The sequence below is a fragment of the Rhodohalobacter sp. SW132 genome (genome assembly GCF_003390325.1).
GTDB lineage: Bacteria > Bacteroidota > Rhodothermia > Balneolales > Balneolaceae > SW132.
In genome coordinates, this window is sequence record NZ_QUOK01000001.1 from 230,685 (window position 1) to 288,355 (window position 57,671).

The 57,671-nt window shown below is 45.6% G+C and carries 42 protein-coding genes and 1 tRNA gene (2 of these 43 cut by a window edge); 20 read left to right on the forward strand and 23 right to left on the reverse strand.

The features are described 5' to 3' along the window. The 4 genes from DYD21_RS00995 to DYD21_RS01010 form a co-directional block, all read right to left on the reverse strand. Nucleotides 1–78, reverse strand: partial view of an NAD(P)/FAD-dependent oxidoreductase gene (locus DYD21_RS00995; RefSeq protein ID WP_116030975.1) — the 5' end (the start) only. It extends 1,476 nt beyond the left edge of the window; the window shows 78 of its 1,554 coding nt (coding positions 1–78); it begins with the start codon at nt 76–78; its stop codon lies off the left edge, out of view. 193 nt (nt 79–271) lie between these two features. Beyond that, nucleotides 272–1,222 (reverse strand): SPFH domain-containing protein, encoded by a 951-nt coding sequence (locus DYD21_RS01000; protein ID WP_116030978.1) that lies wholly within the window; start codon nt 1,220–1,222, stop codon nt 272–274. Further along, the gene (locus DYD21_RS01005; protein ID WP_116030980.1) at nt 1,219–2,169 is read right to left on the reverse strand and encodes an SPFH domain-containing protein; all 951 of its coding nucleotides are present in this window, start codon (nt 2,167–2,169) and stop codon (nt 1,219–1,221) included. Before DYD21_RS01005 ends, DYD21_RS01000 begins: the two co-directional genes overlap by 4 nt. A 2-nt stretch (nt 2,170–2,171) precedes the next feature. Further along, nucleotides 2,172–2,675: an NfeD family protein gene (locus DYD21_RS01010; RefSeq protein WP_116030982.1), complete on the reverse strand. Its 504-nt coding sequence runs from the start codon at nt 2,673–2,675 to the stop codon at nt 2,172–2,174. A 202-nt stretch (nt 2,676–2,877) separates the two neighbouring features. Here DYD21_RS01010 and DYD21_RS01015 point away from each other — a divergent pair, with 202 nt between their 5' ends. Further along, on the forward strand, nt 2,878–3,318 hold the full coding sequence (locus DYD21_RS01015) for a peptidylprolyl isomerase (protein ID WP_116030985.1): 441 nt from the start codon (nt 2,878–2,880) through the stop codon (nt 3,316–3,318). Here the strand turns inward: DYD21_RS01015 and DYD21_RS01020 are convergent. The 4 genes from DYD21_RS01020 to DYD21_RS01035 all read right to left on the reverse strand — a co-directional run bounded on the left by DYD21_RS01020 (nt 3,315) and on the right by DYD21_RS01035 (nt 6,683). Beyond that, on the reverse strand, nt 3,315–4,097 hold the full coding sequence (locus tag DYD21_RS01020; protein WP_116030987.1) for a lytic murein transglycosylase: 783 nt from the start codon (nt 4,095–4,097) through the stop codon (nt 3,315–3,317). The genes DYD21_RS01015 and DYD21_RS01020 overlap by 4 nt on opposite strands. 270 nt (nt 4,098–4,367) lie before the next feature. Beyond that, nucleotides 4,368–5,849 (reverse strand): lipopolysaccharide biosynthesis protein, encoded by a 1,482-nt coding sequence (locus tag DYD21_RS01025; protein ID WP_116030989.1) that lies wholly within the window; start codon nt 5,847–5,849, stop codon nt 4,368–4,370. A gap of 4 nt (nt 5,850–5,853) precedes the next feature. Beyond that, a complete protein-coding gene (locus DYD21_RS01030; RefSeq protein ID WP_116030991.1) occupies nt 5,854–6,288 on the reverse strand; it encodes a type II 3-dehydroquinate dehydratase in 435 nt (144 codons plus the stop codon). Beyond that, entirely contained in the window at nt 6,285–6,683 is a 399-nt protein-coding gene (locus DYD21_RS01035) for an HIT family protein (protein WP_116030993.1), read from the reverse strand. Before DYD21_RS01035 ends, DYD21_RS01030 begins: the two co-directional genes overlap by 4 nt. A gap of 180 nt (nt 6,684–6,863) precedes the next feature. On the opposite strand from DYD21_RS01035, the gene DYD21_RS01040 reads away from it, so the two are divergent. The 3 genes from DYD21_RS01040 to DYD21_RS01050 all read left to right on the forward strand — a co-directional run bounded on the left by DYD21_RS01040 (nt 6,864) and on the right by DYD21_RS01050 (nt 21,348). Beyond that, nucleotides 6,864–6,936 (forward strand) — tRNA-Lys (locus DYD21_RS01040). Nucleotides 6,937–7,276: 340 nt separating this feature from the next. After that, a complete protein-coding gene (locus DYD21_RS01045; RefSeq protein ID WP_158551364.1) occupies nt 7,277–17,734 on the forward strand; it encodes an Ig-like domain-containing protein in 10,458 nt (3,485 codons plus the stop codon). 224 nt (nt 17,735–17,958) lie between these two features. Next, a complete protein-coding gene (locus DYD21_RS01050) occupies nt 17,959–21,348 on the forward strand; it encodes an amidohydrolase family protein (protein WP_116030998.1) in 3,390 nt (1,129 codons plus the stop codon). A 92-nt stretch (nt 21,349–21,440) separates the two neighbouring features. On the opposite strand, the gene DYD21_RS20945 is transcribed toward DYD21_RS01050, so the two are convergent. Together DYD21_RS20945 and DYD21_RS01055 are read right to left on the reverse strand one after the other, a co-directional pair. After that, entirely contained in the window at nt 21,441–21,608 is a 168-nt protein-coding gene (locus DYD21_RS20945; protein ID WP_158551365.1) for a hypothetical protein, read from the reverse strand. A gap of 5 nt (nt 21,609–21,613) precedes the next feature. Next, the gene (locus DYD21_RS01055) at nt 21,614–22,939 is read right to left on the reverse strand and encodes an erythromycin esterase family protein (protein ID WP_116031001.1); all 1,326 of its coding nucleotides are present in this window, start codon (nt 22,937–22,939) and stop codon (nt 21,614–21,616) included. Between the two features lie 289 nt (nt 22,940–23,228). On the opposite strand from DYD21_RS01055, the gene DYD21_RS01060 reads away from it, so the two are divergent. From DYD21_RS01060 to DYD21_RS01070, 3 genes are all read left to right on the forward strand, one after another. Further along, the gene (locus DYD21_RS01060) at nt 23,229–25,640 is read left to right on the forward strand and encodes a zinc-dependent metalloprotease (RefSeq protein WP_116031003.1); all 2,412 of its coding nucleotides are present in this window, start codon (nt 23,229–23,231) and stop codon (nt 25,638–25,640) included. A gap of 224 nt (nt 25,641–25,864) precedes the next feature. Next, on the forward strand, nt 25,865–27,343 hold the full coding sequence (locus tag DYD21_RS01065) for a T9SS type A sorting domain-containing protein (RefSeq protein WP_158551366.1): 1,479 nt from the start codon (nt 25,865–25,867) through the stop codon (nt 27,341–27,343). Between the two features lie 226 nt (nt 27,344–27,569). Continuing rightward, nucleotides 27,570–28,583: a hypothetical protein gene (locus DYD21_RS01070; RefSeq protein ID WP_116031008.1), complete on the forward strand. Its 1,014-nt coding sequence runs from the start codon at nt 27,570–27,572 to the stop codon at nt 28,581–28,583. A gap of 44 nt (nt 28,584–28,627) precedes the next feature. Here the strand turns inward: DYD21_RS01070 and aat are convergent, their stop codons facing one another. After that, nucleotides 28,628–29,233 (reverse strand): leucyl/phenylalanyl-tRNA--protein transferase, encoded by a 606-nt coding sequence (gene aat, locus DYD21_RS01075; RefSeq protein WP_116031010.1) that lies wholly within the window; start codon nt 29,231–29,233, stop codon nt 28,628–28,630. A gap of 242 nt (nt 29,234–29,475) precedes the next feature. On the opposite strand from aat, the gene wecB reads away from it, so the two are divergent. After that, nucleotides 29,476–30,651, forward strand: coding sequence for a non-hydrolyzing UDP-N-acetylglucosamine 2-epimerase (wecB, locus tag DYD21_RS01080; RefSeq protein ID WP_116031012.1), 1,176 nt, complete (start codon nt 29,476–29,478; stop codon nt 30,649–30,651). Nucleotides 30,652–30,929: 278 nt separating this feature from the next. After that, on the forward strand, nt 30,930–33,035 hold the full coding sequence (locus DYD21_RS01085) for a sodium-translocating pyrophosphatase (protein WP_116031015.1): 2,106 nt from the start codon (nt 30,930–30,932) through the stop codon (nt 33,033–33,035). A gap of 389 nt (nt 33,036–33,424) precedes the next feature. On the opposite strand, the gene DYD21_RS01090 is transcribed toward DYD21_RS01085, so the two are convergent. Continuing rightward, a complete protein-coding gene (locus DYD21_RS01090; RefSeq protein WP_158551367.1) occupies nt 33,425–34,051 on the reverse strand; it encodes a hypothetical protein in 627 nt (208 codons plus the stop codon). Between the two features lie 505 nt (nt 34,052–34,556). Here DYD21_RS01090 and DYD21_RS01095 point away from each other — a divergent pair. The 5 genes from DYD21_RS01095 to DYD21_RS01115 all read left to right on the forward strand — a co-directional run bounded on the left by DYD21_RS01095 (nt 34,557) and on the right by DYD21_RS01115 (nt 41,573). After that, nucleotides 34,557–36,359 (forward strand): ABC transporter ATP-binding protein, encoded by a 1,803-nt coding sequence (locus DYD21_RS01095; protein WP_116031019.1) that lies wholly within the window; start codon nt 34,557–34,559, stop codon nt 36,357–36,359. 244 nt (nt 36,360–36,603) lie between these two features. Further along, entirely contained in the window at nt 36,604–38,952 is a 2,349-nt protein-coding gene (locus tag DYD21_RS01100; protein ID WP_116031021.1) for a polysaccharide biosynthesis tyrosine autokinase, read from the forward strand. Nucleotides 38,953–39,034: 82 nt separating this feature from the next. Further along, on the forward strand, nt 39,035–39,544 hold the full coding sequence (locus DYD21_RS01105; RefSeq protein ID WP_116031023.1) for a hypothetical protein: 510 nt from the start codon (nt 39,035–39,037) through the stop codon (nt 39,542–39,544). A gap of 191 nt (nt 39,545–39,735) precedes the next feature. Beyond that, the gene (locus DYD21_RS01110; protein WP_116031025.1) at nt 39,736–40,695 is read left to right on the forward strand and encodes a GDP-mannose 4,6-dehydratase; all 960 of its coding nucleotides are present in this window, start codon (nt 39,736–39,738) and stop codon (nt 40,693–40,695) included. A 623-nt stretch (nt 40,696–41,318) separates the two neighbouring features. Then, on the forward strand, nt 41,319–41,573 hold the full coding sequence (locus tag DYD21_RS01115) for a hypothetical protein (RefSeq protein WP_147303459.1): 255 nt from the start codon (nt 41,319–41,321) through the stop codon (nt 41,571–41,573). 90 nt (nt 41,574–41,663) lie between these two features. Here the strand turns inward: DYD21_RS01115 and DYD21_RS01120 are convergent, their stop codons facing one another. Beyond that, nucleotides 41,664–42,401: a sulfite exporter TauE/SafE family protein gene (locus DYD21_RS01120; RefSeq protein WP_158551368.1), complete on the reverse strand. Its 738-nt coding sequence runs from the start codon at nt 42,399–42,401 to the stop codon at nt 41,664–41,666. Between the two features lie 166 nt (nt 42,402–42,567). Here DYD21_RS01120 and DYD21_RS01125 point away from each other — a divergent pair, with 166 nt between their 5' ends. The 4 genes from DYD21_RS01125 to DYD21_RS01140 all read left to right on the forward strand — a co-directional run bounded on the left by DYD21_RS01125 (nt 42,568) and on the right by DYD21_RS01140 (nt 45,487). After that, complete coding sequence (locus tag DYD21_RS01125) at nt 42,568–42,819, forward strand: MoaD/ThiS family protein (RefSeq protein WP_158551369.1); 252 nt, start codon at nt 42,568–42,570, stop codon at nt 42,817–42,819. A gap of 5 nt (nt 42,820–42,824) precedes the next feature. Next, on the forward strand, nt 42,825–43,796 hold the full coding sequence (gene moaA, locus DYD21_RS01130; protein WP_199535435.1) for a GTP 3',8-cyclase MoaA: 972 nt from the start codon (nt 42,825–42,827) through the stop codon (nt 43,794–43,796). Between the two features lie 62 nt (nt 43,797–43,858). After that, nucleotides 43,859–44,323 (forward strand): molybdenum cofactor biosynthesis protein MoaE, encoded by a 465-nt coding sequence (locus DYD21_RS01135; protein WP_116031035.1) that lies wholly within the window; start codon nt 43,859–43,861, stop codon nt 44,321–44,323. 192 nt (nt 44,324–44,515) lie between these two features. After that, complete coding sequence (locus tag DYD21_RS01140; protein ID WP_116031038.1) at nt 44,516–45,487, forward strand: NAD(P)-dependent alcohol dehydrogenase; 972 nt, start codon at nt 44,516–44,518, stop codon at nt 45,485–45,487. A 23-nt stretch (nt 45,488–45,510) separates the two neighbouring features. On the opposite strand, the gene DYD21_RS01145 is transcribed toward DYD21_RS01140, so the two are convergent. From DYD21_RS01145 to DYD21_RS01160, 4 genes are all read right to left on the reverse strand, one after another. After that, nucleotides 45,511–46,827 (reverse strand): alginate export family protein, encoded by a 1,317-nt coding sequence (locus DYD21_RS01145; RefSeq protein WP_116031040.1) that lies wholly within the window; start codon nt 46,825–46,827, stop codon nt 45,511–45,513. Nucleotides 46,828–47,119: 292 nt separating this feature from the next. After that, nucleotides 47,120–47,371: a hypothetical protein gene (locus DYD21_RS01150; protein ID WP_116031043.1), complete on the reverse strand. Its 252-nt coding sequence runs from the start codon at nt 47,369–47,371 to the stop codon at nt 47,120–47,122. Continuing rightward, nucleotides 47,364–48,320 (reverse strand): NapC/NirT family cytochrome c, encoded by a 957-nt coding sequence (locus DYD21_RS01155; protein ID WP_116031045.1) that lies wholly within the window; start codon nt 48,318–48,320, stop codon nt 47,364–47,366. The genes DYD21_RS01150 and DYD21_RS01155 overlap by 8 nt, the downstream gene beginning before the upstream one ends. A 20-nt stretch (nt 48,321–48,340) precedes the next feature. Next, nucleotides 48,341–50,680 (reverse strand): molybdopterin oxidoreductase family protein, encoded by a 2,340-nt coding sequence (locus DYD21_RS01160; protein ID WP_199535436.1) that lies wholly within the window; start codon nt 50,678–50,680, stop codon nt 48,341–48,343. Between the two features lie 206 nt (nt 50,681–50,886). On the opposite strand from DYD21_RS01160, the gene DYD21_RS01165 reads away from it, so the two are divergent. Next, a complete protein-coding gene (locus DYD21_RS01165; protein ID WP_116031047.1) occupies nt 50,887–52,092 on the forward strand; it encodes a molybdopterin molybdotransferase MoeA in 1,206 nt (401 codons plus the stop codon). After that, complete coding sequence (locus DYD21_RS01170; RefSeq protein ID WP_116031049.1) at nt 52,089–52,667, forward strand: molybdenum cofactor guanylyltransferase; 579 nt, start codon at nt 52,089–52,091, stop codon at nt 52,665–52,667. The genes DYD21_RS01165 and DYD21_RS01170 overlap by 4 nt, the downstream gene beginning before the upstream one ends. Before the next feature lie 195 nt (nt 52,668–52,862). On the opposite strand, the gene DYD21_RS01175 is transcribed toward DYD21_RS01170, so the two are convergent. The 6 genes from DYD21_RS01175 to DYD21_RS01200 form a co-directional block, all read right to left on the reverse strand. Continuing rightward, nucleotides 52,863–53,276, reverse strand: coding sequence for a hypothetical protein (locus DYD21_RS01175; protein ID WP_116031052.1), 414 nt, complete (start codon nt 53,274–53,276; stop codon nt 52,863–52,865). Then, nucleotides 53,273–53,704, reverse strand: a complete 432-nt coding sequence (locus DYD21_RS01180; RefSeq protein WP_116031054.1) for a hypothetical protein — start codon at nt 53,702–53,704, stop codon at nt 53,273–53,275. Before DYD21_RS01180 ends, DYD21_RS01175 begins: the two co-directional genes overlap by 4 nt. Nucleotides 53,705–53,804: 100 nt before the next feature. Further along, nucleotides 53,805–54,335 carry a DUF4149 domain-containing protein gene (locus DYD21_RS01185; protein WP_158551370.1) on the reverse strand — a complete coding sequence of 177 codons (531 nt, stop codon included), beginning with the start codon at nt 54,333–54,335 and terminating at the stop codon, nt 53,805–53,807. Between the two features lie 129 nt (nt 54,336–54,464). Further along, entirely contained in the window at nt 54,465–56,234 is a 1,770-nt protein-coding gene (locus DYD21_RS01190; protein WP_116031059.1) for a CRTAC1 family protein, read from the reverse strand. Further along, nucleotides 56,227–57,396, reverse strand: a complete 1,170-nt coding sequence (locus DYD21_RS01195; protein WP_116031062.1) for a permease — start codon at nt 57,394–57,396, stop codon at nt 56,227–56,229. The genes DYD21_RS01190 and DYD21_RS01195 overlap by 8 nt, the downstream gene beginning before the upstream one ends. Nucleotides 57,397–57,617: 221 nt before the next feature. Beyond that, nucleotides 57,618–57,671, reverse strand: partial view of an alginate lyase family protein gene (locus DYD21_RS01200; RefSeq protein WP_116031064.1) — the 3' end only. It continues 1,104 nt past the right edge of the window; the window shows 54 of its 1,158 coding nt (coding positions 1,105–1,158); the start codon falls outside the window, past its right edge; it ends in the stop codon at nt 57,618–57,620.

Sequence of the window (57,671 nt, forward strand, 5' to 3'; positions counted from 1 at the left end):
CTGAGAAACATGATCCTTCAGCAGATCTTCCTGAGCGGCAACTTCCGGATAAACGCGTAGCTGGTGAGTTTGGGGCATATTCTATAAATCAGTTTGGATAAAAGGCTTAAACTAACGGTTTTCACAAAGAGTCACACCAGTTGTTTAGAACTGCTTTTTATAAATGAGCCTGAATGAAGAATGAGAATGCAGAACAGAAGGAGAGCTTACCAGTATCCGTCTATAATAAAAAACCCGTGCCTGGGTGAGGTTCCGGCACGGGTTTTTAATTTTATGAAGTTGTTTTGTCTGTAAGAATACGCTCCGGTTTGTCAAGAGCGAGGCCCTTCATCAGGGAGTCGTAATCGGTGAGATCTTTTGGCAGGATGATCTGGTTTTCTTCTTTACCGAGGCCCTCCATCACCGTGAGGTATCTTTGCTTCAGCTGCAGATCCATCGCTTCCTTTCCTTTGGGTTCCGAAAGTGCTTTAGCGACCTGTTCAATAGAAACTGCCGTTGCTTCAGCGATCGTCTCGATCTCCTTCGCCAAACCTTCTGCTTCGTTAATACGCCGCTGCATTTCCGCTTCTGAGATGTTTACGATCTCCTGTCTGCGTCCCTGCGCATCATTTACAGCTGAATCACGCACACCTTCTGATTTTGCAATCACGGCACGACGTTCCCGTTCGGCCGTCATCTGCCGCTCCATCGCTTTTTGAACCGTTCGCGGTGTGTTGATGTTTTTAATCTCGTAACGGTGGACGCGAATTCCCCAGAGTTTTTCCACATCGCCAAGCACTTCAACAACTTTTTTGCTCATTTTCGCCCGTTCCTCAAATGTTTCATCGAGATCAAGCAGTCCGATGACTGAACGGGTTGTGGTTTGGGCAAGCTGAACGGCAGCATATCGGTAGTCGGTAATGCCGTAACTGGCGTTAACCGGGTCAACCACGCTCAGGTAAAGAACACCGTCCACCTCAACTTTTACGTTATCTTTGGTGAAACACTCCTGCGGCTCAACTTCAATCGTTTCCTCGCGGAGATCCTGTTTGTACACCACTTTATCCACAAACGGAATGAGCGCGTGAAAGCCCGGCCCGAGTGTGCGATGATAATTCCCCAGACGCTCCACGATGTGGGCGAACTTATTCGGCACCAATCGGAGTGCCTGCAGAAATTTGAAGGTCAGATAAATTGCAAATAGTGCCAGTATTACCTGGCTGAAAATTTCTATTGGACTCATGATGACAAGTTTTGAGGATTACTGTTTGCAGATGGGTTGACCTGGGTATGCTTTTTCAGCGTGCCAACGCCTTCGAAAAAGGTTTTCAGGTTTGCCGTTTCGGTAGGAAGAACGGAGACATTTGTATTCTTGATGATCTTGCCAAACTGATCGATATACTGCTCTACAAGCTTGGTTTTAACGGCTACTGCACCACCCGGTTTTTCGATTGCCGTTGCCACCCGCCGGATACCGTTGGCCGTAGCCGTTGCTACCAGCTCGATCTCCTGCGCTCGTCCTTTTGCTTCATTGATACGGCGCTGGCGCTGGGCCTCGGAAATCAGAATCTGACTTTCCCTTTCCCCTTTAGATTCATTAATTCGAGCTTCACGGAAACCTTCGGAATTTACGATCTCCGCCCGCTTTTCACGCTCAGCTTCCATCTGCTTCTCCATTGTATCCACGATGGCGTTCGATGGGCTGATGTTTCTGATCTCGTAACGCATCACCTTAATTCCCCACGGATCGGCGGCATTATCGATCTCATTTACGATATTTTCGTTCATCATATCACGCTCTGAGAAGGTATCATCCAGCGTAATTTTACCGATTTCACTTCGCATTGTAGTTTGAGCGAGATTCACAGCCGCAGCCACATAGTCGGAGATTCCGTAGCTGGCGCGATAAGAGTCCATCACCTTGACATACACAAGGCCGTCAACAGAAACTTCAATATTGTCTTTTGTGATACAGGTCTGGCTCGGTACATCAATCACCTGTTCACGCATCTCCTGCCGGTAGGCGGCGCGGTCAACAAAGGGAATCATAAAATGAAATCCCGGTGAGAGAGTTTTTTTGTATTTGCCAAGACGTTCTTGTATCACTTCTTCGCGAAACTCCACGATGATAAACAGTCGGGTGACAATCACGAAAAGGATTACCAGCAGTATGAGTAGTGTTGTCCACATAGTCAGTTTTTATTTTTTTTCAGGTTACGCAGTTGTTCTTTTGTTGGCTCTTTCACGCCGATCGGCTCCACAATCCAGGTTGTATTTTCCCGATAGCGGATTCGTACTTTTTTTCCGGGTTTGATGGATCCCTCCAGGGATCTTGCTCTCCAGGTTGTTCCGTTAAGCCGAATTTTCCCGTTGTTATCTTCGTCGTTTACAGTTTCGGTGACCTCCACAATTTGGTCCATCGCCTCGTAATCTTCATCGGCATATTTAAAAAAGCTTTCGGCTTTAAAATATTTTTTGATGAACGGGCGGATGGCAATAGTAAGTACGACCGATAAAATCAGCCATGCGGCAATGGATGAGCCTGTTCCGGTTAAAATTCCCAAAAACCGTAAAATACCCACACTAAGCCCGCTGAATCCAAGAAAAAGAGCGAGTCCGCTGGGTGCAATAAATTCGAGAAGCATCAGGAGAATCCCTCCGCCAAGGAAGATCCACGTAAGTAGTTCTGTATCCATTATGTTCGAATAGATTGATGTTTTTGGTTAGATAGCGATTTGTACGGTGAAAACATAAAAAAGTTATAGCGGAAAATACTTTGAAGAAGAAGCCTGAAGATGCATCAAAACCCGGCCCTATCATACCAAAATTAAAGTCGTCAATTCATTAAATTTGATCTATTTTTACAGCACATGAAAAACCACATAAAAATACTGGTATATGAAAGCAGAAATTGAGATCAAACAAGGCACACTCGGAATTGAATTGTATGAAGATGATGCACCCGGAACCGTTGAGAATTTCGTGAGCCTCGTAAAGAAAGGATTTTATGATGGACTTACGTTTCACCGCGTGATACCCGGCTTTGTGGTCCAGGGCGGGTGCCCCGATGGTACAGGTGCCGGCGGCCCGGGGTATACGATAGATTGTGAGCTCGACGGGGATAAACAATACCACGATCGCGGCGTGCTCTCAATGGCACATGCCGGAAGAGATACGGGCGGATCGCAGTTTTTTATCTGCCACAGCCGAAAGAACACCGCCCACCTCGATGGCAATCACACCGTATTCGGGAAAGTGGTGGAGAATGTAGATCTGATCGATCAGATCAAACCAAAGGATAAAATGGTTGAAGTACGGATCCTGGAGAATGAAGATTAATTGGCCAGGGCCTCAGCTTCTTCGGCGAGAGCCATAACCGCGCTGGTGTAGAGCTCACTCGGGTTGTATCGGAAAACAGCCCGATTGACGCTCCCGGTTCGTTCAACGAAATATGCGAGATAGTTGCCTACTGACATGATGTTGTTGTTCATATCAAAAATATCATCACCTACAAACCATTTATTGAGCGAGTATGGGATGAACTGGGCAAAGGTCATTGCACCTGCATAACTCGATTTCAGTTCGAAAACATCGATTTCGTGCCGGTTCACAAACTCTATCAGTTCCTTAAGCTGGGCGCGTGCAAATTCGGCGCGGTAATCCACAGCATACATGGAAACGTAGGAGTTAAATGGGTTAAAACTCCCGATATTTCGCCCGTAGTCTGACTCAATTCCTATAATTGCGGCTATCACATATCTTGGGATGTTATACTCCTCTTCGGCCTTTTTAAGCTGATCGAGATTTGCTTCGATAAATCCAGTGATCTTGGCTTTTTTGTCGTTAAAGCCTAATACTCCTTTATACTCTTCCAGACTGAGAGTTCTTCGCTCAGCTGAATTTCTGAACCGGTCGCCAATCCCCTCATAAAGTTCAAACCGTGAATCGTTAAGCTGGCCTTCAATATTCATTCCGTTGGACTGAAAATATTCTGTGAGTGATGCCAGGCGCTCTTTGTATTTATCTTTAACATCGTTGTTATCTGATGCGACTGCTGATTGAGAGAATGCGAAAAACAGAATCAGGACTAAAGAGATGGATGATATTTTGTAATGCATGATCGGATCGGGTCAGTAAATGATTGTGTAATGATATATTGAGTATAAAAAAATAGTTGGCAAAAGGAACTACAAATTTTATAACGGAAATTTACGACCAGTTTATATATACCGGTACAAAAGTTTATAAAAAACTGTGGTAAATCCTGTTGTATTTCCTTTATCGGCTGTACCCCTATTTTTATTAATAAATAGATAGAGAAAATCTCTCATCCATTCAACTTAAAAAAGGGGGGCTGAAGATATCAGCCAATCTGAGTGTGGTCTCTGTTATTGCAGGGTGTTCCTTTCCCGAAAAACGAACCACCAGAGGTACAATCCGCTGAGGAGTAATCCGCCAAGCAGAAAAACAATTTTACCTGTTAATTCGCCGATGCCGGGTACAGAAGAGAAAGCCGGCTGAAGATATATCAGCGCCATGCATGCCCCCATCAGGCAGAATGTGGCCGGTATGTGATAGGCTACTTTCATTACATTTTTACTGTATATACCGAGCACAAAAGCCATTACGGCATAACTTATAAGCGTGGCAGCAGCGGAACCCATCATTCCAAAAACCGGGATAAGCAGAATATTTACCCCAAGGGTAATGGCCGCTCCCAGCAGCGTAATTTTATAGAGCACCGAGGTTTTTTCTTTAATAAAAATGCCCGATGAAAAGTTGATGTACCACCCCTGGAACCAGTAGGCCATCAGCAGAAGCGGCACGATTTCAATACCGGCCCAGTAGGAAGAGTTGATGAGGGTCCATCCCACTCCCGGAATTTCAATCGCCACAATCTGATACCTGAAGAGCGATACAGCAAGATAGGCGGGGGCTGCAAATGCGTTGAAAAAAATGAATGCCTGACTGAATGTTTTGGAAGCGTCATCATCGCGGGAATGGCGCATGAAAAATGGCTGCCACGCCATGCGGTACATCTGCACAATCAGCAGCATGAAAACCGCAAGTTTGTAACATGCGCTGTAAATACCAACCACATCTTCAGGTGTAACACCATCCCCATAGAGCCTTTGGGATACGGCCGGATCCATATTGTTCAACAGAAAACGGTCGATCATTTCGTTGATCGCGTGACCGAGCCCTGCAGGAATAAACGGGAGGCCAAATCTGAAAATAGTACCGAGCCATTCGCGCTTCCAGTTTCCCTGCCAGTGTTCAGCGGTGTAGACCCACACAATGATGGTTAGCAGCGCCGACGCCGCCAGGTTTGCGATAAATACCGCTTCGATACCGAAATTGAGGGCGAGAATCAGGTAGAAATTCAGGCCAACATTTATGATTACATTCAGAATTTTGAATACCGCAAATTGAATCGATTTTCTCACGAGCCGCAGTTCAGCGAGGGGGACAATCGCGAGCGTATCAAACCAGAGAATCCCGAGCATCATCACAAAAATGGCTGATGTATCGCTGTCGAGATTCATCTGGGAGAGTGCGGCTGGCATCAGCAGCCAAAGGATCAGCACAATCAGCGAAGAGGTGACGAGTAGCGTGATCTGAATGGTTTTAAAAATATTGGACGCTTCTTTCCGGTCTTCTGCATATCGCAGGTAAGCCGACTCCATCCCCATCTGAACAATCACGTTTAAAAATGTTAGGGCTGCGTACGCCAGGGCAACGATGCTGTAGCGGGCCGGGTTGAAAGCGTCGGTATGAAACGGTACGAGCAGATAATTCATAAACCGCGCGACAACGCTGCTAAAGCCGAAAATCAGGGTGTCGGAAAAAAGTTCGCGCAGTTTATTCACTAAATCAGCTCCCGGAGATGAGCTTTTTTGCCGCTTCCACCCCGAGGTGATAGCTAATGGCGCCAAAACCGGTAATGATTCCGCTCATCATTTTACCGGTGATGGATCGCTCCCTGAACTCTTCGCGGCCGTGGATATTGGAGAGATGCACCTCAATTTTCGGGATCCCCAGAAGAGCAAGCGCATCCCGGATGGCAACCGATGAGTGGGTGAAGCCGCCCCAGTTTGCGATAAGAGCGTCAAATGAACCATCTCTGGCGTTGTGAATGGCATCGATCAGCTCACCCTCATGATTGCTTTGAAGGAAGGTGAATTGAATATCAGGAAAAGCTTTTTCGAGGCCGGAATTGATCTGCCCGAGTGATTCGGAACCATACGTGTTTTTGTCGCGGTCGCCCAATAGGTTTAGATTCGGACCATTCAATACCAGGATGTTCATAAAGAGACCTCTGCTGCGATTTGCTTACCGATTTTAGTCATTTCATCTTCCGAAACATCGATTGGGTTTCCAAGCGCCAGGTTTTGTGATTCTTTATAGATTGGAACCAGGTGGATGTGGGCGTGCGGCACTTCAAGACCTTCCACAATTACACCAGTACGGATCGGGTGAAGCGCTCTGTCAATCGCTTCGGTAATTTTTTTTGCAAAAATAATTGTGTCGGAGAGAAGCGGTTCGGGTAAGTCAAATAGGTAATCGATCTCTTTTTTGGGTACAACCAGAGTGTGCCCTTTAGCAATCGGGTTAATATCTAAAAATGCGATATGAGTGCTGTTTTCCGCGATTTTGTAGCACGGAATTTTACCATTTATGATCTGTGTGAAAATAGTTGCCATAGGTTGAAAACTTTTTTTAACAAAATGGAATGCTAACAGTTCTATATATTGTTGCTGAAATGTAGTAAAGCTAAAACGCTTATGCAGACATTTGAAAGATTAATTTCTAAAAAAGTTCTACCAATTTGTTGATTTTAAGTTCATCATCTCCTTATCTTTGGAGTCTTGGATAGAGATGATGAATCGGTAGCTCAGCTGGTAGAGCAACGGCCTTTTAAGCCGTGGGTCGAGGGTTCGAGCCCCTCCCGATTCACACAGAATTTTTAAGAATCTCTCTTGATTAACCCTTATCGGCTGATACCCGGTAGGGGTTATTTTTTTGCCCATCTATTTCTTCGATACTCTGCCTGTCCTGTTCTGAAAGAACACATCAATTTCACCCTGATCAATTTGATGCTCAAACTATTGTTGAATCGCGATTTAAGTGATCTAAGCGGTTATAAATACGTGTGTATAGTAGAGAATATGAGAAACATCTAATGGCACGCCGTTGGTTCTTTTCTTAATTAGTCAAATCTAATCATTCCTTGGATCTGCCATCGGAATTTTTGTATAAAGAGAGCTAAATCGGGGTCTCCTTTAGATATATGTTTATGAGAAGATTACTATTTTTACTGGCATCTGTAATAGCCGTTTTCACATTCAGCTGTGACACAACTCAGCCCTCCTTTGATGACTCTGTACCGGGTGTATTTGAACTTAGCACCAATGTATCTCCTGATGATGGCGGTACAATTGAACCCTCTGAAGGTGAATATGTGTCTGGTACCACTCTTGAAATCAGTGCTATACCTGAAACAGGGTACGTTTTTGAACGCTGGGAGGGGGACCTCACAGGAAGTATAAATCCCACTTTTCTAACAATGAGCCGTAACCGGACGGTAACGGCTTTTTTTATTGAAGCCGATTATCCACTTACCATCGAAATTGTGGGTCAGGGACGTGTATTTGAAGAAATAATCAGCCAGACTACCAAAGCACCGCAATCTGCAGAAACCGGAGATTTGAGTGCACCGGCTTCTCGCGATAGTTTGGATGATGATCCTGACCTGAAAAATAACAGAGATTCTGAAGAGCAACTAAAACTACAGAGAGACACCGGCGGTTCCCCGGATCAGCAGGTGGATAATGACGTTTCCAATCTGGATATTTCTTCCGGCGCGCCCGGTTCACTACAACAGGGCATTCAGCGTACAACAGAACAGTTAACGGCCGAAAGTTCAGCTTCAGCCTCTATTGAAATTGAAACCGTAACAGTTCAGCTCACTGCAGATCCGGATGACGGGTGGAGATTTGCCCGCTGGGAAGGTGATCTGACCGGCAGCCAGAACCCCGATTCTTTATTGGTTGATGAGGAGAAAAATGTCATAGCCGTGTTTGAAGAGATTGGAGCTGAAGAGTACACACTGAATCTGGACGTTGAGGGGCAGGGATTTATTGAAGCTTCCCCTGATCGTACACTGTATGATGAAGGAGAAGAAGTAACCTTGACGGCTGTACCGGATGATGGCTGGAGATTTTTGGCGTGGCAGGGTGATCTGGAAGGGTCTGAAAATCCAGAAACGCTAATTATGGATGCTGATAAAAATGTTACTTCAGTGTTTTCAAGGATTGGTGCCCCCGTATCAGAAATTCTGCAGCAGCCTTCATCTGTCACAGCGGGGGAAAATATTTCTCCCGCACCAGCTGTCCGGATAACAAATGACCAGGGTGAGCCTCTTGAGGGAATTGGAGTAAGCGCGAGTCTTAACAACAACGGATTTAGTTCATCCTCAGGTACAGATGTGAATACGAATTCAGACGGAGTTGCCCGTTTTGATAATCTGAGCATCGAATCTGTTTCAACAGGATATCGGATTATTTTTGAAGCTGATGATCCTGACATTTCAAGCGTAAGCTCATCAGAATTTGAGGTGTCACCGGCAGAAGCTGACCCGGCTTCTACTGTCGCGAATGTAAGGGGTGGTGTAGCTGGAGGAAGTACAGAAATTACGATTTCGGTTTTCGATCGTTTCAATAACCCAATTGCCAATGCTGAAGATGAAATTTCGGTAACGGTTTCAGGTGCAAATTCAGCGTCTCCGTCTGTCAGTGCCGGTGACGAAATTGGCCAGTATATTGCAATATACTCCCCTGAAAATGCCGGGACGGATGAAGTCACGATTGAACTGAACGGTACTCCAATCGATGGCAGTCCATTCATCAGCGAGGTGTTCACCAGTGATATCAGCGCAAGTGAATCTTCCGTGTCTGCTGACCCGACTGAGCTTCAGGCCGGCAGCAGCTCTACTGTGACTATTCAACTGCGGGATGAATCAGGTAATCCAATCAGTGAACTCTTTGGCTCCGATTTCAGTATTAATGTAAGTGGAAATAGTACCGCCGGGTCCGTGAGTGAAGTATCATCGGGCACGTATCAATTTAGCGTTTCCAATACAACAGCCCAGCAAATATCCGTAACCGTATTCGCTGGCGGAGTGCGTCTTAGCGACACACCTGAAATTACGTTCATCCCGTCAGATCCGGATATGATTGCAGTACCATCCGGTTCTCAGCCGGGCACTTCTACTGCAGGTGAAGTTATCTCAAACAGTCCTTCTGCGCGGGTAACTGATGAATTTGGAAATAATATTGCCGGCCTGGATGTAACCGTATCAGAACAAAATGGGCAGGATTTTTCATCGGGTACAGAAACGAAATCTACGAACAGTTCAGGTATTGCTGTTTTTGATGATCTGGTTATCACGAATGCCGGTCGCTATAACCTTGTTTATACAGCCGGATCACTCACAACCACTTCAAACGCTTTTGACGTAAATCCTGCAGCTGCATCTGCATCTGAAACAACTGCAGACGTGCCGAATGGATCGGCCGGAGACCGCACCGACATTACAATTACGGTTCGTGATGAATTTGGAAACCGTGTGGAAGGTGTTGCTGAGAATCTTTCCGTGAGTGTCAGCGGTGACAACTCCGGCGCAACTCTTGAGTCAGTTGCCGAAGAAGGGAATGGAGTTTACACTACAGCATATACCCCAACAGCAACAGGCACAGATCAGATCACAATTGAGCTTAACGGAACAGGAATTTCAGGCAGCCCGTATGATAGTAATATCATTACAAGCGATGCTGATGCTGTAGAAATAGAACAGCAGCCTCAACAAACAGTTGCCGGGGAGTCTGTAGCCGGACCTCCATCGGTAATTGTAACTGACGATCTTGGAAATCCGGTTGAAGGAGTTGAAGTGGTTGCATCCGTTCAGGGCTCGGCTTCTTTTGATGGTGGTTCAACCACACAGAATACCGGAAGTAACGGAATTGCGGTGTTCAATGATCTTGTGATTGAGACAGCCGGAAATTACACCCTTTCGTTCAATGCCATCGGTGCAAGTGAGAATGCGGTATCGGAATCATTTGATGTAGTGGCAGCGGATCCCGATAACCTGAGCCGGCTGTCCGGTAATAATCAAAACGGCGTAGTAACAGAAACGCTGGATGAACCTTTTGTTGTAAGAGTTGCAGATGAATTTGGCAATCCGGTTTCCGGGCTGGAGGTTGAATTTAGCATTGGCGATACACCTTCCGGTGCGAGCGGTCAGAGTTTAAGCAGCTCATCGGTCACAACCAACTCTGCAGGAGAAGCCTCTTCCACCCTAACTCTTGGAAATCTGACCGGAACATATACCGTTATTGCTGCCGCCGGAGCTGCCGGAAACATCTCATTTTCCGCAAATGCTGCTGCAGGTTCAGCTGAGACTTTTGATTTTGATGATATCAGCTCCCCGCAGACTGCAGGCGAATCGTTTGATATTTCGCTGACTGCTTTTGATGGTCAGGGCAATATTGCAACGGGCTACCAGGGGACAGCATCTCTCAGTGCGTCAGCGGGATCAGTTAGTCCAGGGAATGCGGAGTTTACAAACGGTACAGCTTCGCTGAGTGTATCTCTTAGCACCGCTTCTGGTAATCAGTCCATTACTGCGTCTGATGGTTCAATTACGGGCAGTTCAAATACTTTTGAAGTGCAGAGCGGGGGTGTAAGCGCGAGCAACTCTTCGGTCAGTGCTGATCCGAATCAGCTGCAGGCTGGTAATAGTTCGGAATTGTCTATAAATCTGCGTGACGGCAGCAACAATCCGGTAACTGGATTGAGCAGCAGCATATCGATAGATGTCAGCGGTAATGGCAGCGCTGGAGGCGTTAGTGAAACAGGCAGCGGAAATTATACTGCAGATGTAAGCAATACAACGGCTGAGATCGTTTCCGTTACCGTCAGTGTAAACGGAGTAACTCTTGATGATGAATCCTCCATTGAATTTACAGCTGCGGATCCTGATGAACTGACTATTGTATCCGGAAATAATCAGAGCGCGGCGGTATCTCAGCAGCTTTCGGATGATTTTGTAATAATTGTCACTGATGAATTTGATAATCCGGTCCCGAATACAACAGTAAACTTCTCCATTGAAAACACTCCATCTGGAGCATCCGGGCAGAGTTTAAGCAGCAGTTCAGCTCAGACCAACAGCTCAGGCCAGACATCCACTCGCCTGACGCTTGGCGACATACCGGGTGAATATACTGTGAATGCATCGGTGAGTGGTGCGGGCTCGGTTACATTCAGTGCCGAAGCAGAAATTGGTGCCGCTTCAGATATGGAGATCGCAACACAGCCAGGTACTACAACAGCCGGTCAGTCGATCAGCCCTTCACCACAGGTCAGAATTACAGACGGAGCAGGTAACACGATTGAAGGAGTCAGCGTAACGGTGAGTGTGGAAGGTGGAGAAAGTTTTGATTCGGGTACAACTACTCAGTCTACAAATTCATCCGGGATTGCTACATTTTCCAATCTTGTGCTCGAAACATCAGGATCATACAGTCTGGTCTTCAATGCCGCCGCATCCGGTGTATCGAACGTAACCTCTGATTCTTTCGAAATAGAACCGGCTGCGGGTGATCCTTCCAACAGCAGCGCCGACGTACCTAACGGAGCGGCCGGAGATGCCACATCGATCACAATTACTGTTCTTGATGAATTTGGTAACCCGGTAACCGGTGCAGCCGGTAATCTGTCGGTATCTGTTTCAGGTGCTAACAGCGGGGCGTCTTTCATCTCCATCGAAGACAATGGGGATGGCACGTATTCAACCAGTTACACGCCACAGAATAATGGAACAGACACGATCACAATTGAATTGTCAGGTTCAGGAATTAGTGGCAGCCCGTTTACGAGTGAGGTGAGTACGAGTGAGGTGAGCGCATCCAGTTCAAGCGTTTCAGCCGATCCAACTGAACTTCAGGCCGGAAACAGTTCAACTGTAACGGTTCAGTTGAAAGATGGTGCTGATAATTCTATCGCAGGACTCTCGGATTCTGACTTCAATATCAGCGTGAGCGGAAATGGATCAGCCGGATCTGTCAGTGAGACCTCAGGAGGTACGTATGTGTTTGAAGTCACGAATGAAACCGCTCAACAGGTAACGGTAACCGTGACAGCTACAGGAACTACGCTGAATGACACACCGCTAATCACATATACAGCTGCGGATCCTGATGTTATGCAAATTACAACCGAGCCAGGCGAATCAGTTGCGGGTCAACCTATAAGCGGCCCTCCTGCTGTTCGCATCTGGGATGAGTTTGATAATCCGGTACCAGGTGTCAGTGTCTCCGTCTCGGAACAAGATGGACAGGCGTTTACAGCCGGAAGTGATACTTCGGTTGAGACTAATGGTAATGGATTTGCAGTCTTTAGTAATATTGCAATTGGGCAGGTCGGCGATGGGTATAATCTGGTTTTTTCATCCAGTGGCGTTACACCTCGAACAAGTAATGCCTTTGATGTTACAGCAGCTTCTGCAGATGCTTCATCAACAACCGCAAATGTCCCTGACGGAACAGCCGGTTCCTCAACGCCGATTGAAATAACGGTGGAGGATGGCCTTGGGAATCGCGTTGAAGGGGTTGAAGGTGATCTTTCCGTTACGATTGGCGGGGCAAATGATGGTGCTTCGGTTGCAACGATCAGCGACGACGGTAACGGCGAGTACAGCACGAGTTACACGCCGGAAAACGCGGGCACTGACGAGGTTGCTATCACACTGGGTGGAAATCCGATTTCGGGAAGTCCATATAGCAGTGAAGTTTCCGCAGCTGATCCGTCAAATGTGGAAATTGAATCAGGTAATAACCAGACGGGTTCAGTCAGCCAGGAGCTTTCGGAAGATTTTGTGGTAAGGGTAACAGATACATTTGATAATCCGGTTCCGAATGCCACAGTAAACTTCTCTATTGATGAAACTCCATCAGGCGCAACCGTACAGGAATTAAGCAATTCTTCTGCTCAGACCAATAACTCAGGCCTGGCAGCTACACGTCTGACCCTCGGCGACTCACCGGGTGAGTATAGGGTAGATGCAACGGTGAGTGGTGCAGGGTCTGTTACGTTCAGTGCGGAAGCAGAGATTGGTGCCGCTTCAGAAATGGAGATTACCACACAGCCGGGAACAACAACAGCTGGGCAGTCGATCAGCCCGGCGCCACAGGTAAGAATTACGGACAGCGCAGGTAATGAGATTGAAGGAATCAGCGTGACGGTGAGCGTACAAAATGGAGGAGGTTTTGATTCCGGAACCACAACTCAATCTACGAATTCATCCGGAGTTGCTACATTTTCCAATCTCGTGCTCGAAACAGCGGGATCATACAGCCTGGTTTTCGATGCAGACGCATCGGGCGTACCGAATGTAACCTCTGACTCTTTCGAAATAGAAGCTGCGGCAGGTGATCCTTCCAGTAGTAGTGCTGATGTGCCTGACGGCGAGGCAGGTTCTTCAACACCAATCGAAATAACGGTAGAGGATAGCTTTGGAAATCGTGTTGAAGGGGTTGCGGCGGGTCTTTCCGTAACGATTAGCGGGGCCAATGATGGAGCATCGGTTGCAGCGATCAGCGACAACGGTAACGGCGAGTACAGCACGAGTTACACGCCGGAAAACGCGGGCACTGACCAGGTTGCTATCACACTGGGCGGAGATCCGATTTCCGAAAGTCCGTTTAGCAGTGAAGTTTCAGGCGGGTCCGCTTCATCTTTTAATTTTGAGCCGATTGGCACTCAGACAGCCGGTGTGCCTTTCGAAATAACGATTACTGCTGAAGATGCGAATGGAAATACAGATTCAGGATACAATCAGAATGTATCGCTCGAAACAACTGCAGGAACGATCACACCTGAAACAGCAAATTTTAGTACCGGCACGGTTACACTGGATGTGGAAGTGAGCGAGGCGGGAAGCAACCAAACTATCACAGCGGACGATGGTTCATTCAGCAGCACATCAAATGAATTTACTGTAGAAAGCGGCGGCATTGACACCGATAATTCAAGTGTGATAGCTGATCCATCAGAGCTGCAGGTCGGAAATAGTTCAACGCTAACAATAGAACTACGTGATGGCAGTAATAACCCTGTGAGCGGCTTCACAAACACAGATTTCACAATAGGTGTAACTGGAGATGCAGAAGCAGGTGCAGTGAGTGAAAACGGTACCTCCGGGAATTATACAACAGCAATAACCAACGAGACCGCTGAAACTGTAACGGTTAGCGTCACTGCTGAGGGGACGAGTGTGGGGGAAGCAGATATCAATTTTACCCCTGCTGATCCCTCAAATATTATAATTGAATCAGGTAATGAACAGACGGGCTCAGTCAGCCAGGAGCTGGATAACGATTTTGTTGTTACTGTGACAGATGAATATGGTAATGCTGTGAGAGATGAATCAGTCAGTTTTTCAATTACAGACACTCCGGATGGATCATCCGGCGAATCGTTAAGTACGGAATTAGAAACTACAAATAACTCAGGTGAAGCTTCTACACGTTTAACCCTCGGCGACACCCCCGGCACCTACTCTGTAGAGGCAACCTTTTCAGGTGCAGGGTCGGTAACATTCACTGCCACAGCTGAGGCCGGGGAAGCATCAAATCTGGATATTATAACTGAACCTGCTCAAACCACAGCGGGTGAAGCCATACGCGGCTCACCGGATGCCCCACTAACAGTACGAGTAATAGATACAGATGGTATCGGGATCAGCGGGGTAAATGTTACGGTTCAGATCGAGGGTGGAAATACGTTTGACGGGGGAGAGACAGGACAAGTTACAGACACATCGGGTGAAGCTTCCTTTCCAGATTTGGTGATTGAAACTGCAGGTACAAATTACAGGCTAATCTTTTCTGCAGATGGTGTAGATTCCAAAACTTCATCTCCTTTTGATGTGGTTGCCGCTGAAGCTTCAGTAATAGAAGCAGAAGGTGTAATAACTTCAGCAGCGGCTGACGGAGATGATGAGTTAGAATTTTCAATTAACGTCTTAGACGAATTTTCAAACCAAGTACCGGGAGTAACTGTAAATGCAAGTGATAACGGGACTAATATAACCTACACTAGAGCTGGAAGTTCACAAGAAACTGATGACTCAGGCCAGGTTACTTTTACTGCGACTTCCGAAACGATCCAATCGGACGTAATCTTTACGTTTACAGAATTGGTGAATAGTAACACTACAACTGCACAAGGTAGTTTTGTGGACAATTCGGGATTTACGCTAGACAACCCAGGTGAACAAACTGCCGGTGAGGAATTCATTCTGGAGATTACAGATGCACGCGGAGTTGGCGGAGAACTTCTTTCTGATAATCGGAATGTTTCAGTAGAAAGTAATCAAGAAGGATTGATATATGATGAATCAACAAATTTCAATAACGGATCTGCAGATATCCCAATAACACTCACCACAGAGGACGAACACGTATTAATAGTAAATGTTGATGGCATTAGTGATGACGAATCGGTATCCCTGAATGTTGTATCAGGAGGACCTGCGACTGTGAATGTAAATGTTTTGAATGGAACAGCAACTGCTGATGGAGTGGATGAACTGGTATTTGAAATTACAGTTGAAGATATAAATGATAACCCGGTACCGAACGTAACGGTTGAAGTAAGCCATGAAGGGTCTGGTATTATCTATACCGGCGCTGGAAGCTCAGATGTTACAGATGATTCAGGTCAGGTTACTTTTACAGCTACTTCCGAAACGATCCAATCGGACGTTAACTTTACGTTTACAGAATCAGTGAACAATATCTCGGACACTGCACAGGGTAGTTTTGAGGCCGGCAGTCCGAGTGCGTCCAACTCCGGGATAGAGGCTGCTCCTACAGAAGGGCTGACTGCTGATGGATCTGACGCCTCCATAATAACTATTACAGTTCGTGATGGTGGTAGCAACGAGCTTGAAGGTGAAGATGTGTTTTTTGCGATCACAGGCGGGGATGGCTCACTGAGCAGCGGATCCTGGACGACGGATGAGTTTGGCCAGGCTTCAGCTGAACTCACCTCAACACAAGCGAATACGGTAACCGTAACGGGATACTTAGGAACAAACAACAGCGGCGAGGTGATTGGCACTGTTGATGTGGAGTTTGAGAGTGTGGCTGCTGATGCGGGTCAAAGTGAAATTAGTGCAGAACCCACATCTATTGCGGCTGATGGCAGTTCCACTTCCATAGTAACGGTGGAACTGAAGGGTGCCAATGGTAACCCCATTTCGTCAGGAGGAGATAATGTGGAGCTTACTACAACAGCCGGCACGCTCTTAAATTCAGTAATTGATAACGCTGATGGTACCTACAGTCAGGATTTACAGTCGTCAACCACTGCAGAGACAGCTACGGTGACCGGAACACTGGATGGTGATGTAATAGGAACCGTTGATGTGGAGTTTGAAACGCTTCAGGCATCGCAGATATCATCGTTGACAATTGATGAAGCTGAGATTCCTGTGGATGGGAGTACGTCAGTCACTGCCATAGTGCTGGATGCCATAGACAATCCTGTTCAGAGTGTGGAGGTAAGTTTTTTTAGTAATGAATCCAATCGCGCAACTGTTGATGAGAGTTCAGCTCTGACCGATGAAAATGGTCTTGCAACGGTTGGTATATCCGGCGCTGCTGACGAAACTGGATTGGTAATTATTACCGCATCTATTGAAGATTCAGATGCGAATGTAGCGTTCAGTGACAGTGAAACGGTGGAGCTGACAGTCGTTGCCGGTAGTGCGAGTTCTTCCAATTCCGGGATAGAGGCAAGCCCATCGGCCGGGCTGAATGCTGATGGATCTGATGCTTCAGAGTTGACAATTACAGTTCGTGATGTGGGTGGCAACGAGCTTGAAGGTGAAGATGTGTTTTTTGAGATCACAAACGGGGATGGCACGCTGACCAGCGGTCCCTGGACGACGAATACTTCAGGCCAGGCTATTGCTGAACTCACCTCAACGCAAGCAAATACGGTAACCGTAATGGGATATTTAGGAACAAACGAAAGTGGTGAAGAAATAGGCACTGCTGAGATAGAATTTGAAGCAGAGGCTTCATCTCAAATGTCTATTATTCAACAACCGGAAAACACAACGGCAGGTGAGGTGATTACTCCTTTACCACAAGTTCTGATAGTTTCTGGTGATGGCGATCCGTTAGGGGAAATCAGCGTAACAGTAAGTGTAGAGGAAAGGGTAAGTTTCAGTGATGGTACTTTGACCCAATTGACTGAATCTTCTGGTGTGGCAACTTTTGATGATCTGGTAATTACATCAGCTGGAAATCACAGACTGGTTTTCAGTGCAGACGGAATTTCGAGTGTCACTTCCGAACCATTTATTGTGAATCCGGGTGTGGGAAATCCAAGTAATACTACAGCTGAGGTCAATGATGGAATAGTAAATACAGAAACTACGATAACCATAATGGTCAGAGATGATTATGGGAACCTGGTAGGCGGAGCGGCATCTGAATTATTTGTAGAAATAAGTATGAATAACTCATCAATAGCTGAAGTCATAGAAACCGATTCACTGGGCCAGTATACAGCAAGATATTCTCCTGCCAATACAGGAGAGGATTCAATTGATATCACTCTGAATAATGAGCAAATTAACGGAAGCATCTTTTCAAGTCTGGTAACCACAAGCGAGGAATAAGTCGGAATATCTCAGTCATTTTTCAGTTAATGTTTTTACCTCAGATAAATGTGTATCTGATTTCTGATTAAAGTAGCAGCTCTTCAAATCCTTTCTTTCAATTTCTCCACCATTTTATATGATTGATTCTTTAATAGGAGAATGTATATTAAAACCGGTTTTGCCAATTCTCAATGTAGAGTAACACGCTTAACACTGACAATTTCAAATATATACCATTCAGCATGTTGAATAATCTACGCTGCAACACACTTACAGTCTTTTTTATCCTTTTACTGATTCCCCTAACTTCAATGGCTCAAACAAACGGGGATAATGAATCTTCCGGCGATAACGAAATAGAATCGAGTCACGAAGGACTGCCTCTTGAAGCTGATCGAACGGTTCATCTGCAGGCCGAAGAGGGAACCTGGCTCTCCGTTGATGTTCATCCTTCCGGGGAAAAACTGGTTTTTGAATTTATGGGGGATCTTTACGAACTCCCGATTGATGGCGGAGATGCCGTACAGCTGACAAAAGGGATGGCGTTCGATCATCAACCACGATTTAATCCGGACGGTAATAAGATCGTGTTTATATCAGATCGCAGCGGCGGTGATAATGTCTGGATTCTGGACCTCGAAACGATGGAGACCGAACAGCGGACTACCGGCAATAATCATCGCTGGCAATCTCCGATATTTACCCCGGATGGCGAATATATCATAGCGGCCCGGGCAAACCTCAGAGGCGGGGTGCATAAACTAAGAATGTATCATGTGGATGGCGGAAATGGCACCGAATTTATTGATACGCCAAATAATCTGAAAACAATCGAACCGGCATTTGGCGGAGACGACAGATACATCTGGTTTTCACAGCGAACCGGTGACTGGAACTACAATGCCATCTTTCCTCAATATCAGATTGCTAAATTTGACCGTGATACGGGCGAGCGACATACGCAAACTTCAAGGCTTGGGTCTGCATTTCGCCCCACGCTATCGTCCGACGGGAATTGGCTGGTGTATGGAACACGGCATGATACGGAGACCGGACTTCGAATTCGGGATCTCGAAACGGGTGATGAACGCTGGCTTGCGTATCCCATTCAGCGAGATGATATGGAATCTCGCGGCACACGGGATGTTCTCCCAACGATGGTCTTTACACCGGATAACAGCGCCGTAATTACAACATGGAGCGGAAAAATCTGGAGATTACCCATCGAAGAGGGAGCCGAAGCCACTGAAATTCCGTTTCGGATAGACACGGAACTGGAACTGGGCCCGCGACTTGATTTCAAATATCCTATGTCGGACGATGAGCAGTTTGTTGCACGTCAGATTCGTGATGGCGTTCCATCTCCTGATGGCACTCGTCTTGCTTTTACCGTTTTGAACGATCTCTATGTGATGGATCTCCCCAATGGCACACCGGAGAAGATCACAGATCTCGGTTTGTCGAAGGCGTTTCCTGTGTGGTCGCCCGATGGAGACTGGATTGCGTTTGCGACCTGGGACCCTGAGGAAGGCGGACACATCTACAGAAAAAGAAGCAACGGACGCAGAAGTGCACAGCGGCTCACAGATCAGGCCGGGCTCTATCAGCAGCTGGCGTGGTCGAAAACAGAGGACCGGATTGTAGCCATTCGAGGGGATCGCCGCGTGTATTACGAATCTCCGGGCCCTGGTGTGCCTCTGGGTGCCGCCGATTTGGTTTGGCTGCCATCGGACGGCGGTGAGGTCGAGTTTATCACCAGTACAGATGGGCGCCGCACCCCTCACTTTGTAAAAAATGATGACCGTATTTATCTGAATCATACTCAGCGGGGATTGATCTCTGTTCGCTATGATGGTACAGATGAACGCCAGCACCTGACCGTAACCGGTTCAACTATTCCCGGCTCTACTTCTCCGCAGAGTGCGTCTACGATTTTGAAAGCTCCGGAGGGGGACCAGGCGCTGGCACAAGTGGGTAGCGACATCTACACGGTTACCATTCCCCGTGCAGGGGAAGCACAAAATATCAGCGTTGCCAATCCGGACGGTGCATCTTTTCCGGCAGCAAAACTGACCGATATCGGCGGGCAATTTCCTGCCTGGGGATGGGATGGCCGCACCGTTCACTGGTCTCTTGGAAACGCGTTTCTGACCTATAATATCGATGATGCCCGTGAGCGGGAACGAGAACAGGAGCGATACGATCGCGAAAAAGCGGAACGTGATGAGGATGAGGAAGAAGAGGACAACAATGGAAATGAAGATGCTGAAGAGGATGATGAAAATGGAGAAGAAAACGGCGATGATCCGGATCGGCCGGAAGATTACCGTCCTGACGAACAGCGTATTGAGGTAGAAATCAACCGGGATATTCCGGATGGTGCGCTGGTTCTGCGGGGCGGAACTGCAATCACCATGAATGGCTATGAGATTATCGAAAATGCCGATATCGTCATCCGCAACAATCGTATCGAAGCGATCGGCGAGCGGGGTTCGGTCGCACTGCCTGAAAATGCAGAAGAGAGAGATGTGAGCGGGCGAACAATCGTACCCGGCTTTGTGGACACACATGCACATGTGCGACCGTTTCGTAATCTCCATCAGCCGCAGATCTGGTCATTTATGGCAAATCTCGCGTATGGAGTGACCACACTTCGCGATCCGCAGACCGGTACAACGGATCTGCTGACGTATGCAGACCAGGTGGAAGCCGGCAATATGATCGGCCCAAGAATCTATCAAACCGGGCCGGGGGTATTCTGGTCTGAACAGCTTCGCGACCTCGATCACACGCGAGATGTGATGAAGCGATACAGCGACTACTTCGACACCAAAACGATTAAAATGTATGTAGCCGGAAACCGTGAACAGCGTCAGTGGATTTTGCAGGCTTCCAAAGAGCAGGAGCTGATGCCAACTACGGAGGGCTCCCTCGATATGAAGCTCAACATGACGATGCTGATTGATGGATATCCCGGACAGGAACACAACTACCCGATCTCGCCGATTTATTCTGATGTAATCCGGACCACCGCTGAATCTCAGATGGCATATACGCCAACTCTGCTGGTGACCTATGGCGGGCCGTGGGCTGAAAACTATTTTTTCATGACAGAAAACGCGGCCAACGATCCGAAGCTGCGATACTTCACCCCGCGTGAGGATCTTGATAGAAAAACACGCCGGCGCGGTTCCGGCTGGTTTCATGAAGAAGAATATGTAATGGATCGTCAATCACGCATTGTACAGCAGATCTACGATGATGGCGGAATCCTCGGAGTGGGCAGCCACGGTCAGCTACAGGGATTGGGTTTTCACTGGGAATTGTGGGCGATGGCATGGGATGATATGGACCCGCACAAGGCACTTCGCACAGCTACCATTCACGGCGCCAAAGCACTTGGACTGGATGGTGATATCGGTACACTTGAAGAAGGAAAAATGGCGGACCTGTTGATTCTGTCAGGTAATCCGCTTGAAAACCTGCGCAATACAAACACGATAGAGCATGTAATGAAGAACGGTCGCCTCTACGATGGTGAAACCCTTCACGAAGAGTGGCCGCGCGTTCAGCCAACCGGAACACTATGGTTCCAACAAACCGAGCCTGTCGGCTTACCCGGTGTTGAATAAACGTACCGCGGATCGCTGATCCGCACCTCTACAAAGTAATAAATAAAACCAGAGGGGGGGTAGGAAAGATTATCCCCCTCTCTCTCTCATTTCTAATTTTCCTTTAAAAATGAGCTTTTATCCTCCAGAACTGCGATATTTTTCCTGCACCCTGCACCCTGCACCCTGCACCCTGCACCCTGCACCCTGCACCCTGCACCCTGCACCCTGCACCCTACACCCTGCCGGTGCTTTTCCGGTCCCGGCGAATGCCGGGGCACCCTGCCTAATCCAATACCTCAAGAATATCGGTCTCACGGGTGAATACAAATGCGTTATACCGATCCGGTAAAATGGTGTTCACATAATTTCCCTGGCTTTCATTCGCCGGATTATAGGTTACGCCGATTGCGCGGTGTGGTATGGAGGATTGCAATGCGGAATTGAGTTCTTCATTATCAAAAATTAGATAAAACCGTGGAAGTCCGGTGGCCTCCAGCATCTCCTCCCAGCTGCCGGAGCGTGCCTGTGGTGTGCGCATAACTTCCATCTCTGCTTCCCACTCACGTCCTGCGAGAACGTGCCCTTCATATGTTCCGAAACCGATTGCAAAAACGTTCTCTTCACCGAGATCTTCCCGCGCAAGCTGGCCGATGTTGTGTGCGCCCTGCCTCGCCATATCCGTTGCCCGTGCATCTCCAATATGGGTATTGTGCGCCCAGACGATCCCCCGGCTGCCTTCCCCGTAAAATGAAAGTAGCCGCTCTGCCGTGAGATAGAAATGAGACGCCCGTGCATTCCAGGATTGTGCACCCCGCATCAGGTTGCCCCGATAATGTTCTTCAGCGTTCATTGCTACCTTTGTGTTTTGTTCAGCGTTGAAAAAATGCCATCCTTTTTCAGTATTTTCACGTACCAGTTGCAGGACATCTGCAAAATCCTCGCTGCAATCTTCACCTGATTGAGATACCATCTGCAAATATTGCTGGATGGATCCATGCCGGGTCATGCAAGCAAAATTTCGATCCGCACGTGAGGCTAAATCCGGATCAATCTCTTCAAGATAGCTGATCACCTGCCCCATTGCGTCCTGTTTGGCGTACAGATCGACCCCGTAGAATCCTACACGTTCATCCGGATTGAGATCACGATTGTACTCGTGCAGCCAGCTGAGTAAATCTTTTACCTCATGATTTCGCCACATCCAGAGCGGCCACCGGTTGATGTAATTCATCGCTTCTTCAAGTGTACCCGGACCAGTCTCTATATGCTTCACATACTCATTGATCCTCGACATCGCCGGCCAGTCACCTTCTACCGCGATAAAATTAAACCCCTTTTCTTCAATCAGGCGTTTACTGAGCTCTGCCCGCTGGGTATAAAATTCGGATGTACCGTGAGATGCTTCACCCATCAAAACAAGCGTTCGTTCACCCGCCTGGTTGATGAGTTCATCAAAATCATCGGCCGTTTCAAACGGTATAGCGTTTTGTGATATAAGGTCACCTGCCTGCTGAGCATCCGCCGGCAATGCCATAAATATACAACCAGAGAAAAGGAGGAGGAGTGACAGTGCTCTCAGCAGATATCGTAGAAATGTTAACTTTTGCATGGATAAATCTTGTTTTTAGATGAATCTTCATTCGAAAATAAGCGGAACGGTTGATGTTTTCATACCCAGGGTTGAGCAGATAACTGAAGCTTTAAAAGCAATAATATCAATATAGAATGGATAAAAAGGATTTCTAAATTAAATACAACGCGTTCAGTGGTTGAACGAACCGGGCAGTATTTTCATGTTTTATCAAGTCACTTTAAAAAGAATTCCGTTTCTTTAGTTGCATAATTTATGACAGGTTTGCAAATCGCTGTTCCAGATATAATTCAACAAATTTAGATTGATGAAACGACTGATACTTCTACTGATCTTCCCTCTGCTATTTTTAACCTCCTGTAATCTTTTTCGTTCGGCATCGGCTGATCAGCCTGCCCAGCCCCGCTCGGCACCCGATGGCTACAGCAGTGTAATCACCGGAGATGCAGTAACCAGTCACGGTGTTTTGGATGTCCATTATGTGGATGATAAAATTTACTACGAAATTCCCGACTCCCTTCTCGGCAGGGATTTCCTGATGGTGAGTCGCGTGGCAAAAGTGCCTACGAACTTTTTTGGGTTCAGAAGCAGTGGTTCAAAAACAGCCGAACAGGTTTTTGCATTTGAACGGGTGAGAGATAAAATTAATATCCGAGAGCGTTCCTACAACAGTGTGGCTGCCGATACTCTTCCAATCTATCGCTCCGTACAGGCCAATAACTATGAGCCTGTTATTGCAACATTTGATATTGCAGCAACTAACCCGGAGAACGGATCTATCGTCATCCAGATAAATGACTTTTTTGAAAATGATGTCCCGGCAATCACAGGGCTTGCGGGATTTTTGCGAAACATGTACCAGGTCCGGCGGCTGGATGCATCCCGCAGTTACATTGATACCGTGCGGACATTTCCGCAAAATGTAGAAGCGCGCCACGTAATGACGTACGAGGCGATGAGCGCGCCTTCATCAGCCGGAACAAACACCCTCTCTGTGCTGATGAATCAAAGTATGATTCTGCTTCCCAGAGAACCGATGCGTCCGAGACACCATGACTATCGTGTGGGTTGGTTTACAGTTACACAACTCGATTTTGGTGCTGATGAACAGAAAGCAGCTACCAGGACACTTATTCGACGCTGGAGACTCGAACCATCAGATCCGGATGCATACGCCCGCGGGGAGCTGGTTGAGCCAGTAAAACCAATTGTCTACTACGTGGATCCCGGAACGCCGGATGAATATCGCCAGGCGGTGATCGACGGTGTGGAAGACTGGAATGAAGCGTTTGAAGCTGCCGGGTTTAAAAACGCCATCAGGGCCAAGCTTCCACCAACCGAGGAGGAAGACCCCAATTTTGAGCCGGAAGATATCCGCTATAATATGGTACGCTGGATCGCGAATACAACGCGGAACGCCACCGGACCGAGTACGTCCGATCCGCGGACCGGAGAGATCATTGCCAGCGATATTTTCTGGTATCACAACCACATCCGCTCCTACCGAAACCGGCTGCTGCTCGAAACCGGTGCGGCCAACCCCAAGGCACAAAATCTGCGTGTGGATGATGAATATCTGACTGAGGCGATCCGGCAGGTGATTGCCCACGAAATTGGTCACGCCCTTGGCCTGCCGCACAATATGGCCGCAAATTATGCATACCCGGTAGATTCACTTCGGTCACCAACATTTACTGCTGAGTATGGGGTATCGGCATCTGTGATGGATTATGCCCGCCAGAACTACATTGCCCAGCCGGGTGACGGTGTGGAGCGCTTTATCCGAAAAATCGGCCCGTACGATCGCTATTCGATCAACTGGGGGTACCGCGTGATTCCTGATGCGGAATCAGCCGAAGATGAAATACCTGTGCTGAATGAATGGATTCTGGAAAAAGCGGGCGACCCGATGTACCGTTTCGGGCAATCCACCGGTTACGATCCGTCGGCTCAAACAGAAACACTATCGAATGATCCGGTCCGGGCTTCAGGTTACGGGATGCAAAACCTTCAGCGTGTGGTTCCGAACCTGGTCGAGTGGACATCTACACCCGGACGCGGTTACGATGACCTCCAGGAAATTTACGGTGAGCTGATTGGCATGTGGAATCGCTATATCGGTCATGTGGTGACTAACATCGGCGGAGTGTACTACCACCGTCTTGCGAGTGATCAGGAGGGGCAGATTTATACACCGGTCGACAAAGAGTATCAGCAGCAGGCGATGGAGTTTTTGAACGAGCATGTTTTCTCCACCCCGGATTGGCTACTCGATAGTGACATCCTGCGTAACATTGAACACGCCGGCGCAATAGAGCGGATTCAGAATTTACAGGGGCGGCATCTGAGCAGTGTAATGAGCTCTTCAAGGATGATTCGCCTCATTGAAGACGAAGCATTCCGTGGTGATGAAGCGTATACACTTGCTGGAATGATCGAAGATCTTCGGAACGGCATTTGGAGCGAACTCGATTCAGGTGAAACGATCGATACCTATCGCCGAAATCTGCAGCGAACCTATATCCATCAAATCGGGACAACCATGGAGAGCAGCGATTCTCATGTTGAGCTGAGCGACATCAAACCGATGCTACGCGATGAATTGCACAGACTGGCTGAGAGAGTTGACTCGACTGTTGAAAACGCTCCCGATCGGATTACACAAGTTCATCTGAGAGATGTTCAACATCGAATTGATCAGATTCTGAACCCATCTTGATTAATGATTATGAGGGGGGGGGTATTGACTGATATTTTTTATTTTTAGTCAAATTGCTGTCGCTTTTTTAAGGTAAATTTACTTATAATTGCATTTAAGGGGGAGGGTTCTCATCTAATACCCCCCCCCCCTGTAATTTATTATTTCCGCAGCGTTGAAATTGGTGTATGAAAATCAAGGAGTAACTCAACGCTGAGTACTTATCACAATAAAAGGAGATGAAAATGAATAGAGAACTTATACTTACCATACTATTTAGTTTTACTCTGGTATGTACGCTGCCTGCACAGGAGAGAACCCTGCAGGAAAAAGAGAATGAAAGAAATCACAGGACAGTTGAACTTCTGAAAAAGCTGCATCCAATTTATACTGCTCAAAGTCAGCCGGGAAAGTTAGCTGTTTTTCCCAGGCCGGACAGAGCGGAATATCAGCAATGGTTGGATGAGGAATTTGTCCCGCTGAGAAGATATGACCATAACTATCAAAATGGGGAAAGAGTGGAGACGGAAATTCTGAACTTCAACAGTCAGAATGAAAGCTGGCAGCCGTATGAGAAATCTATCTATCAGTACAGTTCGGACGGTCTTGAGTCAATTGTAGATCAGGTTTATGCCGGTGGAAATTATTACAATAGCAGCAGAATCCTTTTCACATATCAGCAAGTGAATGGTATAACAACAATCTTTACGGAAACTGAACAGTTTTGGGATTCATCCAATGAAGTTTGGGTAAATGAAGGGCAGATACGCTTCACTGCAGAAGGTGGTCAAATTAGCATGTTTGAAGATGGGTTTTGGAATGGGGATCATTGGGTTTATGTGGATCGGACCCTAATATCAGAAGAGAACGGCGATCTGATATTTGTCTATCAAGAATTATTTGATGATGAATGGGAAGATCTATACAGGGATACTTATCCTTCCATAACATTCCCGGATCTAATTGACCAGTTTTATGAGTTTTTTATTGATACCATTGAATTTGGCTCGGAGATGGCTTATTTCGGGTATCTGCCGGATGTTACGGAGCAAAATTGGACCGGATTCAATTGGGTAGACGATTACAGAAGAGTTACTGCAGTTACTACAGACCCCAGTACCGGGGAAGTCGAACTGCGATCGGTTATCGAACAGGATAGCGACGGTTCAGAGTGGATAACATTCAGTGAGATTCAGATTGAGTATGAAAATGAAAAACCGGTGCTTTTTACCTTATATGAACCAAATTATTACAGTGATGAAGACGAACTGATCAAATTTAGCCAGGAAGTATTTCAATACGACCAGAATGATCGGATGACGGAAATAACCCGGACGGAATATATCTACGCATTTGATGGAGACGGGAGTTTACTGGAGGAGGAGATTTTGGATGGACGAGTTTTGTTGACTTACGGAGACACATCAACATCTGCTGAACGATTAGACGATACACGTCCGAATACGTATCGTCTGGGGAATGCATACCCCAATCCGTTCAACCCGCAAACAACCGTTCCTTTTCAGGCCGGTCAAAATGGATTTATCACAATCAAAGTGTACGACCTTTTAGGGCGTTATGTGATGACTCTGGCTCAAGGAATCTATCCACAGGGTAACCATACCGTAAGGTTTGACGCCTCGGCATTAACGAGTGGAGTTTATATGATCCGAATGGAGGCGCCGGACATGCAACAAGTAAGACGAGTAACACTATTGAAATAAAATATTTTAAGGGGGGATCACTTAACTACCTCCGATACGACATCTCCTATATTTTAAAATAAGAGGAACCCCATTTTTGGCAATTTAAACCGAATTTGGTGTTTAAATTCAACCATAAAATGGTTTGTTTAAGGGTTTTACAAAGCCATCCAATAGTAATTGAAATATCTTTAGTATGAGAGTATTTTTGTATTCAATTTTATAACTGATGAATAAATAATGTTTAATGAACATAGCACTCATTTTCATTTTTTCTGCTCTATTTATTGAACCACCTATTCATTATGTAATTGATAATGATGTTGAACTTGTAGAGGTTGGTGATATTCCAATCAAAAACGAGAGAATTCAAATTTCGACTACACAATGGATATTGCCATTTGGAGGTAATTTTTTATTCGTGCAATCCAATCCGGTAGGCGTTTCTGCAATGGACGTGGAAACGGGTGATGTAGCTGAGCTGGGATCTGTAGGGCAAGGGCCTTTTGAATGGAGAACACCGAGATATGCCCAGGTAATTGAAGATGAATTGCTTATCTGGGATGACGGCAATTTGAAGATCATTGGATTTGATGAAACCTTTCAGCCAAGCAGGGAATTAACCGGTATCAGACACGGAGTTAGGGCAATTCAATTTACATCTAACGGACTTGCCGGTGTGCTTCATGATGTGCCAATGAGCGGGGAGTATGTAAAAATTTATAGGTTTAGTGAAGACAATCAGCCCAATTTAAAAGAATCATTTGGTGAAATCTCAGAAGAGGGACGAAAGCTGATTATGATCCTTCAATCCGGAGGAATTTTGTGGAACGGGGATGATTTGCTGTGGAGTGATCCTGCAGTGCCGGAATTGAATATTTTTAACACAAATGAAAATAAACACACAAAGATTGCTGTTCCAGATAATGATTTTGCGGTCGAACCCTGGGGGAACAGAAGAGAAAACCGGCGAAATGTTGAAGAATTTATATTTTCGAACAGCCGGATTGTCTCTCTGCAAAAACTGGATGAATTTATTCTGGTGGAAATAGAGAATTTTAGCGATGACGAATCTTCAATTAGATATCATCTATTTGACTTTGATTACAACTATATTGGAAATGTAAATGCTGGGGAGGGTGGTTTTGCAAATTATATAAGAGGTGTGGATGATGGAAATCGTCTGCTATATTGGGGAGAGGATTATACTGAAACAGGCGAACTAAACAGTATTAAAGCTCGGGAAGTTGTTGTGAGATAGTATATCTGTCTGTGTAGAACTCAGGTTCAAAATAAAAAATCGGCTTAGTCACGAAACATCACTTCTTTCTGCAGGGCCTTCTCCAGGCTTTCTTCGTACGCTTTGGAAGAGATCTCAATACATCCGAATTGTGCCAGGTGCCCTGTGTAGAATTGAGTATCCCACAATGTAAACCCGTTTTTTTCAAGAATACGGTGGCAGTGACAGAGAGCTACTTTGTCCGCTTCTTTTTGATGTTTAAACATCGATTCTCCAAAAAATGCACCACCCAGCGAAACGCCGTAAAGTCCGCCTGCGAGGGTGCCTTTTTCATCATACATCTCCACAGAGTGCGCGTGACCGGCCATATGGAGAACCTCAAACGAACGTATGATGATATCAGAAATCCAGGTTGTATTCCGGCTGGCACACTGCTTCATTACCTCCTTGAAATTTGTGTTAATCCGGCAGGTAAATCTGCCCTGACGAATAATTCTCCGAACATTCCCGGATACTCTGAACCGGTCCATCGGGATAATGCCCCGCTGCCGTGCTGAATACCAGTTGACGGATTTATCATCCCTTGATTCACTCATTGGGAATACCCCTCTGCTATAGGCATCTAAAAGTGCTTCAGGCGGGATAATCTTATTTTCGGAGTTTTGATGCATAATTCGCGAAATAATTTATAACTGATGAGGTAACAAAATAAAGATAAGTGTTCTTGAATCGTAGCCGATCCGCAGAATCGTCAGGCATCAGAACCATTTGGTCCATTCTCGTTTAGAATAAAGATTAGATCAAATCTAATATAGTTCTGTATCTCTAAATTATATTTAATTGTCTGTGCCTTTAACCAGATAAAAACAAATAGTATTTTCAGGCAAAATAAATTGAACAAAAAAAAGAATTTATGCTGATTGACATTATTGCAGGTGCACGCCCGAATTTTATGAAAATTGCACCGATCATTCATGAGATTGAGAGAGAGAACAAAGAAGCCGGACTGGATATATCAGATAAGAATTATCTCCAATACCGTCTCATTCATACGGGCCAGCATTACGACAGGAATATGAGCGGAGCTTTTTTTGAGCAATTAGGTATTCCTGAACCCGATTTGAATCTTGAATCCGGTTCGGGTTCGCAATCTGAGCAAACCGGGAGAATAATGACCCGGTACGAAAAAGTACTTATTGACAGAAAATCTGATCTGTGTATTGTGGTCGGGGATGTTACATCAACCATGGCGTGCTCCATCACGGCAAAAAAAATGGGTGTGAAAATCGCGCATGTTGAGGGGGGAATTCGTTCACGTGACTGGACAATGCCCGAGGAGATAAACCGTATTGCAACAGACAGCATCACAGATTTTTTCTTTACCACATCTGAAGTAGCGAACAAAAACCTTGCATCAGAAGGTGTAAAAAAAGAGAGGATTTTCTTTGTTGGAAATACCATGATTGATACCCTCCTTTCAAATCTCGATAAGTTAAAAAAGCCAGGAGTTTTTGATGAAAAATCATTGAAAAAAGGTGACTTTTTTGTGATGACGCTTCACCGGCCTGCGAACGTGGATGAGGAGAAAAAGCTGAAATCACTTATTGATAACATCGCAAAAGGTGTAGAGGGTAAAAAAATAATTTTCCCGGTACATCCAAGAACCAAAAAAATATTGGATGATCTGGGCATTTCCCATGAGAACTTAATTTATACCGAACCGCTCGGTTACCTTGAGTTTATCTGGTTAATTAAACACTCTAAGGCTGTGATTACTGATTCAGGAGGAATTACAGAAGAAACCACAGTACTTGAAATTCCATGCCTCACACTGAGAGACAATACAGAAAGACCGGAAACCGTAACCCAGGGTACCAACGAACTGATAGGTACAGCTCCTGAAGCTATTGTACCGGCACTGAAAAAATTGATGTCAGGCAACTGGAAAAGCGGAACTGTTCCCGAAAAATGGGATGGCAAAGCATCCAAAAGAATTGTTCAGTCTATATATGAGTTGCTTAAAGATGGTCAGTTTAAATTCTACGAACCGTATGTTGATCATATCCTGATGTTTAAAGCGGAGAACTGAGTAGGTTATCGTTCGTTATCTTTCCGAAGCCATGTCTGAAACGTTGGCATTGATATGTACCATCCTCTGCAGAATGAAAAAAGCATGACTCAATAGAAATCTGCAGGTTTTTGTGATTTGCAAAAGCATATGAGGAAACATATTAGAGTGTGAATAACTCGCCTTGCAGATATCATTCACGAATCGTATTGTAGACCCAATTAACATCCGGCTTCTGCCGGTATTGATTGATAGGAATCAATACGGAAAAATAAGATTAACCAAAACAGGGAAGATTCGTGGATCTACTTATACTTACTCCGCTGGCGGCTATTATTGCGCTTATCGCAGCTTACATCCTTGCAAGGGGTGTGCTGAAATCACCAACCGGCGACGAAACCATGAACGGGATTGCCGATGCAATTCGTGAAGGTGCCGGCGCATATATGAACAGGCAGTACAAAACCATAACCTATGTTGCGATTGCCATCATTGTGGTTTTTGCAATTATTTCACTTCTGCAGGAAGGGCAGGCGGCAACAACCTGGTGGTGGACTACCATAGGTTTTGCTGTGGGAGCGCTATTTTCTGCATTCAGCGGATATGCAGGAATGACAATCGCAGTAAGAGCGAACGTTCGCGTAGCTGAAGCAGCCAAAAGCGGACTCCCGGGAGCCCTGAAGCTTGCATTTAACGGAGGTGCGGTTTCTGGTCTCGCTGTAGCGGGCCTTGCACTTCTTGGAGTTGCCGGATTTTTCTATCTCTTTAATAACATTCTGGGTCTTGCAGACCCGGTAAATCCACTGGTCGGATTTGCATTTGGCTCCTGCCTCGTTTCACTGTTTGCCCGGGTTGGCGGGGGGATTTATACCAAAGCTGCCGATGTGGGGGCTGACCTCGTCGGTAAAGTAGAAGCCGGAATTCCGGAGGATGACCCCAGGAATCCCGCCGTAATTGCCGATAACGTTGGTGATAATGTGGGAGACTGCGCCGGGATGGGTGCCGATCTTTTTGAAACGTACGCTGTGACAGCAATCGGGGCAATTCTTTTAGGATACCTGCTGCCGGATGTGGCTGCAGTTACTGAGCTGGTTACCTACCCGTTATACCTGGGAGCGTTTGCAATACTTGCGAGCATCGTTTCCGTATTTTTTGTTCGAATGGGCAAAGATGGTAACATTATGAAGGCCCTCTACAAAGGCATGTACGCCAGCGCAGCAATATCAATCGCCGGTTTTGCATACATCACGTATCTTGTGTTTGCTGATTTTGATTATTCCATTATCGCACATTTAAGCAACGCCCCAACCGGCTGGCTCGATCTCTTTTATGCAACAGTCGTCGGGATTTTTGTGGTGATTGGTCTCGTGCTGGTAACCGAATATTACACTTCTACAAAATATTCACCGGTGAAAAAAATTGCGAAGTCCTCGGAAACAGGTGCTGCTACAAATATTATCAGCGGACTTGCCGTAGGTCTTGAAAGTACGTTTGTACCAACTCTGATTATGGTTTTTGCTCTTTTCCTATCCTACATGTTTGCAGGGCTCTACGGAATTGCAGTTGCGGCTGTTGCCATGCTGAGCGTGACCGGAATCATCATCGCCATGGATACGTATGGCCCGATTACCGATAATGCCGGCGGAATTGCGGAGATGAGTAATCTGCCTGAAGAAGTTCGCAACAATACCGATGCACTTGATGCGGTCGGAAACACCACGAAAGCGGTCACAAAAGGATATGCAATCGGTTCAGCAGCACTGGCCGCCCTGGTGCTTTTCGCTGATTACATCTTTAACCTCGAAAAAGCGATGGGAGACGGCAGCGTTACATTTCTGCTGAACGATCCGATCGTTCTGGTTGGATTATTCATTGGTGCGATGCTGCCATTTCTGTTTGCATCCTTTTTAATGGAGTCTGTCGGAAGAGCTGCAGGTGCTGTAATCGAAGAGGTTCGGCGGCAGTTCCGCGAAATGCCGGGCATCATGAAAGGAGAACAGAAACCGGAATATGGCGCATGTGTGGATATTGTAACCAAATCAGCACTCAAAGAGATGGTAATTCCCGGATTAATGGCCGTATTTGCTCCTCTTATTGTAGGATTCCTGTGGGGACCTCTCGCGCTTGGAGGATTGCTGATCGGTGTGATTGCATCCGGACTCATGGTGGCACTGATGATGTCGAACGGTGGCGGAGCCTGGGATAACGCCAAAAAGTATATCGAGGATGGCAATCACGGCGGCAAGAATAGCGAAGCTCATGCGGCGTCTGTTGTTGGTGACACCGTTGGGGATCCCTACAAAGATACTGCCGGCCCATCCATCAACCCTCTCATTAAGGTAATAAATACAGTGGCTCTGATTTTTGCAACTTTAATCGCTTCTGTTGGGGGTATTCTGCTGTAATACACTCATAGATTGATTCGCATTTTAAAACCTCCTTCTGTTTTATAACGGAAGGAGGTTTTTTTGTATCACAGATTTGAGAGGTGTAACGCGGATCGCATATCCTTTGTAAGTTCAGTTAAAACTCAAGATCAATCTATGATGTCAATCTGTGGTTGAGTATTCTAAGGCACAGAGCCATCTAAAACAGATTATAAAGAGAGTTTGCATTACTGCCCGTCTGCAAGCTGTTTCTTCGGCTGACGCGGTGAAGGATACCAATTAGCCGGGAAAACCAGCCGACCGATGGGTATCTCAAAGCATTCTGTCAATCAATAAAAAAAGCCTGTGAGCGTAAACTCACAGGCTTTTTAGTGATTTAACAGATTTATGTAAATGAAGAGATACTACTACTCCACCGTCATAATAACAGTTTGAACATCAGCAGGTGTTTCTGCAATAATTGCATATTTGGTGCCTTCTGTAAACTCAAAATCTTCATAACCTGACTCAACAATTTCCAGAATATTGGTGACTTTGTCGTAATCAAAGTTGGGATCGCCATTATCTCTCATTCTTGGCGGAAGGTCTTCAATAGCTACCTCGTGCATATTAAATTCAGGGAATCCTCTGAGAGACCAGATTGCTATCTGAATTTCTCGATAGGTAAGTTGCGAATCAGAAGACATCAGGTCTTCTTTAATGTTAAGCAGGTAGTTTAACCTGTTCCAGCCTCTAACATTTAAGGTAGAGTAGAGGGATACATTCTCATATACACCTTCATTTGAATCGATCGGTTTTAACCAATCAATACACCAGCCTTCCCCAGTTGCCCCTTCTTGAATTGTGGCATTTTGTTCGATCCCGTTAAATTCCAGGACAAAATAAGATTCAGGCCCGCGGTTAACGGTAATTGTAGAATTTTGTGCCCCCTCGATGGGGGTTACATCTTCAACAGGGTCCAGTGATTCGGAGAGATCACCATCCGTGCTTGAACTTCTGCATGATGAAAAAAGGAGTGCAAAACTAATGCTCAATAAAATAATTGCTGTTATATTAGTAACTTTCATAAGAATATTAAAAGTAAAAGTGGTATTTAGATGATATTTTGTTTGGAAAAAAGATAAATTAAGAGGCTTATCAACTCGCCTTTCAAAATAGAAACTGAACAAGTCAATTATGAATTAATTTGCTCTAACGTACCCGTTCACACTTATAACACATACTCTATCTCTATGTTTGTTTATGGAGAATTGTATCCGGAAGGATTGGAACAAAAAAAATACTATCGGCTATGTTCTATTAATTACAAGTTTGACGGTACTGTAACAGCAGGAATTGTTTTATGTTTCATAAGTTCTCTGGTGATACGGATTGCGTTCTCATATAAATGGAATGAAAGCCTGTAATTAGAAAAGCTTAAGTTTTGGATGTATATAAGCTTTTTTTACAGTCTTAACTTCTGAAGAATTTAATTTTTGATAGCTTATCTATTCTTTAATTTAAGCCTTCAATTAATCAGTAAATAAAAAAAGAGATTCTTTGTCTTTAATTTCAACTATCAAATTCTATTTTTCGGTTTACCGTAGGTTTATAGGCCGAAGAGTATACATTGTATTTGTACTTACAGCCGCAGTAGCCATTGCAGAAGGACTTGGCATTACGCTTCTGTTACCTTTAATTGAAGCGGCAGATGCGGGTGGCTCAACAGATAGGGAGGTGAGCGGAGTTACAGCAGCATTGACTTCATTTTTGGATTACGTTGGAATCGGGAGTTCAATGGTAGGGATTCTTCTTTTTATTGGTGTAGTTTTCATTGGAAAGGGTGTACTGAAATTTGGTGAAGGTGCCTATATGAGTTACCTGAAAGCTCGGCTGATGGTAGAGATTAAAGGTAAAATGTTTGATGCCTACAGTACTATGGATTACGGGTATTACATCGAAAGGAATACAGGGCACTTCATCAATATTATAAATGGCCAGATAGGGAGTTTCATAGGATCTTTCAAAACTTTCAAAAGTTTCCTTTCCACAATTATTATGACGGTTGCCTATCTTTCAGTAGCGGTATTGCTTGCCTGGAGATTTGCACTGATGGCGCTTGTTGTCGGGGTTATTATACTTTTCCTGTTTCGGTGGCTGAATGAATTTGTTAAAGATCTTTCGAGGAAGGCAGCCGCTGAAGCCAGTGAATTGAATAAATTTTTAGTGCAATCCCTTCAAGGATTTAAATATCTCGCATCAACTTCAGAAATGAGCTTTCTGAAAAATGGAATATATGGTAGTATTAAAAAACTTTCAGAATACCAGTACAAAAAGGGGCTGGCCAGTTCTTTTACAACAGCTATTAAAGAACCAGTTTCAGTATTATTTTTACTTTTTGTAATTATTATACAGGTGGCTGTATTCGACGCTCCTGTGGCTCCCATTTTTGTAGCACTCATTCTCTTCCACCGGGGGATGCAGCAGGTGATAGGAGTGCAGAAAGAATGGCAGGCTACACTTGATAATGCGGGATCCCTTGAGATGGTGATCGATGAGTTTAATTCTGTGAGATCTCAACAAGAACCAGTGGGTAAGATAGAGGTCCCGAAATTAAGTGATAGCATAAGTTTTGAGGATGTGTCGTATGCATATAATATAGATGATGGGGACGTTCTTAAAAATATCGATCTTAAGATCCCCGTAAATCAGACAGTAGCTTTTGTTGGTGAGTCAGGTGCTGGCAAATCTACACTTATTGACATGCTCACATTAATGCTTCGACCCAGGCTGGGAGAAATCTACATAGATGGCGTTGCGGGTAGTGATGTTGAGAGAAAGTCATGGAGATCTCAAATAGGTTATGTTTCTCAGGAAACCGTTGTATTTGATGATACGGTTGCCAATAACATCAATCTTTGGAAGGGAGATTATGAAAATGATCCCGAGGTGAGAGAAAGAGTTTGTGAGGCGGCTGAAAAGGCCTATGCGCTGGATTTTATTAATGAACTGCCAGACGGTTTTGATACCGTTGTAGGCGACAGGGGGGTGCGGCTTTCCGGCGGTCAGCGGCAACGTTTGTTTATTGCAAGGGAACTCTTCAAAATGCCCAATCTCTTGATTTTGGATGAAGCTACGAGTGCGCTTGACTCAGATTCTGAAAGTTTTATCCAGCAAAGTATTGATAATTTAAAAGGGTCGATGACCGTTGTCATTATTGCGCACAGACTTTCAACCATTAAGAACTCTGATAAAATTTATGTTTTAGATGAAGGACGCGTTGTTGAATATGGGTCATATGACGAGTTAACGGTAGAAAGGAATGGTCGGTTTCGGGAGATGGTGGAAATGCAAAGTCTTTAATATATAAGTTAAGGGCTTAAATTACGTTGAGATCGAAAAGAAACAATATGGGTATTAAAGGTGTTTAATACTTGCCCATATGAGTAATTACAAGGTGGATTAGGAATCGTTAATTCTCAATTAAACTCAGTTTTATTTCTGTATTTTGAATATTATTTCGAAAGACGAGTAAAAAATTGTTTTTAAAATTAGCAGCTATTTGTAGCTCATACGGATTTAAATAAGAGTAAGAGGTTAAAATATAATGTCACAGTCAATTCAAAAAAATAATAATGGGAATGGAGAGGATCGTAATGGATATGATCAAATCTCAACATTCTCAATCCCCAAACAGGACCAAAACGATGGTTTGGATCCGAAAACCATTGTATTTACAATTTTTCGGTATAAATGGTTAATTCTGCTGTTTTTGATTGCAGGGGGTACAGCCGCATGGTTTTACGCTGATACAATCACGCCTGAGTATCAAACCACAGGTACTCTTCTGATTAGTTCACCGGATAGAGGCGGCCAGAATGAACTTTCCAGAATCATCAATCAAACAACCGGAGGGACAAATGCAACTCTTGCAAATGAAATGCAGATTATTCAATCCCGTTCGTTTGCCAGGCAGGTTGCAAGAAAACTGATGGAAGATGATGAGGTGGATATTAATGAACTACCTGCTTTTTGGAGAGAAAGCGACGATGGTTCTGTTTATCAAAGGGAGTTGGAAGGCGTTGCAAATAGTATAAGAAGCGGGATTAAACTACAGTTAGTAAACCGGGATTCAGATATTATTGAAGTCAGTTATATAAGCGAATCTCCTGTCGAAACAGCGACTATGGTAAATGCTGCAATGAATGTATATGTTGAGCAGTCAACTGCCCAAAATCGGCAGGCTGCTGATTCCACGACAAGTTTTTTGGAAAGGGAAAGAGCTGAGCTGAAGAGCCGACTTGCAGAAGCTGAGCAAGAACTGGAAAACTTTATGGATCGGACAGGGATAGTAAGGGTAGATAATCAGGCGACCTCTGCAGTAAACAGGCGAGAGCAAATTCGGGCAGAAATAGAAGAAGTACAGTTAGATCTTGAAGCTACAGAACTGGCCATCCAAAACCAGGAAGAAGAGCTCGAGCGTATCAGGCCAGGATTAATAAATGATTTTTCTGAAGCCATTGCACCACGTATTCAGGGTTATCAGGAAACACTTCGTGAATATGAAAGGGAACGCTATCTGATCCTTTCAAACTATCCAAATGTACGGCAGCGGGAGGAACCCCCTTCTAGGCTAAAGTTTTTAGACGAACAGATTGATGATCTTAAAGAAAGAATCGCGGAATTATCCTCTGAAATCTTCTCTGAAGAAGATGAATATATGGGGATGGAAACCGCCGAGCGGACCAGAATGGTTACCGATATTCAGAATCGGTTGGTAGAACTTCGACTACAAAAAAATCAGCAGGAGTCAAGAATTCAGGTCCTTGAAGAACGCCGAAGGGAAGCAGATGATAGTTTCCGCACACTGCCAAACGAGATGATTCAGCTTGTTCAACTTCAGAGAAATGTAGAAGAACAAGAACAGCTTTATCTGGATGTTTCAAGGCAGTATGCAGAAATGTCTACCTGGAGAGAAACCCGCTTTGGTAATGGCAGGATTATTGATTTAGCGACTGTACCGGGCGGACCCATTAGCCCAAATAAAATTTTAATACTAATGATGGGTATTGTTCTCGCAGGTATGGTTGCAGGAGCTATCATCCTGGTAAGAGAATTCTTTGATAATACAATTTCAAGTATCGGTACGATTAAAACTCAGGATCTGCCAATGCTGGCGGCTATCCCTTCACTTAAGAAGATATCAGTGAAAAATGGAAACGGCTCCGGTGATTATAAAGTGGGTAAAGGTAAGATTCCCAATGAAATGGTCCTGTTCAGAGATCGTTCTCACGTTATTTCTGAATCTATCCGGAGACTTAAAAATAATATCATTTTTCAAAACTCTGATAACATACCCAAAACAATAGCAATTACCAGTTCTGAAAAAGGTGAGGGTAAATCAACTATTGCGTGTAATCTGGCTATTGCTTTTGCAGACGAGGGTTACAAAACCCTGATGATCGATACAGACTTCAGACGGCCAAGAGTCCACACTCTGTTTGGCCTTCCTAATGAAAAAGGAATCAGTAACCTGGTAAAAGGCGATAGCGCTGCCTCAGAAATTATTCAGAGTTCAGAGATTAAATTCCTCAAAGTCATTTCCGCTGGTTCGAATATCCTGAGACCCGAATCTATCGTGAATGACAAAAAGTTTAATGAGTTTCTTGAGAAGATGGATAAACTGTTTGATGTAATAATTTTGGATACTCCTCCATTTGGTATTATCAGTGATTCTACTTCTCTGCTGAGAAAGGCAGATGCAACTGTGATGGTCGCTAAATACCGTAAAACAAATAAAGAAGTCTACATGCACACGCTGGATGAATTAAGGCGAATAAATGCAAATGTTTGCGGTATGGTGCTCAATGACTTTGAGCCTAAAAAAGATCCGGCATCCCATTATGGTTCAGGATATTATAAGTCTTTATACGATGGGTATGGAGCGTATGCCTGATGATCAATATTTTCCCGAATGTATTTTTTATAGAAAATGTCACGGGCTGAGACTAAACCTAAATCACAGACAAGAATAGAAGATGTACAGGCTTTTTTACGTAATTTCACTTAGTATTATTATATCATTATTTTGCAGTTTAAATGTATTTGCCCAACAACAAGCAGACCGATTCGTTCGGGTTGCTGAATTAGGCCAGCTGGTTGATTCTGTAAATGTATGGGGAGATGTAAATAGTGCCGGACGTTACCTGGTGCCAGAGGGTACCAATATACCTGAGCTAATATCCTATAGCCAGGGTTATAATACATTGCGTGGCAGGGAGGCTGAGTTAGATTGGTCCCAGGTTCATTTAGAGATTAAAGTGTCACGTTTAAATCAGGCGGAACAGTCCATGGAAGTAGTTTATTTTCGGTATCAATACCATGATGCTGAACCGGTGGAAATGTTTGATTTTATACTCCAGAACAACGATATCGTCACACTTCAACTCAGACGGAGCCCTTCATTAAGAGACTATGTGCAAGTGATTAGCTCTTCACTGGGGGCAGTTGCTACATCTTTACTACTCATCGAACGACTGAGAGATTAAATCAGAATATTTATATTTCCGGTTGATGTACGTTCAATTTTCATTGTTAATTGGTAATATTGGGTGCATTTCTATTGTATTTTAAGGAGATATCATGAAAAACTCAGTTTCATGATATTTCAAAAATTCCGTTTAATCAGTACTTATAGCTTTTCAAGTATTTCCTTAATCAAAAGACATAAACAATACTCATGAACTTATTGATAACCGGCGGAGCAGGCTTTATTGGCAGTAACCTGGTTGAACACTTTCTGAATAGAGATAATGTAAATATAGTTCGGGTATTGGATGATTTAAGTACAGGTAGTTACAATAATCTTCGTGAATTCGAAAAAAACCCCAAATTTGAATTTGTAAAAGGTTCCATCTGCGATTATCAAACCTGTCTTGAAGCTTGTGATGGTATTGATAAAATTTCTCATCAGGCAGCCCTTGGATCTGTACCCCGTTCTATAGAAAATCCTATGCGAACTACAGAGGTTAATGTGTTGGGTACGGTTAATATATTACATGCTGCTGCTGAGAAAAATGTGTCTCGAATTGTTTTGGCGTGTAGTTCGAGTACCTATGGCGATAGTGCTGATCTTCCAAAAGTTGAAGGTAATATTGGGAAGCCTCTCAGCCCATATGCGGTGAGTAAAGTATCGGTTGAGCAGTATGCAGAGGTGTTTAGTAAAGTATATGGGCTTACATTTATTGGTTTACGCTACTTTAATATTTTTGGGAAAAAACAGGATCCGGAAAATCCATATGCAGCAGTAATTCCAATTTTTTGTAAAGCTTACCTCGATGGTGTATCTCCAACTATCAATGGGGATGGTAAAACCACCCGGGATTTTACCCATGTTTCAAATGCTATTCAGGCAAATGAGCTTGCACTGACAACTGAAAAGAAGGAAGCTCTTAATGAAATCTACAATATCGCTTGCGGAGACCGTGTTTCATTAATGAATATGGTAGAAATTTTAGAAGAAATCAGCGGGAATGTAGTGAAGATTAATTACGGTCCGGAAAGGCCAGGTGATGTAAAACATTCACTGGCAGATATTAGTAAAGCGAGAGAACGTCTTGACTATAATCCTGAAGTTTTTTTTAGGGAAGGACTTGAAAAGGCTTATCAGTACTATAAAAAGATTTACGATAAGCAATGAGAATTTTATGTCATCTCTAAAGAGTTTTTAAAAAAGCGATACATACTATTTTCAATAGCCTGTCTTTAAATAAGTATTCGCAATAGTACTGGAGGGCTTTGCTGCAAAGAAATGCAATGTGCATAAACTGTGTAAACACAGATCATACATTAAGAGATTTTAACTGAGAAAAGAATACTGTAAGATCGGTTTTAGCTATATTAAATAAAAAACAGCTGTCCTAAACATATCAGATACTCGCTAAAAAGTCATGTTTTCGTTTCTTCAGGATCAGTTTTTTGCAGGTTTAAATCCGATCCCATTCTTTGTTATCGCTGAAGTTGCAGATTAATTTGCTGAGTCTCGAAGAAATTCTGTTTAAATCTTCGGTACAATCAGTGATAATCTGACACGGGAGTGAACCCTGCTGGACGAGAAACAGATCAGATGATTTTCGCGATTTTAAATTTATTTGTTTTCGTTTATTGTTTTGGACCGTTGTGAAATAAATGAATCTATTAATGGTTATGGGAAAAAAATCTCTAATATTCACCATAGTTTTATTTGTAATAATAACTTTACCTCAGCATTCGAATGCACAGTATAAAGAGGCACTCCAGTTTGCAACACTTTCTCCAACCATTATGGTTATCTATAGCAGTGAACTTGAACACTACCAGAAAAACCATTTTACACTAAGTACTATTGGATATCTTGGAAGCTATATTATCACAGATTCTATTTGGAAATCGGCATTAATAGCACTTCTGCTGGGAGCTTCTAAAGAACTGATATATGACGGTCTAATGGGACGTGGAGAGCCTCTATGGGACGATATGAAGTGGAATACATTGGGTGTGTTTCAGGGAATAGGATTTACATTGTCGTTAAAAATCTGATTTTAAAATACGATTTTATGTATCTCCTTTATCAAATTGAATATTCTTAAAAAGACCTCCAAGGTTTGGGAAGCCTTGGAGGTCTCAACTTCAAGCTAACAACATCTTCGCGCCCGCAATCACCAGAACAATTGCCAGCATTAGTCGAATAAGTTTGGGGTCGGCCGTTTTCACTCCAAAACGTGAACCAAGATATCCCCCGATAAGAACGGGCAGGGCAAAGAGTGCCGCAGTTGACCAGAGGATCTCCGTAGTAAAAAGGTGACCGCCAAGGCCGCTTAGCGAGTTCATCAACACAAAGAGAGCTGAGACGGCCGCAATCTGACGAATCGTGCCCCATCCGAGAAAGAGGATCAGCGGACTGAGAAAAATTCCGCCTCCCACACCAACCAGGCCGGACAAAAAACCTATGCCGGCGCCGGATAATAGAGCTACGGGTATGTTGACGGGTCTCGGGTTGCCTTCATCATACTTCCAGTAGGTTTTGAAGATAATTGCCCCGGCCATGAGCAGCAGCACAGCGCCGACTATGATGAAAAAGAGATCTATTTCAAGCTGCAGATACCCGCCGGCAAACGCTGCTGGAATGGAGGCAATGGCAAAAGGCCAAAAAAGCTTCCAGACAAAATATCCCTTTCGGCTGTAGTTAGTGAGCGCCACGGAAGAGACCAGGATGTTCAGGCAGAGAATGACCGGCACAAGTTCCGGCGAAAAGTATCCTGATATTGCAAGAACGGCCATATATCCGGATGCCCCGCCATGTCCTACCGAACTGTAGATGAAGGCGATGAGGAAAAAGAGAATGAAAAGGTAGATCGGCAGATCCAAGCGTCCGGATGCATTTTGGTTAATTTTAACTGTCGAAAATAGAGAAATTGTGATCGTTTGGGAAATGCTGATATTTCCGGACTTATCCCTGTGGCTTGTTTGGTGCTTCTTCAGTTCATCGGTATATTATTTTAAATCAGCATTTTTGATCTGTTATCAGTCAGCTATGAATCAAACCATATCGATCAAATACTTCAGCGTTTTATCAGAGATCACCGGCAAACGTCAGGAAAAGCTTCCGATTAACGAAGGCGATACTCTCGATGATGTTCTTTCTTCAATTTCTGAGCGTTTTCCCGGAATTGAGAAATATCGTCCGCATATCCGTGCAGCGGTGAATCAAAACTACGAGGAGTTCGATTTCAAACCGAAACAGAACGATGAAATTGTATTCATCACACCGGTTTCTGGAGGTTGATGATTATGGGTGAAATTCTGAAGGATTCATTTGGCCGGGTTCATAACTACCTGCGAATTTCGATCACCGAACGCTGCAACCTGCGCTGTACCTACTGTATGCCGGAAGAGGGGATTCCACTGACCCCGGAGGAACGCCTGCCGTCGGTGGATGAGCTGATGGAGATCGTCTCCGTTTTTAAGGAGATGGGAGTAGATAAAATCAGGTTGACTGGCGGAGAGCCTATGGCGCGTAAGGAACTGCCTGAAATTCTGGACAGGCTCTACGGAATGGGATTTCGTGATCTGAATATCACCACGAATGGTGTTTTCCTGGACCGGTTTATTGACAAATTTAAAGAGGTTGGGCTTACATCCATTAATGTCAGCCTCGATACATTGGATCCTGAAAAGTTTGAGGCTGTCACCCGGCGCAACCGGTTTGATAAAGTGATGGCGAATATCCAAAAAGGGATGGACGAGGGACTTCGAATAAAAATCAATACGGTGCTTCTGAAGGATTTTAACGAAGATGAGATTCAGCCGATGCTGGAGTGGTCTAAAACCACACCGATTCATGTTCGGTTTATCGAGTTTATGCCGTTTAATGGCAATAACTGGGATACGAAAAAACTGGTAACCTACCAGGATGTGCTGGATGAAGCCCGAAAATATTTCAACATCGAAAAGTTGAAAGATGGCAAACACTCCACATCAAAGAGCTTTCGGGTGGTAGGCGGCAAAGGAACGTTTGCGGTAATCAGCTCCATGACGGAACCCTTTTGCAGCACCTGTAACCGCCTGCGTATGACAGCCGATGGAAAGCTAAAAAACTGTCTCTTTTCCAACCAGGAGGCTGATTTGCTTACCGCACTCCGAAAAGGACACAACTTAAAAGAGCTGATACGGCTGAGCGTGCGGTCCAAAAAAGAAGCCCACGCCGGGATGGATAACCTGCCCGATATGGAAAACCGCAGTATGATAGCGATTGGGGGGTGACTTGGTGAATAACCCTCCAAGGGTTCAGAACCCTTGGAGGGTTTGGACTTGAAAATTTTCCTATGAAGAATAACGAATCCATATTTATCGATGTACAGCAAGAGACACTCAACCTCCAAAAGGCCTCCGATTTTGTAAATCATCCGGAAGCGGGTGCTGTGAATCTATTTGTTGGCACAACACGTAATCATCACGACGGGAAGAGGGTAATTGAACTCTATTACGACTGTTACAGGGAGATGGCGATTAAGGAGCTGCGAAAAATAGCGGAGAAAATGCTCGAAAAGCACGACCTCAAACGAATCTGGATCACACACCGGACCGGATTAGTGCCGATCGGGGAAGCTTCGATTATTTTGGCCGTTAGTTCTGCCCACCGTAAAAACGCTTTTGAGGCCACAGCCGAAGCGATGGAGCTTATAAAAAAAGAGGTGCCAATCTGGAAAAAAGAGCGGTTTGGGGATGAAACCGTGTGGAAGGAGGAGAAGCTGATTGAGAACGACGGGGAAGGTAAAGGGGAGAAGTGAAAAGTCACTATTTAGACAGTGTTTCGCTGTGCGCAGAAACGACTTTTTGTCTATTATCTTGATGAATACCTACGGCACATTGCTTTCCAAGAGTTAAATGAATCACAAACTTGCGTATGTAGTGAGGGTAACCTGAATAGCGTTGATGATATGCCTAGGTTGCGCCTTATTATACCCGAATAAATCAATCCAATGAAAGCGATACTACTAAAGGAGTACGGATTGCCGGATGTTCTTGAGATCGGTGAAGCTGAAAACCCTGTTCCGAATGACGAGGAAGTTTTGGTGAGAATTCACTCAGCATCGATCAATGATTGGGACTGGGGAATAGTCAGGGGTAAACCATTTGTGATTCGTCTGTTTTTCGGTCTGGCAAAGCCAAAAATAAACATTCCTGGTGTAGACATTTCAGGGAAAATTGAAGCAGTTGGCGGTAACGTGAGGTCCTTTAACATCGGTGATGAGATATACTGTGATCTGTCGGAATGCGGATGTGGCGGATTTGCCGAATACGTTTGCGTGCCTGAAAAAGACTTGTCTAAAAAACCTTCTAATATAAGTCATAATGATGCCTCTGCTCTGCCGCATGCCGGATTACTCGCTCTTCAGGGACTGGTGGGGAAGGGAAAGGTAAAATCCGGACAGAGTGTGCTGATCAATGGTGCCGGTGGCGGTGTCGGAACCCTGGGAATTCAAATCCTGAAACCGTATGGGGTAAAGGTGACCGGCGTTGACAGCGGCGAAAAACTCGGTTTGATGACATCGCTGGGATTTGACAGCGTGGTCGATTATAAAAAAGCGGACTTTACCGATACCGGAGAAAAATATGACCTTATCCTTGATACAAAATCAAACAGATCCTTGTTTAAATACGCGCGATCTCTCAAGAAAAATGGCGCCTATATCACCGTTGGTGGATCGATGTATAGGTTGTTAGAGGTTGCATTGTTAGGTTCACTCATATCACTTTTTACCGGTAAAAAGCTGAGCGTACTCATTCATCAGCCAAATAAAGGTCTAGATCAGATTTCCAGACTTGTGGAAGAGGGACAAATAAAACCGGTTGTGGATGGCCCCTACGGATTTGATAAAATCCCTGAGTTGATTCAGTATTTCGGTGAGGGCAGGCATTTGGGAAAGATCGTCGTTGAAATTGAAAAATAATGCCCCACAATAAAATCTGTAGTTCAAAAAGTGAATTCGGCCTGGAACCATAATTTGCTTGTGCCGGGAAGAGTGCTGCTTCCCCGAAAATCGGCGTATTTTATCAAAAAGCTGAGATTTTCGCTGATCTGCTTGCTGAGGGATGCATTCAATTCTCTTCCCAAATAGTCACCTGATTCGTCGCCGTAAAACCAGTGGTGTTTAGCAAGCATTGCCAAATCCCACGGAAGCTGTGTGGACGCATAGATATTCAAATCCCTGAGTCCGCCGGCCGGTGTTGACAAGAAAAGATCACTCCAGCCCTGAAATGCGTGTAGAGTGGCCAATGGTGTTTGAAATGAGACGTCTGAATCACTTCCCAATACCTCTATCGCGACCCCGGCCCTGCCGATATTTCGCTTGACAACGCTTATATCGGTCAGTGAATAATCTGCAGAAAAGTCCATCGGATTGTTGCCGCTGTTTTGCTGAAGTGCATAGGACCCGGTATAGAGAAGTGAAAGATCATCGGTTAAACCTACCGTGCCGTTCACTCTGAACCCAACCGTTCGGGAAGACAATGCCGGCTGATTCTCAAAATCGAGGGAGTATAAAAAAGCGGTGAGCGTGCTGCCGGGTACGAGTTCACTGTAGGTCAGATTTGCAACATGTGAGTCGGATGTGAATATTCCCGCCGGGTGGGAGGGGCCAAAAACACGGTTTACCTGCCAGATGTAGCTATACTCAAGTTTCAGATTCTCCACACCGAAAGAGGTATTGAGTGTAGCAGCATCAAAGGTTTGTTCGTTCTGTCTCCATCCAACATTGCCGACAAATCGTGCGCTGCTGTGAATCACTCTCTGACGCCCGATCCGTACCATCAGATCGATGGAGCTTTCCTGGAACTGAGCATATAACTGGTTCATCACGGTCATTCGCGGGTCGGCAATCGCAGCTCTGTCGGGCTGATTATTTAAACCGGCCGCGTTGTAGGTTTCCCGGCTGATCGGACGGAGATCTAAAAATTCGGCATAGGCGGAGATTCCATTCAGTGGCTGTGTGCTGTACCCAAGACGCAGGCGGTTGGTGACTGCAAAAGCATCCCTGGCAGCATCCGTTTGGACCAGCTCCGAGCGGAGACGATTATTCAGATGAATGCTTCCCCCGGTAATGGCTCTGATCAGCCTGTTCCCATTTTCCTGTTGAGCTGATGAAGGAGCTGAATCAGCGTGCTGAACGGATTGAAGTGAATCAGAAGCAACCGGGGGATCGGGTGACATTGTGGGAATGGCGCTCAAGCTTGATGTACAAATTGTAATTGCGAATACTGAGATGAGAACGTTCCGAAAGCAAATTTTCATAGTGTGGCAGGATTAGTTTTAACCCGGGTAGGATTGCAGTAAATAGCAGCAATCGGAGAGTTATTTAATAAAGGGTGATCCGCTTTGTAAGAAGAGATCAAAAGTAGTGAATCCGTAGCGTTGATCCTGTTTTATGCACTTTCCGACGATCATAATTCTCACAATAATAAGTGTTATGTCAATCCTAAACCTGTCAGGTTTGAAGAATAAAAACACTGCTATATAGGTAAAAGCCAATAAACCTGACAGGTTTTACCCGGTAGTTTACCGATGACACGACACCAGCTTCATTCTACTCACTATCCAATACTCTGCGGTTTTTCAGATCGCGGAAAACGGCAACAACATATAGTGCAACACCCAGAATCATTATAGGCATTCCCATGAATACACCGAGGCCTACGCTCCAGGATTGAAATCCAAAGATCAGAAAGATGAGGACGAGAAGCATACCTGCCATCGTACAAAGGATAGCGGCCCGAACCAGTCTGTCGACTTCCTGAGGGACTTGATCGTGTTGTGACGTGTTTTCTGTGTTACTCATTCAGGGCCTCCACAAGTTTTTCCAGTTCTTTGATGTCAATCTCACTAATCTGGGATGCAGTTTGACGTTCTGTGCGATGGTGTTCGGGTACATCATCCCGTTCCTGCGGGGTGGGATGAGCCGGGCCGTGACAGGAGGTGCAGCTCACCTCGTCTGTCCGGAATTTATCCGCCAGCGCAAGGTGGCTTGGAACATCCCGGTACGCCGTTGTACCGCCGTGGCACGCCGTGCAGTTCATGTTTGGATAGCTGCCCGCATATCGGATAGGATCTTCCCAAGTGCGGGTTACAAACAGAAGCCAGTGTCGGAATCCGTCGCGCTTCCCCTCAAAAGTGCCGTGTGCGCCGTAGGTCGTATGGCATGTGTAGCATTGATACTCCGAAATCCATTGATTTTTGAAGTGACGCGCAGCAAGTGTTGAACTTTCGGGATCGTACAGGTCGTTCACAAACGGATCCATCACATGGCAGGTACCACACGATTCAACCGTTTTTGTGGTCTCCAGCACGGTAGCACTGGTTCCAAGTCCAACAATCACCGGCAGCACAAACAGGCTGATGATCAGCAGCAGCCGGTAGTTCATTCGGTTGATGCGACTCTTGTACACAAACTCAATCAGAATCAGAATAAAAAGTGCAGTAACCACTGCAAAAATTCCGGCAAGCCGCATCAGTTCGCCCACCGTAATTCCTTTTTCGGCAGCCGGCGAAACGGGCTGAAGCTGATCTCCTTGCCCCTGCATGAAAAATGCGTAGGTGCTGCCATAAAGTGTGGCTTTGGATTCTTCAACCGACATTTCACTTCTGTCAAACTCGTGATAACTTTCAAACAGAGCCTGATCCTGGCTCGAGTCATCAACCACGTAAATTCCAATGATTGCAACAGCAAGGCCAGTGGCTACCAGGAAGATCAAAAAAGAGAATAACAGGTTGGATCTTTGTTTTTCCATAACGAACAGGTTTATTAATATCAGGCTTGAACTGATGCTTTTTCGATGTTGACCGCGCACCGTTTATAATCGGGCTGACGGGAGAAGGGGTCTACCGCATCGCTGGTTATTTTGTTCACAAGATGTTTGGCTGAGTGCATCGTGGCAAAGACCAATCCCTCGCGAATATTGTTGGTAATGCGCGTGACAAAATCTGCATCACCGCGGCGGCTGTAAACGTTTACCATATCTCCTTCACTCAGTCCATATCGCTGTGCATCGGCTGGGTGAACTTCAAGAAAATCGGTATCTACACTTTTCAGATCCTCAATTCCCCGGGTAATAGTTTCCGTATGCCAGTGTTCCAGAACGCGGCCGGTGGTGAGTGTCAGCGGATACTCCTCATCGGTCGGCTCATAGGGCGGTTCCTGCTCGTGCAGATAGATAATTGCCCTGCCGTCGGGACGTGCATAAAAATCGAGCCGTGCATCTTCATTACGCACCATCGGGTCCGATCCCGGTACAAATCTTCGGCAGGTTCCGGGGTGATCTTCATCGGGACACGGCCAGAGAATTCCGGGCTGATTCTTCAGACGCTCATAGGTAATTCCTTCAAAATTGTAGTATGACTGTCCTGAGATCTTTCTCCACTCGTTCCAGATATCCTCCTGGGTTCGATTTGGGAAGAGATCAGAATGACCAAGGCGATCGGCCAGATCGATCAAAATGTCGAAATCGCTGCGGGCTTCGCCCTGCGGTTCGGCCAGTTTGGGTACATAGTGATATCTTCGTTCCGACTGGCTGAACACGCCGCTCTTTTCCACCCACATCGCCGCGGGGAGAACTACATCAGCATACTTTGTGGTTTCGGTGGGATGAAATGCGTCAGCAACCACCACAAACGTTCGCTCCATCGCCTCGCGATAGGGTAAAATGTTGGGAAGGGAGTGAATGGGATTGGTGGACATAATCAGCGTGCAGTCCACATCTCCTGCATGCATCGCCTGGAAAAGCGCCATGGTATGATACCCGGGATTGGGGCTGATTCTGCCCTCCGGCACATTCCACAGCTCCTCCATTTCACGCCGGTGATCCGGGTTGGCGACGGCCCGTCCTGTCGGAAGTGCATGAGCCAGTGCTCCCGTATCACGGATTCCACCGCCGGCATTCGGCTGTCCCGTCAGTGAAAACGGAGTAGCTCCCGGCCGGCCGATCTGTCCTGTGAGAAGGTGCATCGCCATCACCAGCCGGTTGGAAGCTGTACCTTGTGTCTGCTGATTCAGCCCCATCGTCCAGAAACTCATCGTTGCCGGCGCATTTCCGAACCGGAAAGCCGCTTCACGGATCTGCTCCGGAGAGATACCGCAAGTGGCCGACGCCTGCTCAGGTGTGTAATTCTCAAGATTAGCCCTGAAATGCTCCAGTGTGATCTGATTACCTCCCTCCTGGAATCGCAGATAATCCTCGATCATCTCCTCATCAATCACCCCGCGGCGGAAAAATTCATAAATCATGGAGTTGTAGAGGGATACATCGGTGCCGGGACGAATTTGCAGGTGGAGATCGGCCCGCTTGGCGGTGTTTGTTTTTCGCGGATCTACCACGATAATGGTTGTGTTGGGATTGGCGCGCTTTCGGTCCAGTACCCGTTCCCAGATAATGGGGTGGCAGTCTGCCATATTCGATCCGGTAATGAAAAAGCAGTCGGCGTGATCGGTATCTTCGTAGCAGCCCATCGGTTCATCCTTTCCAAAAACCGAGGTATATCCCACAGCGGCAGATGCCATACAGAGGCGCGGATTCCCATCCACATTATTGGTGCCGATTCCTGCTTTGAAAAGTTTATTGGCCGTATAACTCTCCTCAGTAAAGAGCTGTCCGCTCCCGTAGTAAGCCACACTGTCGGGGCCTTTCTCTTCAATGGCCCTGTTGAAGCGGGAGGCGATCAGCTCCATCGCTTCGTCCCAGCTCGCGCGCTCCAGCTCGCCATTTTTGCGGATGAGAGGATAGTGAAGCCGGTCATCGGCGTAAAGAATCTCGCGGTTTAAAATTCCTTTAATGCAGAGTCGTCCGCGGTTGTGGGCATCGGGGTCACCTTTCACATCCACCACCCGTCCGTCGTTCATGCCGATCAATACGCCGCACCCGGTTCCGCAAAACCGGCAGACTCCCTGGTGCCAGCTGTCTACATCAATCACGGGCTGGCGTTCCCAGAGCTCGCCACAGCCAGACATAAGCGACCCGGTAAACACGCCGGCAGCCGATAGCGATGCAAGGCGCATAAACTCTCTGCGGGTAAAGCCTAAATATTCATCTGAAGGGGAATCGGGTGATTTTGATTGAGTGTCGCTTTTTGGGGTTCCATTTTTCTTTTGTTTCATCCGCAAAATCAAGTTGGCAAGTGTTACAATGAATTAAAACAGTATACTTTTTGAGATGATCTCTTACAAATAGAAACGGTTATTTATATTCATTTTAAGATTGAAGGTGTAATAGATAGCATTTGCGATCAGTTACAGAATTCCCTTTTATTCCACACTAAATCACTTCATTTTATAAAGCCTAACACTTGACGCAACCCTACCCTATGTCTGACTCGAATCAAACCGACTTTCTTCCCGTTGATGTTGCCTTAAAACGAATTTTAGATGCCGTTATACCGGTCGGCGAATCGGAGCTGATCTCTTCTAAAGAATCGGAAGGCCGAATTTTAGCTGATGATCTGAATGCACAGCACGATATTCCGGCATTTGATAATTCAGCGCTGGATGGCTACATCTTTTTGACGAAAGATCTTGAGAGCGGACAGCGGAAATTCAGAGTAGACGGCGAGATCCGGCCGGAGGAGGACCAGCCGGGAGATCTGAAACCGGAAACGTGCAGGGAGATCATGACCGGTTCACCAGTGCCGCCCGGTAACTGTACGGTAGTTCCGATTGAGATGATTTCTGAATCAAACGGTGAAGTTGTTGTGAATGAGGTTCCGGACCGAAATCCAATCCGAAAACAGGGAGAAGGATACCAAAAAGGAAAGGCTGTTTTGCCTAAAGGTACGGTGATCCGTCCGTATGAGATCGGACTGATGATCGAATCGGGAAATATGAACTGCACGGTACTTTCACAAATCAATATGGCGGTTCAGGTGACCGGCTCTGAAATCAATGAGGAGCGAAATTCTAACGGCCCGGTTCTCAACGGATTGATCAGCCACTGGCCCGGCACAACGGTGAGGGAGTGGCCGGTGCTGGATGATGACCCTGCACTTGTAAAAGAGCGGATGCTCAGGCTGAAAGATTCGGCCGATGTAGTTCTCACCACCGGGGGGATTTCAATGGGGAAACACGACTATATCCTGGGAGCGATGGAGGAGCTTGGTGCGGAAGTGATCGTCCGTAAAATAGAACAAAAGCCGGGCAAACCGATCACGGTGACCCGGCTTGATGGAACACTTTTTTTCCACCTGCCCGGAAACCCGATCTCGGCCGTTTTTACCGCGGAGTATTATGCCCGAAAAGCTGTTTACAAGATGCTGGGACTCAAAAGTGACGAAAAAATGGTTGCAGCTGCCGGTAAACTTGAAAATCACCGACCGGGAAAAACTCTTTTTGTACCGGGCAAATTGCAATTGGATGAAGAAAACCGGCTGACCGTTTCCAGCGAAGGCGTAATGAAATCACACCTGATGCAGCTCTACCGCGATTCGGACGTGTACGTGAGGCTCGATCCGGAAACAGAAATCGATGCCGGTGAACGAGTTGAGGTTACTCCTTATACCACAACCCGCCTGTCATGAAATCCGGACGCAAACTCTATATCCTTTGCGGGGGGCAATCACGCAGAATGGGCCGCGACAAGGCGATGGTTGAGTTGCGTGGGGAAAGACTGCTGGATCGTCAAATTAATAAAGGGGAGAACTATTTTGATGAGGTGGTGTTGCTCTGCGGACAAAACAGCTACCCGGTGGAGAACCGCCAATTGACCGACCGGGTCGAAAATGCGGGGCCGCTGTCCGGGATTCTTGAAGCGTTAAAAGATGGCGCTGAGAATTCCTTAAAGGAAATCGCAATTCTTCCAGTGGACCTGCCGGGGATTTCGGAAGATACAATTCAGCAATTGGCTTTATCAAAGTTAAATGAATCTGATCAGGCTCTTCTGATAAAATCAGGCGAAGACCTTCAGCCGCTTGCCGGGGTCTATTCTGTGGATCTGGCAAGTGAACTTGAGCACTTTCTAAAAATCGGCAACCGGATGGTTTTTGCGTTTGTGAACGGTTTAGAATATTCAGTAATAGAGGTGGGTCAGGAAGAGTTAAAAAATCTCAATCAGCCGGATGATGTTCGCTGGTTTGAAAAGAGGGATATGAACTAAATACCATAAACCAATCTACTCTCGTACAGGTGCTCATCACCGGGACGCAAGGTGAAAACAGCTCAGCTGTTGCAGAGTGTATGAACAAGTATGGAAGATGTCATAGTGGAGTGTGGGATAACGATACAAAACCATAAAACTAAATGCCTTAAACCAATCTGATCTATCAACCTTCAGCTTGTTTTCAAATATGCACTATCTATTTCTGTAAGACACTACCCGCTGCCAGATCAATCCGGCAAAGATCAGAATACTGATCGCTAACAGGGATCGACCGATGAGGGCATTAGCAGAGATATTTGGTGAAAAAGAAGAGAGGACAAGAAAAATCAACCCGATATTAAAGAGGAACACCATTACCCATGCGGGGAGAACCGGACCGCGGCGCTCACCTTCCAGTTTTTTGGGAAAGATCCAGTATGCGGTTCCGATCACAAATTGTACCAGCCAGCCCCAGATCGCCAGCTCGTAGTGAACAGGAAGCAGCGACCACAATGCTGGATGCAGATCGGCTGCTTTGTGAGTCAATATCAAACCGCCCGCCATTGCGGAGACCAGCAGCCAGATCATGGAGATTCGGATCATCCAGATGGAGGGCTTTGGTATCATGTCCGGCTCCGTTTTCGTTCATTACGAGTCTGCAATCGCGGCCAGATTTCTGCGATATAACAGATTGTGGCAGCTACCTGCAGGAGGGATGATGTAAGTGCCAGGATTGTAGCCAGAGGTCTGTGCTGAATCAGCGGCAAAAAAGGTTCCATCAGGAATCGGATCATCAAACCAGAATTTAGCAGCCAGAAGGTGAGCCAGCAGAGAACCGATTCGCGTTTCTTTTTATCGCGATGCTTTCGCGGAAACAACCAGATTGATACCCCGATGATCACCTGTGTAATCCATCCAACTACCAGCATGTGCCAGTAGACCGGCAGCAACAACCCGGAACTGACAGCAGGAATCTCCGAAACAAGTGCCAGCACCACCCCGGTGATGAAGTAAATTATTCCGGCTTTTATGAACCAGCGTGTTACTCTTGGCATTTATAACCCATCTCCTGTCCCCTTCCCTATGCCAAAAATCGTGGCACAGGGAAGGGGTACTTATTTTAGCGTTTACTATTCAAATCAAAAATATCACTCCCTATCCTCTTACCAATGTAACCGCGTAATATAATATGCCTAATCCAAGAAGAAGATTGATACGCCCGGCCCAGCTGGTGACTTTTCTGAAACGTTGGGTTCGGGCACTGTCCGGTTCTTGATCCATTAATTGTGCCGCTTTCGGACCGAGCCAGAAATCGTGTATACCGCTCAGGGCCAGGACCCATCCAAAAAGGTGGAGTTTACCTGCCAGACGTGAACCATAGGTGGTTTGCCAGAAGTCGATGGAGAAGATCGTTTCTACTGTAAATCCGCGGCCGATCAGGGCGGTGAATCCGGTTAGGATCAGCAGCGGAAAGATCAGCCAGCTCAACCGGCTGAAGCGTGTGCCCAGCTCGGTAAAGAGCAGTCCCCGCTGGCTCGAAAGTTTTTTTCGTGTAGCCGGAACCAAAACGGCAGCTGTAAAGAGCATTCCGCCAATCCAGAACGTAACGAAAATAAGATGGATAAATACGGACCAGGTGTACACGGATATTGATTTATGTTGATGGATGATTTCTTTCAGCTTCAACTGAAAGAAATGCATTAATTGTGAAGCTGAAATTAATAATAAGGAGTATGATGTCTTTTAATTTGAGGAAATTTATATTCTTTTTAAAATCGATCGATCCATAGGAAATTTACTGTGGTAAGATAGTTCTCAAAAGCTGTCTGCCAGCTCATTTTGTCCTTCAATGATATGCAGAGAAGTATTGATTGAAACTTCATCCAACACCTGAATGTAGCCGGATGGCCAGTGAATGGTCAATTGGTCAACATCCGAATCGGAAAGACCGAAGAAGAGCGATTTGGTGCTGGAGCTTTGATATGAACCCCCGCTTTTGACTTCCTGTATGATTTTATGCCCGTCTGTTCGTTCAAGGTGAATTCTCGCTCCGATTGCATCCCGGTTCGATTCGGTGCCTTCGAGAGTCAGTTTCATCCAGTGGTTATTGTTTTGTGTAATGTTCGTTAACAATTGTGGCTGTCCGCCGTCAATGTTGGAGATCACCAGATCAGGTTTGCCGTTGTTCAGGATGTCGATAACTGCCAGCCCCCTGGAAACACTGTTATTTTGAAAGGTGCCGGCGGAAAGAGTTTTATCTTCAAACTTCCCATTTCCATCATTTTTGAAAAAGAGATTTTCTGCGTCTTCGGGGTTGATATCCCAAACAGGTCCTGCAGCCATAACAAGGTCGAGGTGACCGTTTTGATTAAAATCGGCAAATTCAATGCCCCAGCCGGATGATCGCCGGCTTGGATTCAGCCCGGAATAGTGTGTTGCATAGTCGAAACGCAGGTCTCCAAAATTTCTGAACAGGGAGATCATGGACCCCTCGAGATTTGTAGTAACGAGGTCGAGATTTCCGCTGCTGTTAAAATCAGACGCGTTCACACCCATGCTGCTTTTTACTTCGTTTACCCCTGCTGATGCCCCGACATCCGTAAAGGTTCCGTCTCCCCGGTTCAGGTAGAGCCGGTTTCGTGTAAGGTCGTTGGCGATGTAGAGATCGGGCCGGCCATTGTTATTAAAATCAAGCCAGACGGCAGAAAGCCCTTTGCCTCCACTGTTATTTACGCCAGCTTCTTTCGTAACATTGGTAAAGGTGCCATCACCATTATTCTTGTATAGAAATGACTCCTGCGCTTTAAAGAAAGCCGGGAATAACTGACGTTCACCATACTGTGCCGGGTTGTTGATATCCCAGTCAACATTGTTGACAATATACAGATCGAGATAGCCATTGTTGTTGAAGTCAGCTGCTGAAGCGGCAGAGCCAAAGCATGGATAATCGCCGCAGCGGCCATCCAGAATTAAACCGGATTCATCGGTGACATCGGTGAAGATTCCGCCATCGTTGCGGAAAAGCTGACCGCCATCGTATGAAGCGATATAGAGATCTTGCCGGCCGTTGTTGTTGTAATCAAAAAAGAGGGCTCCCTGCGTATAGCCTCTGATGTTACTCAACCCGGCCTCCTCTGTAATATCAAGAAATGTACCGTCGCCCATATTTTTGAAGAGGCTGGGGGGCGAGATTGATTCATCGGATGGATCAGCAAAAGAGGGCATGCTGACAAAGAAGATATCTTCAAATCCATCTCCGTCTACATCACCTACAGCTACACCGCCTCCCATTACTTCCAGGTAGGATGGATTTGACCCGTTAACTTTTGCCCGCTTGAATACATTTAAACCGGACTGTGTTGTGATGTCTTCAAATGTGAATACGTCGGAGTCTTCGATTCCACCGGCTTGCAGGAACGTCTCTTCCACAGGAATCCAGGGTTCGTTAAAAACCAGGTTCAAAACAGGTATTTCGTGCGGACCGTAATTATTGACGGCCAGCAAAACCTGGGCGAGCAGAAAAAGCGTGCCAAATACTTTTACTTTTGTTGAAAGCTTGCCGTTGTTATTTACTTGCTCATCCATAGGCGGTCATCAGGTATTCAACGGTTAAACCGGTGGCAACTCCCATCAGGAAAGTGGCTCCCATTAACAAAAGCGGGGCTGTGTGACCCACATCTTTCTTAAGCATAAAGTAGGTAACAATACTTACCGAGGGGGCTGTAACCAGGAGTGCTGCAGCGGGTCCCATTCCCATCCCGATAAACAGGAAGCCCAGGACAAGAGGAATTTCAAAAAGAGTGGGAATTGCAATTAATGTACCGAATGCGGCTAACACAACAATAGCGATAAATCCACTTCCAAGATAGGTTTCAACGGCACCCGGAGGAAGCATAAGGCGGATCATAGCAGCCAGGAACATGGCACCGGTCATGGGAATGAATAATCGGTACGCGATCTCTAAGCTGCTGTTCCACCAGTTTTTTAAGGCCAGTAATCCGGCCTCTGTCCACCCGGGATTATCCTCAATCGTATCCAGAATTGTGCAGCTTTGATTTTCGGCTGCAGCTGCTTGTTTTTCAAGATAATCGGCAGCGGAAAGCTTGCTCCTGCGGTTGCTGAATTGAACGGCAAGTTTTACAATCAGCGGGGTGAAAAGTACTACAAGCAATACCGAAGCTACAATTCGGCCCCATGCAGCGGGACCGGGAAACAAAACAAATATGGTTGTTAATCCCATGATGTTTAAAAGAGAAGCCCCCATTACAACTCCCAGGGTAGTTTCGGTGTTGGCTCCCCGTTGTTTCCAGCCGAGAGCTACCGGTACCGAACAGGCGCTGCACATCATAAGTGGAGCACCGAGCAAGCCTCCATAAGTTGATCCTTTGGTACCGCTTGAGTTCAGCAGCCTGCGAATCACTCCCTGAGGCAGAACCAGGCTGGTAATGGCACCTCCAATCAGAAAAGCAAAAGCCATTCCGATGGCGTTGTTGTCAGCCATATTAATACCTGTTGGAATCCACGAAAGCCAGTAGGGCCATCCGTCACGCGACATGATTTCTGTAAACGTGTTGGGAGCACCTGTTGCCAGCACTGTGAGGATTTCAGACTTCTCCTGCACAGAAGGCCAGCGGGTGTAACTCATAAATATCCACCAGAGAAACAGAGTGATTCCAATCCCAAACCATGTTTGTTTAGGAATAGAACGAAGACCAGCTGCTGATTTATTGAAGAGGGCTCGAAGCATTAAAAGTAATTAAGAGTATTTTGTATGATAATACTTGAACAAATTCAATCTGTCAAGAAGAATATGGAATATTAAAATTTATATGGCGTTCACTATTTAGGTCAGTAAAGCTCTCGAGAAAACTTTACTACATAGGTATCACTGTTATCAGAGAATTGTGTTTAAGGACACTATACTTGTGTACAAAAAGCATCTTTCAACTACATCATCATGAAAAAAACCTATTCGTAAGATACCTGGGTTAAACGCATAAGCTCAGTTTTGATTTCAGGTCT

Coding starts and splice junctions, on each gene's coding strand:
- DYD21_RS01180 (WP_116031054.1), bottom strand. CDS start 53,704: ATGCCAAGAGTAACACGCTGGTTCATAAAAGCCGGAATAATTTACTTC.
- DYD21_RS01195 (WP_116031062.1), bottom strand. CDS start 57,396: ATGCTTCGAGCCCTCTTCAATAAATCAGCAGCTGGTCTTCGTTCTATT.
- DYD21_RS01145 (WP_116031040.1), bottom strand. CDS start 46,827: ATGAAAATTTGCTTTCGGAACGTTCTCATCTCAGTATTCGCAATTACA.
- DYD21_RS01160 (WP_199535436.1), bottom strand. CDS start 50,680: ATGAAACAAAAGAAAAATGGAACCCCAAAAAGCGACACTCAATCAAAA.
- DYD21_RS01115 (WP_147303459.1), top strand. CDS start 41,319: ATGGTTATCTATAGCAGTGAACTTGAACACTACCAGAAAAACCATTTT.
- DYD21_RS01135 (WP_116031035.1), top strand. CDS start 43,859: ATGAAGAATAACGAATCCATATTTATCGATGTACAGCAAGAGACACTC.
- DYD21_RS01175 (WP_116031052.1), bottom strand. CDS start 53,276: ATGATACCAAAGCCCTCCATCTGGATGATCCGAATCTCCATGATCTGG.
- DYD21_RS01070 (WP_116031008.1), top strand. CDS start 27,570: ATGAACATAGCACTCATTTTCATTTTTTCTGCTCTATTTATTGAACCA.
- DYD21_RS01155 (WP_116031045.1), bottom strand. CDS start 48,320: ATGGAAAAACAAAGATCCAACCTGTTATTCTCTTTTTTGATCTTCCTG.
- DYD21_RS01020 (WP_116030987.1), bottom strand. CDS start 4,097: ATGCATTACAAAATATCATCCATCTCTTTAGTCCTGATTCTGTTTTTC.
- DYD21_RS01170 (WP_116031049.1), top strand. CDS start 52,089: ATGAAATCCGGACGCAAACTCTATATCCTTTGCGGGGGGCAATCACGC.
- DYD21_RS01045 (WP_158551364.1), top strand. CDS start 7,277: ATGAGAAGATTACTATTTTTACTGGCATCTGTAATAGCCGTTTTCACA.
- DYD21_RS01190 (WP_116031059.1), bottom strand. CDS start 56,234: ATGGATGAGCAAGTAAATAACAACGGCAAGCTTTCAACAAAAGTAAAA.
- DYD21_RS01105 (WP_116031023.1), top strand. CDS start 39,035: ATGTACAGGCTTTTTTACGTAATTTCACTTAGTATTATTATATCATTA.
- DYD21_RS01055 (WP_116031001.1), bottom strand. CDS start 22,939: ATGCAAAAGTTAACATTTCTACGATATCTGCTGAGAGCACTGTCACTC.
- DYD21_RS01005 (WP_116030980.1), bottom strand. CDS start 2,169: ATGTGGACAACACTACTCATACTGCTGGTAATCCTTTTCGTGATTGTC.
- DYD21_RS01065 (WP_158551366.1), top strand. CDS start 25,865: ATGAATAGAGAACTTATACTTACCATACTATTTAGTTTTACTCTGGTA.
- wecB (WP_116031012.1), top strand. CDS start 29,476: ATGCTGATTGACATTATTGCAGGTGCACGCCCGAATTTTATGAAAATT.
- DYD21_RS01060 (WP_116031003.1), top strand. CDS start 23,229: ATGAAACGACTGATACTTCTACTGATCTTCCCTCTGCTATTTTTAACC.
- DYD21_RS01125 (WP_158551369.1), top strand. CDS start 42,568: ATGAATCAAACCATATCGATCAAATACTTCAGCGTTTTATCAGAGATC.
- DYD21_RS01100 (WP_116031021.1), top strand. CDS start 36,604: ATGTCACAGTCAATTCAAAAAAATAATAATGGGAATGGAGAGGATCGT.
- aat (WP_116031010.1), bottom strand. CDS start 29,233: ATGCATCAAAACTCCGAAAATAAGATTATCCCGCCTGAAGCACTTTTA.
- DYD21_RS01150 (WP_116031043.1), bottom strand. CDS start 47,371: ATGAGTAACACAGAAAACACGTCACAACACGATCAAGTCCCTCAGGAA.
- DYD21_RS01165 (WP_116031047.1), top strand. CDS start 50,887: ATGTCTGACTCGAATCAAACCGACTTTCTTCCCGTTGATGTTGCCTTA.
- DYD21_RS01050 (WP_116030998.1), top strand. CDS start 17,959: ATGTTGAATAATCTACGCTGCAACACACTTACAGTCTTTTTTATCCTT.
- DYD21_RS01030 (WP_116030991.1), bottom strand. CDS start 6,288: ATGAACATCCTGGTATTGAATGGTCCGAATCTAAACCTATTGGGCGAC.
- DYD21_RS01110 (WP_116031025.1), top strand. CDS start 39,736: ATGAACTTATTGATAACCGGCGGAGCAGGCTTTATTGGCAGTAACCTG.
- DYD21_RS01140 (WP_116031038.1), top strand. CDS start 44,516: ATGAAAGCGATACTACTAAAGGAGTACGGATTGCCGGATGTTCTTGAG.
- DYD21_RS01010 (WP_116030982.1), bottom strand. CDS start 2,675: ATGGATACAGAACTACTTACGTGGATCTTCCTTGGCGGAGGGATTCTC.
- DYD21_RS01015 (WP_116030985.1), top strand. CDS start 2,878: ATGAAAGCAGAAATTGAGATCAAACAAGGCACACTCGGAATTGAATTG.
- DYD21_RS01000 (WP_116030978.1), bottom strand. CDS start 1,222: ATGAGTCCAATAGAAATTTTCAGCCAGGTAATACTGGCACTATTTGCA.
- moaA (WP_199535435.1), top strand. CDS start 42,825: ATGGGTGAAATTCTGAAGGATTCATTTGGCCGGGTTCATAACTACCTG.
- DYD21_RS01035 (WP_116030993.1), bottom strand. CDS start 6,683: ATGGCAACTATTTTCACACAGATCATAAATGGTAAAATTCCGTGCTAC.